This window comes from Pseudomonas sp. v388 (assembly GCF_003935425.1).
In the GTDB taxonomy this organism is placed as follows: Bacteria; Pseudomonadota; Gammaproteobacteria; order Pseudomonadales; family Pseudomonadaceae; genus Aquipseudomonas.
In genome coordinates this window covers 510,727-566,150 of sequence record NZ_RHQN01000003.1, presented here as the reverse complement: position 1 = coordinate 566,150, position 55,424 = coordinate 510,727, and the positions used below count along the sequence as shown (strand labels likewise).

General features: G+C 61.1%; 54 protein-coding genes (1 of these 54 running past the window's edge). 19 read left to right on the top strand and 35 right to left on the bottom strand.

All coding sequences use genetic code 11. The features are described from left to right. Nucleotides 1-291: 291 nt before the first annotated feature. Nucleotides 292-876 (top strand): hypothetical protein, encoded by a 585-nt coding sequence (locus tag EGJ27_RS10265; protein WP_125830612.1) that lies wholly within the window; start codon nt 292-294, stop codon nt 874-876. Between the two features lie 71 nt (nt 877-947). Here EGJ27_RS10265 and cysZ read toward each other — a convergent pair whose 3' ends face one another. After that, the gene (cysZ, locus tag EGJ27_RS10260) at nt 948-1,802 is read right to left on the bottom strand and encodes a sulfate transporter CysZ (protein ID WP_371920844.1); all 855 of its coding nucleotides are present in this window, start codon (nt 1,800-1,802) and stop codon (nt 948-950) included. Nucleotides 1,803-2,119: 317 nt separating this feature from the next. On the opposite strand from cysZ, the gene trxB reads away from it, so the two are divergent. Further along, the gene (gene trxB, locus EGJ27_RS10255) at nt 2,120-3,082 is read left to right on the top strand and encodes a thioredoxin-disulfide reductase (protein WP_125830610.1); all 963 of its coding nucleotides are present in this window, start codon (nt 2,120-2,122) and stop codon (nt 3,080-3,082) included. A 213-nt stretch (nt 3,083-3,295) separates the two neighbouring features. Here trxB and EGJ27_RS10250 read toward each other — a convergent pair whose 3' ends face one another. The 6 genes from EGJ27_RS10250 to EGJ27_RS10225 all read right to left on the bottom strand — a co-directional run bounded on the left by EGJ27_RS10250 (nt 3,296) and on the right by EGJ27_RS10225 (nt 6,434). Beyond that, nucleotides 3,296-3,637: a HopJ type III effector protein gene (locus EGJ27_RS10250; protein ID WP_125830609.1), complete on the bottom strand. Its 342-nt coding sequence runs from the start codon at nt 3,635-3,637 to the stop codon at nt 3,296-3,298. Further along, the gene (locus EGJ27_RS10245) at nt 3,630-3,926 is read right to left on the bottom strand and encodes a DUF1244 domain-containing protein (RefSeq protein WP_125830608.1); all 297 of its coding nucleotides are present in this window, start codon (nt 3,924-3,926) and stop codon (nt 3,630-3,632) included. Before EGJ27_RS10245 ends, EGJ27_RS10250 begins: the two co-directional genes overlap by 8 nt. 42 nt (nt 3,927-3,968) lie before the next feature. Next, nucleotides 3,969-4,340, bottom strand: coding sequence for a dihydroneopterin triphosphate 2'-epimerase (gene folX, locus EGJ27_RS10240; protein WP_125830607.1), 372 nt, complete (start codon nt 4,338-4,340; stop codon nt 3,969-3,971). Then, nucleotides 4,327-4,902 (bottom strand): GTP cyclohydrolase I FolE, encoded by a 576-nt coding sequence (gene folE, locus EGJ27_RS10235; RefSeq protein WP_125830606.1) that lies wholly within the window; start codon nt 4,900-4,902, stop codon nt 4,327-4,329. Before folE ends, folX begins: the two co-directional genes overlap by 14 nt. A 20-nt stretch (nt 4,903-4,922) precedes the next feature. After that, complete coding sequence (gene folM / locus EGJ27_RS10230) at nt 4,923-5,633, bottom strand: dihydromonapterin reductase (RefSeq protein WP_125830605.1); 711 nt, start codon at nt 5,631-5,633, stop codon at nt 4,923-4,925. Between the two features lie 216 nt (nt 5,634-5,849). Beyond that, a complete protein-coding gene (locus EGJ27_RS10225; protein ID WP_125830604.1) occupies nt 5,850-6,434 on the bottom strand; it encodes an antibiotic biosynthesis monooxygenase in 585 nt (194 codons plus the stop codon). A gap of 222 nt (nt 6,435-6,656) precedes the next feature. On the opposite strand from EGJ27_RS10225, the gene EGJ27_RS10220 reads away from it, so the two are divergent. Further along, complete coding sequence (locus EGJ27_RS10220) at nt 6,657-7,619, top strand: MerR family transcriptional regulator (RefSeq protein ID WP_125830603.1); 963 nt, start codon at nt 6,657-6,659, stop codon at nt 7,617-7,619. A gap of 1 nt (nt 7,620) precedes the next feature. Here EGJ27_RS10220 and EGJ27_RS10215 read toward each other — a convergent pair whose 3' ends face one another. After that, entirely contained in the window at nt 7,621-8,226 is a 606-nt protein-coding gene (locus EGJ27_RS10215; protein ID WP_125830602.1) for a hypothetical protein, read from the bottom strand. 66 nt (nt 8,227-8,292) lie between these two features. Next, entirely contained in the window at nt 8,293-8,739 is a 447-nt protein-coding gene (locus EGJ27_RS10210) for a PAS domain S-box protein (RefSeq protein ID WP_125830601.1), read from the bottom strand. Nucleotides 8,740-8,828: 89 nt separating this feature from the next. Between EGJ27_RS10210 and EGJ27_RS10205 the strand changes: the two genes are divergently transcribed. Both EGJ27_RS10205 and EGJ27_RS10200 read left to right on the top strand, forming a co-directional pair. Continuing rightward, nucleotides 8,829-9,281 (top strand): flavodoxin, encoded by a 453-nt coding sequence (locus EGJ27_RS10205; protein WP_125830600.1) that lies wholly within the window; start codon nt 8,829-8,831, stop codon nt 9,279-9,281. A gap of 235 nt (nt 9,282-9,516) precedes the next feature. Next, complete coding sequence (locus EGJ27_RS10200) at nt 9,517-10,074, top strand: hypothetical protein (RefSeq protein WP_125830599.1); 558 nt, start codon at nt 9,517-9,519, stop codon at nt 10,072-10,074. 332 nt (nt 10,075-10,406) lie between these two features. Here EGJ27_RS10200 and EGJ27_RS10195 read toward each other — a convergent pair whose 3' ends face one another. After that, on the bottom strand, nt 10,407-11,210 hold the full coding sequence (locus EGJ27_RS10195) for a SirB1 family protein (RefSeq protein ID WP_125830598.1): 804 nt from the start codon (nt 11,208-11,210) through the stop codon (nt 10,407-10,409). Between the two features lie 159 nt (nt 11,211-11,369). Between EGJ27_RS10195 and EGJ27_RS10190 the strand changes: the two genes are divergently transcribed. The 4 genes from EGJ27_RS10190 to EGJ27_RS10175 all read left to right on the top strand — a co-directional run bounded on the left by EGJ27_RS10190 (nt 11,370) and on the right by EGJ27_RS10175 (nt 15,689). Then, on the top strand, nt 11,370-12,392 hold the full coding sequence (locus EGJ27_RS10190) for a Glu/Leu/Phe/Val dehydrogenase dimerization domain-containing protein (protein WP_125830597.1): 1,023 nt from the start codon (nt 11,370-11,372) through the stop codon (nt 12,390-12,392). 92 nt (nt 12,393-12,484) lie between these two features. Then, nucleotides 12,485-13,582, top strand: a complete 1,098-nt coding sequence (gene pdhA / locus EGJ27_RS10185; protein ID WP_125830596.1) for a pyruvate dehydrogenase (acetyl-transferring) E1 component subunit alpha — start codon at nt 12,485-12,487, stop codon at nt 13,580-13,582. Continuing rightward, a complete protein-coding gene (locus EGJ27_RS10180; RefSeq protein WP_125830595.1) occupies nt 13,572-14,558 on the top strand; it encodes an alpha-ketoacid dehydrogenase subunit beta in 987 nt (328 codons plus the stop codon). The genes pdhA and EGJ27_RS10180 overlap by 11 nt, the downstream gene beginning before the upstream one ends. Nucleotides 14,559-14,576: 18 nt before the next feature. Continuing rightward, on the top strand, nt 14,577-15,689 hold the full coding sequence (locus tag EGJ27_RS10175; protein WP_125830594.1) for a dihydrolipoamide acetyltransferase family protein: 1,113 nt from the start codon (nt 14,577-14,579) through the stop codon (nt 15,687-15,689). 38 nt (nt 15,690-15,727) lie between these two features. On the opposite strand, the gene EGJ27_RS10170 is transcribed toward EGJ27_RS10175, so the two are convergent. Then, the gene (locus tag EGJ27_RS10170; RefSeq protein WP_125830593.1) at nt 15,728-15,988 is read right to left on the bottom strand and encodes a YebG family protein; all 261 of its coding nucleotides are present in this window, start codon (nt 15,986-15,988) and stop codon (nt 15,728-15,730) included. Between the two features lie 258 nt (nt 15,989-16,246). On the opposite strand from EGJ27_RS10170, the gene EGJ27_RS10165 reads away from it, so the two are divergent. Next, the gene (locus EGJ27_RS10165) at nt 16,247-16,735 is read left to right on the top strand and encodes a phosphate-starvation-inducible protein PsiE (RefSeq protein ID WP_125830592.1); all 489 of its coding nucleotides are present in this window, start codon (nt 16,247-16,249) and stop codon (nt 16,733-16,735) included. A gap of 35 nt (nt 16,736-16,770) precedes the next feature. On the opposite strand, the gene EGJ27_RS10160 is transcribed toward EGJ27_RS10165, so the two are convergent. The 5 genes from EGJ27_RS10160 to EGJ27_RS10140 form a co-directional block, all read right to left on the bottom strand. Further along, nucleotides 16,771-17,100 (bottom strand): DUF3509 domain-containing protein, encoded by a 330-nt coding sequence (locus tag EGJ27_RS10160; protein ID WP_125830591.1) that lies wholly within the window; start codon nt 17,098-17,100, stop codon nt 16,771-16,773. 366 nt (nt 17,101-17,466) lie between these two features. After that, nucleotides 17,467-17,892, bottom strand: a complete 426-nt coding sequence (locus tag EGJ27_RS10155) for an HPF/RaiA family ribosome-associated protein (protein ID WP_125830590.1) — start codon at nt 17,890-17,892, stop codon at nt 17,467-17,469. A gap of 251 nt (nt 17,893-18,143) precedes the next feature. Continuing rightward, a complete protein-coding gene (gene fecA, locus EGJ27_RS10150; protein ID WP_125830589.1) occupies nt 18,144-20,495 on the bottom strand; it encodes a TonB-dependent Fe(3+) dicitrate receptor FecA in 2,352 nt (783 codons plus the stop codon). A 243-nt stretch (nt 20,496-20,738) separates the two neighbouring features. Continuing rightward, nucleotides 20,739-21,716, bottom strand: coding sequence for a FecR domain-containing protein (locus EGJ27_RS10145; RefSeq protein ID WP_125830588.1), 978 nt, complete (start codon nt 21,714-21,716; stop codon nt 20,739-20,741). Beyond that, the gene (locus EGJ27_RS10140) at nt 21,713-22,216 is read right to left on the bottom strand and encodes a sigma-70 family RNA polymerase sigma factor (RefSeq protein WP_125830587.1); all 504 of its coding nucleotides are present in this window, start codon (nt 22,214-22,216) and stop codon (nt 21,713-21,715) included. The genes EGJ27_RS10145 and EGJ27_RS10140 overlap by 4 nt, the downstream gene beginning before the upstream one ends. A 174-nt stretch (nt 22,217-22,390) precedes the next feature. Here EGJ27_RS10140 and EGJ27_RS10135 point away from each other — a divergent pair, with 174 nt between their 5' ends. From EGJ27_RS10135 to EGJ27_RS10125, 3 genes are read left to right on the top strand one after another with little or no spacing between them, the layout of a single operon-like run. Beyond that, nucleotides 22,391-22,714: a DUF3649 domain-containing protein gene (locus EGJ27_RS10135; RefSeq protein ID WP_256672756.1), complete on the top strand. Its 324-nt coding sequence runs from the start codon at nt 22,391-22,393 to the stop codon at nt 22,712-22,714. Between the two features lie 20 nt (nt 22,715-22,734). Next, nucleotides 22,735-24,279, top strand: a complete 1,545-nt coding sequence (locus EGJ27_RS10130; protein ID WP_177522999.1) for a PepSY domain-containing protein — start codon at nt 22,735-22,737, stop codon at nt 24,277-24,279. Next, complete coding sequence (locus EGJ27_RS10125; protein WP_125830584.1) at nt 24,279-24,614, top strand: DUF3325 domain-containing protein; 336 nt, start codon at nt 24,279-24,281, stop codon at nt 24,612-24,614. Before EGJ27_RS10130 ends, EGJ27_RS10125 begins: the two co-directional genes overlap by 1 nt. Nucleotides 24,615-24,626: 12 nt before the next feature. Here the strand turns inward: EGJ27_RS10125 and EGJ27_RS10120 are convergent, their stop codons facing one another. Then, nucleotides 24,627-25,529: an AraC family transcriptional regulator gene (locus EGJ27_RS10120; RefSeq protein WP_125830583.1), complete on the bottom strand. Its 903-nt coding sequence runs from the start codon at nt 25,527-25,529 to the stop codon at nt 24,627-24,629. Nucleotides 25,530-25,664: 135 nt separating this feature from the next. Between EGJ27_RS10120 and EGJ27_RS10115 the strand changes: the two genes are divergently transcribed. After that, nucleotides 25,665-26,564 carry a DMT family transporter gene (locus EGJ27_RS10115; protein WP_125830582.1) on the top strand — a complete coding sequence of 300 codons (900 nt, stop codon included), beginning with the start codon at nt 25,665-25,667 and terminating at the stop codon, nt 26,562-26,564. Between the two features lie 115 nt (nt 26,565-26,679). On the opposite strand, the gene EGJ27_RS10110 is transcribed toward EGJ27_RS10115, so the two are convergent. Next, nucleotides 26,680-27,654 carry a D-glycerate dehydrogenase gene (locus EGJ27_RS10110; protein WP_125830581.1) on the bottom strand — a complete coding sequence of 325 codons (975 nt, stop codon included), beginning with the start codon at nt 27,652-27,654 and terminating at the stop codon, nt 26,680-26,682. Nucleotides 27,655-27,741: 87 nt separating this feature from the next. Beyond that, the gene (locus EGJ27_RS10105) at nt 27,742-28,689 is read right to left on the bottom strand and encodes a LysR family transcriptional regulator (RefSeq protein WP_125830580.1); all 948 of its coding nucleotides are present in this window, start codon (nt 28,687-28,689) and stop codon (nt 27,742-27,744) included. A 184-nt stretch (nt 28,690-28,873) separates the two neighbouring features. Here EGJ27_RS10105 and EGJ27_RS10100 point away from each other — a divergent pair, with 184 nt between their 5' ends. The 4 genes from EGJ27_RS10100 (at nt 28,874) to EGJ27_RS10085 (ending at nt 33,818) form a co-directional block, all read left to right on the top strand. After that, nucleotides 28,874-30,376: an efflux transporter outer membrane subunit gene (locus EGJ27_RS10100; RefSeq protein ID WP_125830579.1), complete on the top strand. Its 1,503-nt coding sequence runs from the start codon at nt 28,874-28,876 to the stop codon at nt 30,374-30,376. A 183-nt stretch (nt 30,377-30,559) separates the two neighbouring features. Beyond that, on the top strand, nt 30,560-32,746 hold the full coding sequence (locus EGJ27_RS10095; RefSeq protein WP_125830578.1) for an FUSC family protein: 2,187 nt from the start codon (nt 30,560-30,562) through the stop codon (nt 32,744-32,746). Beyond that, the gene (locus EGJ27_RS10090) at nt 32,736-32,936 is read left to right on the top strand and encodes a DUF1656 domain-containing protein (RefSeq protein ID WP_125830577.1); all 201 of its coding nucleotides are present in this window, start codon (nt 32,736-32,738) and stop codon (nt 32,934-32,936) included. The genes EGJ27_RS10095 and EGJ27_RS10090 overlap by 11 nt, the downstream gene beginning before the upstream one ends. An 18-nt stretch (nt 32,937-32,954) precedes the next feature. Further along, the gene (locus EGJ27_RS10085; protein ID WP_125830576.1) at nt 32,955-33,818 is read left to right on the top strand and encodes an HlyD family secretion protein; all 864 of its coding nucleotides are present in this window, start codon (nt 32,955-32,957) and stop codon (nt 33,816-33,818) included. A gap of 120 nt (nt 33,819-33,938) precedes the next feature. Here the strand turns inward: EGJ27_RS10085 and EGJ27_RS10080 are convergent, their stop codons facing one another. The 4 genes from EGJ27_RS10080 to EGJ27_RS10065 all read right to left on the bottom strand — a co-directional run bounded on the left by EGJ27_RS10080 (nt 33,939) and on the right by EGJ27_RS10065 (nt 36,446). Continuing rightward, nucleotides 33,939-34,757 (bottom strand): SDR family oxidoreductase, encoded by an 819-nt coding sequence (locus EGJ27_RS10080; protein ID WP_125830575.1) that lies wholly within the window; start codon nt 34,755-34,757, stop codon nt 33,939-33,941. Between the two features lie 30 nt (nt 34,758-34,787). After that, the gene (locus EGJ27_RS10075) at nt 34,788-35,252 is read right to left on the bottom strand and encodes a multidrug transporter (RefSeq protein WP_125830574.1); all 465 of its coding nucleotides are present in this window, start codon (nt 35,250-35,252) and stop codon (nt 34,788-34,790) included. Between the two features lie 148 nt (nt 35,253-35,400). Continuing rightward, on the bottom strand, nt 35,401-35,772 hold the full coding sequence (locus EGJ27_RS10070) for a hypothetical protein (RefSeq protein ID WP_125830573.1): 372 nt from the start codon (nt 35,770-35,772) through the stop codon (nt 35,401-35,403). Between the two features lie 296 nt (nt 35,773-36,068). Beyond that, complete coding sequence (locus EGJ27_RS10065) at nt 36,069-36,446, bottom strand: hypothetical protein (RefSeq protein ID WP_125830572.1); 378 nt, start codon at nt 36,444-36,446, stop codon at nt 36,069-36,071. Between the two features lie 245 nt (nt 36,447-36,691). Between EGJ27_RS10065 and EGJ27_RS10060 the strand changes: the two genes are divergently transcribed. Beyond that, complete coding sequence (locus EGJ27_RS10060; RefSeq protein ID WP_125830571.1) at nt 36,692-39,484, top strand: RHS repeat domain-containing protein; 2,793 nt, start codon at nt 36,692-36,694, stop codon at nt 39,482-39,484. Nucleotides 39,485-39,838: 354 nt separating this feature from the next. On the opposite strand, the gene EGJ27_RS10055 is transcribed toward EGJ27_RS10060, so the two are convergent. The 12 genes from EGJ27_RS10055 to EGJ27_RS10000 all read right to left on the bottom strand — a co-directional run. Further along, nucleotides 39,839-41,290 (bottom strand): mannose-1-phosphate guanylyltransferase/mannose-6-phosphate isomerase, encoded by a 1,452-nt coding sequence (locus EGJ27_RS10055; RefSeq protein ID WP_125830570.1) that lies wholly within the window; start codon nt 41,288-41,290, stop codon nt 39,839-39,841. A 117-nt stretch (nt 41,291-41,407) separates the two neighbouring features. After that, nucleotides 41,408-42,076, bottom strand: coding sequence for an alginate O-acetyltransferase AlgF (locus EGJ27_RS10050; RefSeq protein ID WP_125830569.1), 669 nt, complete (start codon nt 42,074-42,076; stop codon nt 41,408-41,410). Between the two features lie 13 nt (nt 42,077-42,089). Then, nucleotides 42,090-43,265 (bottom strand): alginate O-acetyltransferase, encoded by a 1,176-nt coding sequence (locus EGJ27_RS10045; protein WP_125830568.1) that lies wholly within the window; start codon nt 43,263-43,265, stop codon nt 42,090-42,092. 10 nt (nt 43,266-43,275) lie between these two features. After that, a complete protein-coding gene (locus EGJ27_RS10040; RefSeq protein WP_125830567.1) occupies nt 43,276-44,832 on the bottom strand; it encodes an MBOAT family protein in 1,557 nt (518 codons plus the stop codon). Between the two features lie 201 nt (nt 44,833-45,033). Further along, on the bottom strand, nt 45,034-46,167 hold the full coding sequence (locus tag EGJ27_RS10035) for a mannuronate-specific alginate lyase (RefSeq protein ID WP_125830566.1): 1,134 nt from the start codon (nt 46,165-46,167) through the stop codon (nt 45,034-45,036). Nucleotides 46,168-46,175: 8 nt separating this feature from the next. Continuing rightward, nucleotides 46,176-47,618, bottom strand: a complete 1,443-nt coding sequence (locus tag EGJ27_RS10030; protein ID WP_125830565.1) for an alginate biosynthesis protein AlgX — start codon at nt 47,616-47,618, stop codon at nt 46,176-46,178. A 14-nt stretch (nt 47,619-47,632) separates the two neighbouring features. Then, nucleotides 47,633-49,243 (bottom strand): mannuronan 5-epimerase AlgG, encoded by a 1,611-nt coding sequence (gene algG, locus EGJ27_RS10025; protein WP_125830564.1) that lies wholly within the window; start codon nt 49,241-49,243, stop codon nt 47,633-47,635. A 26-nt stretch (nt 49,244-49,269) separates the two neighbouring features. Further along, on the bottom strand, nt 49,270-50,778 hold the full coding sequence (locus EGJ27_RS10020) for an alginate export family protein (protein WP_125830563.1): 1,509 nt from the start codon (nt 50,776-50,778) through the stop codon (nt 49,270-49,272). Continuing rightward, on the bottom strand, nt 50,775-52,187 hold the full coding sequence (gene algK / locus EGJ27_RS10015; protein ID WP_125830562.1) for an alginate biosynthesis TPR repeat lipoprotein AlgK: 1,413 nt from the start codon (nt 52,185-52,187) through the stop codon (nt 50,775-50,777). Before algK ends, EGJ27_RS10020 begins: the two co-directional genes overlap by 4 nt. A 2-nt stretch (nt 52,188-52,189) precedes the next feature. Next, the gene (locus EGJ27_RS10010; RefSeq protein WP_125830561.1) at nt 52,190-53,359 is read right to left on the bottom strand and encodes an alginate biosynthesis protein Alg44; all 1,170 of its coding nucleotides are present in this window, start codon (nt 53,357-53,359) and stop codon (nt 52,190-52,192) included. Between the two features lie 41 nt (nt 53,360-53,400). After that, entirely contained in the window at nt 53,401-54,882 is a 1,482-nt protein-coding gene (gene alg8, locus EGJ27_RS10005) for a mannuronan synthase (protein ID WP_125830560.1), read from the bottom strand. A 95-nt stretch (nt 54,883-54,977) separates the two neighbouring features. Further along, a protein-coding gene (locus tag EGJ27_RS10000; protein ID WP_125830559.1) for a nucleotide sugar dehydrogenase crosses the window boundary here: on the bottom strand, nt 54,978-55,424 show its end. Its footprint extends 870 nt past the window's final position; the window shows 447 of its 1,317 coding nt (coding positions 871-1,317); its start codon lies beyond the right edge, outside the window; the stop codon is at nt 54,978-54,980.

The following is a 55,424-nucleotide window of genomic DNA, read 5'->3' as shown; positions in this document are numbered from 1 at the left end:
GGAAAGCAAATACGGTGCCGACTTTCTCGATGGTCGGGCGGTCCTACGCAGTAATTGCGGTAAATTCAGTGGGAGATATTTTTGTCCTACAGTAAAGTCCTACATGATAGAGGTTTGGTGTGCTGGCAAGTTTTAGCCGATGGCGGCGAGGGTTTGCCATTTGCCGTTTTTTGGCCTGAAACTGCTAGGTAAGAATGTTCAATAGTTAGCGTAGGAATCTTCTGGTTTTTTGAGCGCGTATTTAACACTATGTTGATCTGCGTATGATCGCGGGTTTCAAGGAGATCCGTGATGACCGAATCGTTCTATACACCACCTCAATCCAACCTGAAACCCAGCCTTGCCGTTGATCGCAAGGAGTTTTATGTCGTTTCACTGCGCAAGTTTGTCATTCTTTATCTGGCTACATTGGGCTGGTATGGCTTGTACTGGTTTTATCGCCAATGGACAGAGAACAGGCGGTTTTCAGGCAGCTCGGTGTTGCCGGTCCTTCGCGCAATGTTTGCATTCATTTTCGTATTCCCCCTGTTCCGCAAGGTTGATCAAAGTCTGAGACGGCAGGAACTGGGCAGTATGGCGCTGTGGTGGGTCAGTGCCGGGATACTGTTCGTACTGAGCGTTGTGGGCGTTGTGCTTTCCATGGCCGGTGAGCACGCGCGGGTCGAAGACAGCCCGGTGTGGTTCGGACTGCTCTTGCCGTTGATAACTGCACAAATCATCAATGTGCTGATTGTTCAGCGCAAAATGAATGTAGCGGCACAGGACCCCAGCGGCCAAAGCAACTCCTCGCTCAGTGGTGCAAATTGGGCCTGGGTTGCGTTCGGGAGCCTGTTCTGGCTGAGCAATCTGGCAACGTTCCTATTATTCGGAATTTGACGGTCGACAATGAATAAACGCTGAATATGCCGGGGCCGCGATCAGGTTGCGCCCCGGCTTTTCTGGTTACGTCAAACCGCAGCCCTCTGTGCCAGCAGCGCCTCTTCCCCGCGCTCCCGCACCCAGAACAGCGTCGCTCCCGCCACCGCCGCCGGCATCATCAGCAGGTTGACGCCCGGAACCAGCAGCGCCGCGTAGACAATCCCGCCGAAGCTCAGGCTCTGCCAGCGTTTGCTCTTGAGCCAGGCAAGCATTTCGTTCCAGCCCAGCTTGTGGTTGTCGGCGGGGTAGTCGATGTATTGGATAGCCATCATCCAGATACCGAACAGCAGCCATAACGGCGCGGCGATCAGGTTGACCACCGGAATGAAAGACAGGATGAACAGCCCCAGCATTCTGGGCAGCATGTAGCCGAGCTTGCGTGCTTCGCGAGCCAGGGTGCGGGGCACCATCGCCGCCAGTTCGCCCCAGCTGAAGTCGGGCGACTCGTCCACGCCGCGAATCACCGCTTCGACTTTTTCCGATAGGAATCCGTTGAACGGCGCGGCGATGATATTGGCGATCATGGTGAAGCTGAAGAACACCATCAGCAGCACCAGGGCGACGAACAATGGCCACAGGATGTAGCTCAGAAAGCTCAACCAGTCGGGCAGCGCGGGCATGAAGGTGTCGACCCACATGCCGAACTGGTGGATCGCCAGATAGATCAGGCCGCAGAACAGCACCAGGTTGATGCTCAATGGCAGCAGGACAAATAGCCGCAGGCCGGGACTCAGGACCAGTTTCAGGCCCTGGCTGAGGTATTGCGGGCCGGACAGTGCGGGTGCGGGCATGGCAGCCTCCAGTGTGGGGAAACGCCCGACCTTACCGGCTTTGAGGTGCCCGCGATAGAGCCGTCGAGAACCGCCGTTCGCCAGGTGTGCCATGCTGCTTCAGGTGCCGGCGCTGAAACGGGTGTCGATCATTTATGAATAGAGACGGCCTATAAGCTGGATTGTGAAACGATATTTCCTTAACCTTTCCCTGCTCGATAGGCTTGGCAACAATTTCCAGCCCGTCTTATTAACTTTCGCGATGGCAGATGCCCAGAGGCGTCGCCTGATCCGGCTTGCGCGCCCCGTGCGGCGCCCGGCCGATGCGTCAGAACTTTCAGGATTGTCGAGCTGCATCGCGCTTCCCCAAGCGTATCGGCAATCCCTTTTTATTCAGCCCGGCGCAAATGCCCGGTCGACAGGAGTGTGTCATGTCCGACGTACGTCATTCCCGAGTGATCATTCTCGGCTCCGGCCCTGCCGGTTACAGCGCAGCGGTCTATGCCGCCCGCGCCAATCTCAAGCCTTTGCTGATCACCGGCATGCAGGCTGGCGGTCAACTGACCACCACCACCGAAGTCGACAACTGGCCGGGCGATCCACACGGTCTGACCGGTCCGGCGCTGATGGAACGTATGCGTGAGCACGCCGAGCGTTTCGAGACCGAAATCGTGTTCGACCACATCAGCTCCGTGGACCTGGCCGGCAAGCCGTTCAGCCTGACCGGCGACAGCGGCGTGTACACCTGCGACGCCTTGATCATCGCCACCGGCGCCAGCGCTCGCTATCTGGGCCTGCCATCCGAAGAAGCGTTCATGGGCAAGGGCGTGTCCGCCTGTGCTACATGCGACGGCTTCTTCTATCGCAACCGCGAAGTGGCGGTGGTCGGTGGCGGCAATACCGCTGTGGAAGAAGCGCTGTACCTGGCCAACATCGCCAGCAAGGTGACTCTGGTTCATCGTCGCGAAACGTTCCGCGCCGAGAAGATCCTGATCGACAAGCTGCACGCCCGCGTCGCCGAAGGCAAGATCGAACTCAAGCTCAACGCCACGCTGGACGAAGTGCTGGGCGACAACATGGGCGTGACCGGTGCGCGCCTGAAGAACAACGACGGCAGCAGCGACGAGTTGAAGGTCGACGGTGTGTTCATCGCCATCGGCCACACTCCGAACACCTCGCTGTTCGAAGGCCAGCTGGCGTTGAAGGACGGCTACATGGTTGTGCAGGGTGGCCGTGAAGGCAATGCGACCGCCACCAGCGTCGAAGGTGTTTTCGCCGCCGGTGACGTGGCTGACCACGTATATCGTCAGGCCATCACCTCGGCGGGCGCCGGCTGCATGGCCGCGCTGGACGTGGAACGTTATCTGGACGGCCTGGCAGAAGTTTCCTTCTGATAGCTGATCCTGGATACAAAAAACCGGCCCATGTGGCCGGTTTTTTATGGCGCGATGAATGGTGTGATGTGCATGGACCCGGTGAGAGGGAGCTTGCTCGTGACCACCGGGTGTCAGCGCTGAACAGCGGACTGACACGATAAGGTCGCGAGCAAGCTCCCTCCCACATAACAGCACCGCAGTTACCCATGCGGCGTTTTCAGTAAAGTCAGATCAGCCTTTGCGCTTCAGCGCTTCACCTTCAAACTTCACACCTGCCAGACCGTTGGCAATCAACGCGCGGATGTTGCCGTGGTCGCTGCCGTCCGGCGTGGCCTGCACGGAGCGGTAGTGCTCACCGAAGGCCAGCAGCGTTTCTTCATCGCTCAGCCCTTCCAGCAAGGCCAGGCTCAGGGTCTTGCACGAGCCCTCGTTCTGGCCCGCAGCATTTGCCACGCCGCCATTGCTGAATGCTTGAGGCTGGTAGTCGTAACCTTCCTCGATGAAAGCCAGGGTGTCGGCGAACGCGTGCTCGCCGCTGTGCAGGCCGGCGCGCAGGGTGTCGATATCAGTCATGCTTGGGTTCCTTGGCGAACGCCGCTTGCTGCTCGGCGCTGGCTTCTTGCTGGTAAAGGGCTTTCCACTCGCCGTAAGGCATGCCGTAGACGACTTCCCGGGCATCATCGAGGCTGATATCGATGTGCTTTTCGTCCGCCGCAGCCTTGTACCATTTGGACAGGCAGTTGCGGCAGAAGCCGGAGAGGTTCATCAGGTCGATGTTCTGGACATCCTTGCGGCTGTCCAGATGAGCGACCAGTCGGCGGAAGGCGGCGGCTTCGAGTTCGAGGCGTTCTTGCTCGGTCATGACAGGCTCTGTTCAGGCGAATGATCGGCCATGATAAGAGGTTCAGCGTTGCCCAGCGAGCGTGATCGACACCGATTCGGCAAAACGCAGCGCATGCGGTTTGTCCACTTCCACTTCGGCATAGGTCACGGCCTGATGGTTCATGACCAGATCCAGCACTTCCTGGGTCAGGCGTTCGAGCAGGGCGAAACGGTTGCCCTCCACATGCTGAATGATGGCCTTGGTGATGGTGCGGTAGTTCAAGGCGTGCTCGATGTCGTTATCGCGTACGGCGTCATGGGCCGCGTACTGGATGGTGAGGTTGATCAGCACATCCTGCTTGTTGAGAATCTCGTCCTCGTTGATGCCGATGAAGGTACGCAGGCGCAGATCCTTGACCCGTATGCGCGCGGTGCCTGGTTCAAGCCTTGCCATTGGATTTGCTCCGTCCGATCAGTTGCAGAAATTCCATGCGTGTCGTGGCCGACTCACGGAACGCGCCCAGCATAACGGAGGTGTTCATGGACGAGTTCTGTTTCTCGACCCCGCGCATCATCATGCACATGTGCTGCGCCTCGATGACCACGGCGACGCCGGCGGCATCGGTGACGCCCTGGATCGCATCGGCGATCTGACGGGTGAGGTTTTCCTGGATCTGCAGACGGCGGGCGTACATGTCCACCAGCCGGGCGATCTTCGACAGACCCAGTACCTTGCCGGTCGGGATGTAGGCCACATGCGCCTTGCCGATGAAGGGCAACAGGTGATGTTCACACAGCGAATACAGTTCGATGTCCTGGACGATGACCATTTCGTCGTTGTCGGAGGCGAACAGCGCGCCGTTGACGATCTCCTCGACGCTCTGGGTGTAGCCATGACACAGGTACTGCATCGCCTTGGCGGCGCGTTTGGGGGTGTCCAGCAGACCTTCGCGATCCGGGTTTTCGCCCAGGCCTTCGAGGATCTCTCTGTAATGCTGCGGCAGAGATAAGCTCATCAGTGGTTCCTCGGGGCGGCTTATTTGAGGTGCCGTCCGCCGTTGATGGTCAAAGTGGTGCCGGTGACATAGGGGTTGTCCAGCAGATAACGCAGGCCCTGGTAGAACACCTCTGCACCGGGTTCGATGCCCATGGCCGATTTGGCCAGTGCGCCGGCGCGGTAGGCGGCATCGTCGTGGGGTTGGAACATCAACAGCGCTGGTGCGATTGCGTTGACCTTGATACGTGGAGCGAAACGCGCGGCAAACGACAGCGTGAGGCTGTCCAGGCCGGCTTTGCTGGCGCAATACCCGATGTGCTTGCGACTGCCCTTGCGCGTGACGTCGTCGCTGACGTGCACGATGTCCGCCATGTCGCCGGCCTGCAGCAGCGCTTCACAGTGCAGATTGATCAAGTAGGGCGCCAGCATGTGAACGCTGAACATGCGAGTGAAACTGTCAGCCTCGTCTCCGGGTGTTTCCGCGAGCCATTCCGAGGCGTTATGCACGATGGCGCGCAGGGCGTTGGTGTGGGTCTTGAGTTCGTCGATGAAGGCCAGAATGCCTTGCTCGGACGAAAAGTCGGCCTGGATCGCCAGCGCGCCCGCCTGACGCAGGGCGGCAACGCCGGCACGTTCGCGTCGATAGCTGATGATCACCGGTTGCCCTTCGGCCAGCAGACGCTGGGCGCAATGCAGACCGACGCGCTGACTGGCGCCGGTGATCAGGATCGGTGCAGAAGAAAAGGCCATCGGCGGCTCACGCATCGGGTCGGGGGCGCAGGGAAGGGCTGCCGGTGGCGCGGCAGGCCGGATTCAAGGGATTGCGATGATTGTTCGCGACGTTAAACCAATGGGTTTGTTTGTACAACCATCAGTGCCCGATGCACAGCGGCCAGGATCGTGCAGAGCTGGGATGACAGCAGGACCTGTACGTAGCCGCCGGCGTTGTACAGGTCCTGTGCAGCCTCAGCGCGACGAAGCCGATTCGGCCCGGCGAGCAGGCGCAGCGGGTGAGGCGTGCAGCCACGAGGCCAGCAGGCGCGTGGATAACGGGATGAACAGATAAACCATCAGCGGCGTGAGCACCAGTGTGCTGATCATGACGCGCGGGATCAGCTCCAGGTGGTTGAGCAACGGCCCGAGCCCGAAGTTGAAAATCAGCGACACGGGAAAAAACGCCAGCCAGATGGCGACGGCCTGCTTCCAGCGTGGCGGCCGCTTCACACCTTCAGCGCTTTCGGCTGCGCCAAACCAGCCATCGATGCCACTGACGCGAAGCTCCGACGGCTGGGCGAACAGGCCGCTGCCACGCACCAGCCAGGAGCGTCGAGAGGCCGAATGCTCCCAGGCGTGCATGGTCTGCTCGTCACTGAAGCGGAAAATGATCTGGAATTCATCGCCGCCGGGCGGCGGTGCCAGCACCCCTGAACCCAGGTAGCCGGGAAAATCGGTAGCCAGCTGTTCGCCTTCGTGCAGCCAGGTCAGCATTTCCTGGTAGCGCCCATGGGCGACACGGCGCGCAACCATCAAGGTGACGGGTGAGGTAGACATTGTGTATCTCCGATAGACGCGTGAACTTCCCGGGTAGGCAAGTCACATGGCACGGCGCCGGGGTGGTGGGCCGCGTCAGCTTCGTATGAAAGCAAGCAAGGATTATTCCTGATTTCAGACCACGCACCTAGGATTTTGTCATGGCCGGTTGCTGGCGTTATTTTTGTGACGGCCGGGCGCTGGGCAGTACAATGCATCCACCACCCCGAATGATGACCGGTCATGACTGAATCCGCCGAAGGACCGATCCTCAACGTCGCTCCCCGCCCAGACCTCAAGCAGCAAGAGCTTTTCCCGATCCGGGAAGTCGCGCGGATGACCGGTATCAACCCGGTGACGCTGCGTGCCTGGGAGCGTCGCTATGGCTTGATCCAGCCGACGCGCACCGACAGCGGGCATCGTCTTTATTCCCAGGCCGACATCGACGCGGTACGCAGCATTCTGGGCTGGATCGAGCGGGGTGTGGCGGTAAGCAAGGTCGGGAAGATCCTCGCCCGGACCGATACCGCCCGCAGCCAGCCGGCCGGTGAAGACCGCGTGGCGGCGCAGGACGACTGGACTCAATGGCTGACCCAAGTGCGTCGGGCGGTCCGCGCCTTCGACGAACGCCGGCTTGAGCAGCTCTACGGGCAGATCTTCGCCAGCTACCAGATGGCCGTGGTGTTTGAGGACATCTTCATGCCGCTGTGGCGTGAACTGCTCGTGCATCAGGACGAATTCGGCGGCACCAGCGAGTGGCTGTTCCTGGATACCTTCCTGCGCGCCCGGACCCTGCAGCGTCTGCAATTGGCCAACGATGCGAGCCGGGAACGTGTGCTGCTCGCCGCCTTGCCGGGACAATGCCGCGAGCTGGAGCTGTGGGTCGCGGGCCTGCTGATGGGCAGCAACGAGATCGGTGTGCAGGTTCTGGCGCTGGGGCAGCCACTGGAAGAGTTGAGTCTGGTGTGCGACAAGATCCAGCCGCCCGCTCTGGTGCTGTACTCCAATCATCCGCCGACGCCGGACTTGCCACGTCGTCTCAAACGCCTGGCGCTGACCCTGGAATGTCCGTTATTGCTGGCGGGAGAAGCGTCCCACCTGGCCGAAGAGAGTCTCAACGGCTCGGCCATCGCCTGCCTGGGCAGTGAAGGGCGTTCGATGCAACGGCTGTTGCAGCAATTTCTGGCCGGGCGACTGGATACCTGATCTAGCGGTGCAGCGCCGGGTGTACGCGCTGATGTTGCTGAAGGATGTACTGCCGCAGCCGCTCGGAGTCTTCTTTGTTGTGCTGGCTGAGACGGTAGGCGCCCAGGCCTTTTTCGGTCACCCGCTCCAGGCGACCGCGCATGGAAATCGGTGCGATGCCGGCCGGGTTGAACCACGCGGCGAACTGCTTGGGAAACTTGCCGGACTTGCGCTGTTCGAGCAGCACGCCTTTGAATGAAATCTCATGAGCCCAGAGCGCGGTGAGCGCTCCTTTTTCGGTTTCCAGCGGTGCAGGCTCGGGCAGCGTCAGCCGCCATGGACGAATCCGCGGGCCTTCTTCATAAATGCTCGGAGCACCCAGTTCCAGATGCAGCGCGTGGAATTCATCCTCCACCAGATGCAGCGGGAAGTTCATCTGCTGGTTCTTGAACTGGGCCTGGATCGTCACCTGCTCATGGGCGGCCAGACGTGTCAGCAGGTCCTGAACGTGAATGCCGCCATTGACCAGCAGGCTGCGCGTGCTGTCACGCACGTTCAGTCTGGGGTTGTGCTGCATGCTTTGGATAAAATCCAGTTCAGCCTGGGTGAGCAGGGAATCGGGTTGCATTGAATCACTCATACGAGTCAGCAGGTGAGGAGAATGACCGCGTAATTGCTGCCTGGTTCCATTAAATCATTGGCTCAGTGCGGCGATTTTCGCCTCCGCGGCGACCAGGGCAGCCTCCAGTTCCCGGATTCGCTCCTGATCGCGAACCTGGGCGGTGACGTCCTTTTGAATGCCGATGTAGTACATCATCTGGCTGGCGTCATTGCGTACCGGCGTAATCGACAGCTCATTCCAGAACACGCTGCCGTCCTTGCGGTAGTTGCGCAGAATCTGCCGGCTATGTTCGCCCTTGCTGATCGCCTGCCGGATCGCCGCCAATGCCGCCTGCTGCCGGTCATCGCCCTGCAGGAAGCGACAATCCCGATAGAGAATCTCTTCGTTGGTGTAGCCGGTCAGGTCGGTGAACGCCTGGTTGGCATAGATCAGAATGTTGTCGTCGCCTTCCTGTTCCGCGACCACGATTCCATCGCTCGAAGCGTCTATCACCAGCTGCAGCAGTTTTGCGTTGATCATCCGCGTCCCGGGCCTCGAAAAAATGCGAAGTCTGCATTCTAGCCGATAGGGCATACTGTCGCGCTGTTAAAGCTGCCAAAGAGGTCGTCATGAGAGTCGCCATCATTTCCGGTTCGGTCTATGGCTCTGCCGAAGAGGTCGCCCGTCACGCCGCAACGATCCTGACCCGCGCCGGGCACGAGATCCTGCACAACCCGCGCCTGGTGCTGCCGGACCTGTTGGCGTTCGAGCCGCAAGCCCTGCTGGCTGTGACCTCCACCACCGGCATGGGCGAGCTGCCCGACAACATCCAGCCGCTCTACTCCCAGTTGCGCGACCAGTTGCCGGGTGCGCTGCGTGGGTTGCCGGGCGGCGTGATCGCTTTGGGCGACGCCAGTTACGGCGATACGTTCTGCGGCGCAGGCGAGCAATTGCGCGAACTGTTCGCCGAGCTTGGCGTGAACCCGTTGCAGGACATGTTGCGGCTCGATGGCAGCGAGAGTGTCACCCCCGAAACCGATGCCGAGCCATGGCTCGCGGAGTTCATCAAACGGCTGGGTTGACCAGCCGATCCGTTCAGGCACGGCGGGTTGAGGGAGAACCCGGCACGGGGGCAACTACTGAATGAGCCGTCCTGAAACGGCAAGTTCGCACCCATGTTCTGGCGTTATTTGTAGGAGATAAGTCTGGCGGTTGTAAGACCGTTCTTGATTTATTCGCCCCAGCACTTCGGCTATAAATTCATCCGCCCAGGTTCCGATAGTACCTTTGACACCATCACAAGGTCAGGGACACCACATGCCGAAACCTATCTGGGGCGACTTGCCGCCCGCTCGCATCAAGATGCCTGAAAAAAAAGTCGAAGTGCAGAGTCCGACCGTGCACGCATCACAGGTCCTGCGTGACATCGGCGACAACGACATCGCCCTCAACTCCGTTGAAATGGAGAAGCGGCGCATGAAACCGTTGTTCAAGCATTTCAATCCCGAACAGATCAGCGCCAAGGAGCTTGGCCGGGCAGGCATGCTGCTCTACAAGACCGGCTTCATCGATAACCTGACGGCGGAGTTGATGAACAGCGCCGGAGAGGAATTCGACAAGCAAGGCAACGTGGTGGACGCGGAAAAGCCTTTGAATGCCCTGGAATTTTTCGCCGGGCGCATTGCCCGTATCCAGGAGCAGTCGCTGCAAGGCGACCCTTACGCCAAGGCGCTGCTGCCCGATTACATCCGCACCGTGCACGTGATCAAGAACCTCTACACCTTCGTCAATTCCGGTAACAGCCCGGAGATGGTCAAGATGATAGCCCTGGAAAAACAAGGGAAGATCCCCAAGGGACGCCCGATGCGGCTGTAACAGCAGACCTCTGGATCTAAAGCCCTCGAAGCGGACTTGTCCGCGAACAGACGGCTAAAGCACAGGGACTGTAACGTCCGACACCTAGAGTGGGAGGACAGGCCCGCCGTTGCAAGAGGCGGTGCTGCCATAAAAAAAGCCGCTGCAATAGCAGCGGCTAAATAAAACGCAGATCCAGGAGCTTGAAAATCAACGTTGCCAAATCGAAGAGGTTCAACAGCGATTCAGTGCGCGAATAATAAGTTGTAGAGAAACCCTGAAAAATCCCCGGTCGGGATATTGTTTATTGCCCTTGAGGTAATAATGTTCCGACCTGGATATCGATTGTGCTTTCAATGCAGGCTTCTGCTGGAAGGCAATTGGCCCAGGCGTTCGGCCAGGCGCAATCGCTGGATCGGATCATCGCTGAGCAACAAGGCATGTTCGAGGTCGAAGCGCTCGGCCTGCGGACAGTCGAGGGACTGATAGAGACTGGCCCTGGCAATGTGGTCGGCGCTGGTCGCCTGGCCCAGCTCGACGATCCGGTTGGCGTCCTTGAGTGCCGAAATCAGGTCATCGTTGACCTTGTGCAGGTGACGCAGGTTGCGCGACATGCGTTGCAACATGCCGGTCGGTGTGGCGCTGGACATATGTTCGGCGCGCAACGACATGTTCGGTCCGAACTGGCGGGTCAGCAGCTCGCGACAATCCCTGGGGTACAACCTGCGTCCGCCGCAGGGGTCGAGCAGATGGTCCGCCCCTGGTACGCGGAGCAGGAAATGGCCGGGGAAGTTGACCCCTTCCAGGGCCAGATCCAGCCGCCGCGCCAGTTCGATCGCAATCAGGGCCAGCCCCAGCGGCTGGCCACGGCGGCGCAGCACGATGCGGTGCAGCAATGCGGATTCGGGCTTGGGCGGATTCCAGTCATCCTGGGCAAAGCCCAGCGTGTTGAGATGCCTGAGCATCAGTTGCGCCAACTCATGGGCGGGCGATGCAGGCAACGCCTTTTCCAGCTCCCGATGCAGGCGGTCCATCTCGTCCATGACCGGCGTCAGCGCAAACTGCGAGTCGTGTTCGGCGCAGATCCAGAGTGCGGCCTCGAACACCGAAGGCGGTGTACGTTGCAGGCAGTCCAGGTACTGTCTGTGTGGAGTCATCGACCCCTCCGAATGGCTTGGTCAATAGAACGTACATGACCCGTTTGTTTTAGCCCTGCCCACTGATTTAGTCCAGCGTCGTGCAGATATGCCTGAGTGGTCGGGCAGTTTGCGGGGCAGCTCCTATACTCCGGCTGACAAGAATACGGGAGCCCCCTTATGTTCGCTCTCATGCAAGGTTCGCGGGCCGAGTCACTGCATATGGTCTGCGATCCGCAGGTCGGTCTGAAAGCCGTCGTTGCCATTCACAGCACCCGCATGGGGCCTGCGTTGGGGGGGTGTCGCTTTCTGGCCTATCCGGACGAAGACAGCGCCATCGAAGACGCACTGCAACTGGCCAGGAACATGAGCTACAAGGCCGTGCTGGCCGGTCTGCCGCTGGGCGGCGGCAAGGCGGTCATCATGCGTCCGCCGCAGTTGCACGATCGCAGTGCCTTGTTCGAAGCCTTCGGCCGCTTCATCGAGACGCTGGCCGGGCGGTATATCACAGCGGTAGACAGCGGTACTTCAAGCGCCGACATGGACAGCGTGGCGCGGCACACGCGCAACGTCACCAGCACCAGTGAAGAGGACGATCCTTCGCTGTTCACCGCCATGGGCGTATTTGCCGGTATCCGCACCACGGCCCTGGCGCGATTGGGCAGCGACAACCTTGAAGGGCTGCGGGTCGCCATCCAGGGTCTGGGCCATGTCGGCTTTCCCTTGGCCGAACGTCTTCATGCCGCCGGCGCCGACCTGCTGGTCAGCGATCTGGACAGCAGCAAAGTGCAGCGGGCGATGGAAGCCTTCGGCGCGCACCCCATTGCCTGCGAAGCGTTGCTCAGTACTCCGTGCGACATTCTTGCCCCGTGCGGCCTGGGCCGGGTGCTCAACGGCCAGAGCGTGCCGCAGTTGCGTTGTGCGGCGGTGGCCGGCGCGGCGAACAACCAGCTGAGCAGCCTGCAGGTCGCCGACCAGCTCGAAGGGCGCGGCATTCTCTACGCGCCCGACTACGTCATCAATTCGGGCGGGCTGATCGACGTAGCGCTGCGCCACTCCGGGGAAAGCCTGGCCACCATCACCGCCCACCTTTCCCGAATCGGACTACGATTGACAGAGGTGTATGCCCATTCCCAGGCAGAAAAGCGCTCACCCGCGCGAATAGCCGATGCATTGGCAGAACGCCTGTTGCACGTCGACTAGCGTGTTCTTACCGAACGCCGCTCGACCCGATCACCGCAGCCACAAGCCGCGGGCCATGATCTGCACGCTACCCGGCGTGCGAGGAGTAGGCCATGACGTACAAGATCGATCTCGGGTACACCCGTTACCTGTCACCCGACGGCCGCCTGACCACCGAGCTTCCGGCCTGGGCCGATGATTTCAACCTGTTGACCCGCCTCTATCGACAGATGGTGCTGACCCGGCTGTTCGACCAGAAGGCGGTGGCCTTGCAGCGCACCGGCAGCATCGGCACCTACGCGCCGACCCTGGGCCAGGAAGCCATCGGAGTTGCCATCGGCAGCCTGATGCACGCTGAAGATGTGCTCATTCCCTACTACCGCGACACTGCGGTGCAGTTGATGCGCGGTGTGCGCATGGAAGAAATCCTGCTCTACTGGGGCGGCGACGAGCGCGGCAGCGATTTTGCCGAGCCGGCGGCGGCTCAGGACTTCCCGCTCTGCGTACCGATTGCGACTCAGGCGTTGCATGCCTGCGGCGTCGCGAGCGCGTTCCGCATTCGGGGCGAGCATCGGGTGGCAGTGACCACTTGCGGCGACGGCGCCACCAGCAAGGGCGATTTTCTTGAGGCGATCAACGTCGCCGGCGCCTGGCAGCTGCCGGTGGTGTTCGTGGTCAACAATAATCAGTGGGCGATTTCCGTGCCCCGGCGCATCCAATGCGGCGCGCCCACTTTGGCGCAGAAGGCCATCGGTGCCGGATTCCATGGCGAGCAGGTCGATGGCAACGATATCCTCGCCGTCTACGACCGCATGCAGGTCGCCCTTGAGCGGGTGCGGCAAGGCAAAGGCCCGGTGCTCATCGAATGCCTGAGTTACCGGCTGGGCGACCACACCACGGCGGATGACGCGACCCGCTACCGCTCTGCCGAAGAAGTGCGTCAGGCCTGGCAGGAAGAACCTGTCAAACGCCTGCGAACGTTCATGGTCAGTCAGGGCGTTTGGGATGAAGGCCGTGAACAGGCACTGGTCGGTGAGTGCCAGGCGCTTGTTCAGCAGGCCGTCGAGGCATTCGAACGCGCAGGCATGCAACCCGCCGAATCGATGCTCGATCATGTCTATGCCCGTTGGCCGACGCCCTTGGTCGAGCAGCGCGAGTGGTTCCTGGAACGGGTTGCCCGGCGCGAGGAGGGCGGCTCTCATGAACAGTGAAAAAGTCAGCTTGCTGGAGGCCGTGAACAGGGCGCTGCACCGGGCCATGGCCGAGGACGAGAACGTGGTGGTGCTCGGCGAGGACGTCGGCGTCAATGGCGGGGTGTTTCGCGCTACCCAGGGCCTGCGCGACAGTTTCGGTTTCAAGCGGGTGATCGACTCGCCCCTGGCCGAAACCATGCTCGGCGGCCTGACCATCGGCATGGCGGCCCAAGGCTTGAAACCGGTGGTGGAAATACAGTTCATGGGTTTCATCTACGCCACCATGGAGCATCTGGTTTCCCATGCCAGCCGTTTACGTAACCGCACGCGCGGGCGGCTGACCTGTCCGATGGTGTTGCGCTCGCCCATGGGCGCCGGGATACGTGCGCCGGAACACCACAGCGAAAGCACTGAGGCGTTGTTCGCGCACATTCCAGGGTTGCGGGTGGTGATTCCGTCCTCGCCGGCTCGCGCCTACGGTTTGTTGCTGGCGGCCATCGACGATCCGGACCCGGTGATCTTTCTGGAACCGACCCGGCTCTATCGCATGAACCCGCAACCGCTGGTTGACGATGGCAAACGTCTGCCGCTCGACAGTTGCTTTACCTTGCGCGAAGGCAGCGACCTGACGCTGATCAGTTGGGGCGCGAGCATTCACGAGACCCTGCAAGCGGCAGGCGCCTTGGCGCAACGTGGCGTGTCGGCGGAAGTGATCGATGTGGCCTGCGTCAAACCGTTGGACATGGACACGATGGAAGCCTCAGTGCGCAAGACCGGGCGCTGCGTAATCGTGCATGAAGCGCCGCGGTCCTGCGGCGTGGGTGCGGAAATCGCCGCCAGCCTGTACGAGCGCGTCTTCATGGACCTGCAAACGCCGATCCAGCGGGTAACGGCGCCGGATATTCCGCCACCGCTCTACCGGCTCGAACAGCTCTACATTCCCGGCGTCCAGGACATCGTGCATGCCTGCCATACGGTGCTCGATGACGCCTGACTCCCTAGGAGGTTTGCGATGAAATATTTCAAACTGCCCGATCTGGGTGAAGGATTGCAGGAAGCGGAAATCATCGAATGGCACGTCAAGGCAGGGGACACGGTACGTGCCGACCAACTGATGGTCTCGGTGGAGACCGCCAAGGCCATCGTCGACATTCCTGCGCCTTACGACGGCATCATTGCGCGGGTGTTCGGCGAGGACGGCGACACCCTGCATGTGGGCGAACCGCTGATCGGCTTCGAAGGTGAGGGCGATGCCGGGACGGTGGTCGGTCGCCTTGAAGGCGGCGGCAGCCTCGACGATCAGTTCTTCGTCGGCGCCGCGCCTTCGACCCGCGAGCACATGGTCACTCGGGCTACTCCAGCGGTTCGCCAACTGGCCCGGCAATTGGGCGTCGAACTGAGCGGGCTGGCGGGGTCGGGCAACGACGGCTTGATCACCCGCGCAGATGTCGAGCATGCCGCCCAGGCCGAGCGCGACCGCTTCGGCGGCAAGTGCTTGCGCGGAGTACGCCGCAGCATGGCGTTGAACATGGCCCGCGCCCACGCCGAAGTGGTGCCGGTCACGCTCCATGGCGACGCCGACCTGCACCGCTGGGACGTGGCGCGCGATCCTTTGATACGGCTGGGCAAGGCCATTGCCAAAGCTTGCGCGGTGGAACCGGTGCTCAACAGTTGGTTCGACGGCAAGACGCTGTCGCTGAGAACTCACGAGAAAATCGATCTGGGCATTGCCGTCGATACGCCCGACGGCTTGTTCGTGCCGGTTTTGCGCAACGTCGATGAACGCTCGGCAGAAGAGCTCAAACAGGGCATGAGCCGCCTGCGCGCCGACGTGAAAGCCCGCTCGATCCCGCCCCAGGAAATGATGGGCGCAACCATCACCCTGTCCAATTTCGGCACCCTGTTCGGCCGCTACGCCAGCCCGGTCGTGGTGCCGCCACAGGTAGCGATCATCGGCGCAGGCAGCATCCGTGACGAACCGGTGGCGATGAATGGGCAAGTGGTGATTCACCCGATCCTGCCCTTGTCACTGACGTTCGATCATCGGGTTGTGACAGGCGGCGAAGCGGCGCGGTTTTTCAAGGCGATGGTGGACGAGCTGGAAGGGGATGGCTGCCGAACCTGAAAACGAGGCAAGTTCGGCATCGCGGATTGCCGATCGCGTTATTCGGCAGAATCGGCCAGCAACTCGTTCAATGCGTCCGGCTGGTTCTTGAAAGCCCGGGCGAACACGTCGCGATTCTTCGCCATGTAGATGCCGGCTTCTTCCACCTGGGCTTCCGTCAGCGACGGAACAGCCTTGCCCAACACGGTTGCGAGCAGTTCAGCGAGTTCGAGCATTTTGTCATGACGATCAGCTTCGGCTTTATCCATGAACAAACGCTCCAGATCTCGGCTGCTGCGGTATACCACTTCGACGGCCATTCACCACCTCACATGCCTTTGCGATAAATTTAGCGATTACTGTATCTTTATACAGTGTCCAGCATAAGCCATTCCTGCGGCGATGGATAGTGGCATTGCCGCATCTTTTTTTGCGGGCAGGTGTGCCTTGCGACAACCGGTCGCGCTCTCAACCATAGCCGATGGCCCCGTTTCTGCTTTACAAAGCGTGCGCGCGTATCGGCGTGATCGGCCGCCAGTTTTCTGTCGGCACATATGAAGGTTCAGGGGTAGCGAGTCATGGGAAACAAATGGGCAGAAAAAATGCGCGGCAGAGTGCATTCGCAGGCCGAGTCGCTGGGCAACCTGTGCGTGGAGAGTTTTCATTTCCTGGCACTGTTTGCCATCGGCGCCATCACCGCCTGGGCGTCCATCGTGGCGTTTCTAGGGATGGTGGAGAAGGGCAATGTCACGGTCGATGACATTCTGCTGCTGTTCATCTACCTCGAACTGGGGGCGATGACGGGGATTTATTTCAAGACCAACCACATGCCGGTGCGCTTTCTGATCTACGTGGCGATCACCGCGCTGACCCGACTGCTGATTTCGGATGTCTCGCACCACAACCCGCCCGACATCGGCATCATCTACCTGTGTGGCGGTATTCTGCTGCTGGCGTTTGCCATTCTGGTGGTGCGCTACGCCTCTTACAAATACCCTTCCGCCAAGATTCCCGACCCGTCCAGCGGCGTCAAAGGCGCTGTGACCGAGGAGAAGGGCGAGATCTGATGTTCATCCGGCCGGCATCGTTTGGATGCCGGCTTTCAGATACCCACCGAAAGATTCGAGCGGCCGCGCATCCAGTCGCGGGGCGACGGGGGCAGGGGTTTGGGTGTCAGGCTGTCAGTCATGGCGGCCAGTACCTTGATGGCGCTGTCACCCTGCTCGATGGCGATGCCGAACTGCACACTTTCAATCAGACGCTTGAGCTTGTCCGGGTCATTGAGCTGCGAGGCGCTGATCAAGCGCTTGGCAACCATGCCGTCCTCGTTGGAGAGGGTCAGCATGATGCTGCCGTCCAGTCCCTGAATACTGAGGTTGACCCGATATTCGGGGTGGAAAGTGTCCGTGATCATTTGAAAAGGATTGTCCATTTTCGTTACCTGCTCAATGGTTCTGCATAAGTTGACCGAGTCTCAGTTCCTTTAGTTCTCAACCGCTCATCGGGGTTGGGCTCACTCCTGGAGCCTGGTCAAACAAAAGACGGCCAGTGCCATGATGGGTTGCAAGGTGGTGTTGCATGGTTCGGGCCAGATTGGCAGGTGCCTGTTTTGCGGGAGAGCCGGGCTGTTTCATGCGGAAGCCAAGGGTGAAAATTTGTGCACATCTGGCAGGACGACCTGTTGTGGTGCACGTCGCCTGTGGCGGCTCGCTCCCACAGAACCGGCAGGGCCAAAGAACGTCGCCATATAAAAAGGGCGAGCCCTGTCGGGGTCGCCCTTGGTTGTCACCGGTCCGCATCATGCCAGGCGGGCGGCTTCTTTCTCCTGTTCCTTCTCAAGGAATTCCTCTTCCAGCAACGCATCGGCGCTTTCACCTACCGGCTCCAGGTCCGGGGTGGCGGGTGCGCCACGTTTGTCGCGCAGTTTGCCGATCAGATGCTCAAGCGCGTGATCCAGCTTGACGGCGGCGCCGTCCACGGCCTGATCCACTGTGTCAGCCTTGTGGGAAACGGAAATGGGCTGGTGACCTTTCGGCCGGGCTTCCATCTGGCACTTGATGTCGTGCGGGCCTGGCTTGTCGCCGTTCTCGTCGCGGATGTGCACTTCCACGCGGGTCAGATATTCGTCGTATTTATCGAGCGTGCTTTCAACGGTGGTACGAACCCACTCCTCCAGTCGGATACTGCTTTCGATGTGATTATCGCTGTTGACCTGGATTTGCATAGTTAATCCTTATTTGGGCTTGCTCGTCTGAGGCTGGATGTCCGACTCGTCGAGAGTCGATGTCGTGTGCGCTCATTCACAGTGTTGGCGCCGGCCGCACAACAATTCAACCCCCTATATGTAAGAAATATTTCGCAGCACGCTTGCCGCAACTATCGGTCACTGGCGAGGTCGTAGTCGCCCGCCCCCGCGGCGCCGGGGGTTTGCGGCGAGTTCCGATAGCGCGGGGCGCTGTTCGTAGATTTCTTGAATCAGAATGCGACTGACGTCTGTACATACAGCGTGCGTGGTTCGCCTGCGTATTTGCCCTTGTTGTTGTCGTCGAATGAGCGGGTGAAATATTCGCGGTTGAACAGGTTCTTCACCCCGACCGCCACGTTGAGGTCAGACATGTGCGGCCCGAAGTCGTAGGCAGCGCGGGTGCTGAACAGCATGTAGCCGGGAATCTTGCCGGTACTGCCGTCGGCGCTTTCAGCGGAAGTATTGGCGTTGTCCGCGAACTGATCGCTCTGGAACGCGCTGTCCAGGTTCAGCTTCCACGGCCCTTCGGTGTAAGCCACGCCCAGGGTGCCCTTGTGACGGGAAGAAAACGGCACGCGATTACCCTGGTTGGCGCCGTCTTCACGAATGGTCGCATCCACGAACGCGTAGCTGGCGTACACGTCAAAGCCGGCCAGTGCCGGACTCAAGCCGTCGAGGGCGTAGTTGACGCTGGTCTCGATGCCTTGATGCCGCGTTTCACCCCGTGCAATCACCGAATCGTTGGTCTGGTTGCTCTCGTACTGGTTGTCGAAGTTGATCAGGAACGCGCCGATTTCCGCTTTCAGGTGACCGTTGTCATAGCGCGTTCCCAATTCCCAGGTGCGGGCTTTTTCCGGCTTGACCTGGCCGCCGGTGACACGATTGGGCATCTGGCTGTACTGCACGCTGCCGAACGAACCCTCGGTATTGGCGTACAGGTTCCAGGTGTCGGTCAGGTGGTACAGCACGTTCAGCGCCGGCAGTGCGGTGTGGTAGTCGCCCTGGTATTTGACGTTGGTCAGATTGTTGTTCTGCGCAGTGTCGATCCGCTCGTAGCGAACGCCTGGAGTGATGGTCCACTTGCCGATATCGATGCGGTCGTCGAGGTAGAACGCGTTGGCCTCGGTGGAGCCGCGGGTGTCGCGGTCGTTGCGGCTGGCGGTGGTCGGCAGGTCGCCATTGACCGGCTCGCGATAGCGCATCTCATGCCCGGCTTCGTTGACGTAACGGTAGCCGACGCCGACTTCATGCCAGGTCTCGCCCAGCGCAAAGCCTTGGGAGAAACGGGTTTCCAGGCCGCGCACCCAGTATTCGCGAGGCGACAGCGAAACAAAGCTGGCCTGATCCAGATAACCGCTGCGCAGGGTTTTGGTGAAGAAGGTGTTGGCGGTGAACACCCGGGCGTCCTGCTCGTAGCGATAACCCAGGTTGACCAGCGTGCGGCGCCCCCAGAACTTGTCTTTCAGACGCGTGGATTGGTAGCGGTCGGCGTCGTAGTCCGCGACGCTCAAGCCGCCGGGCATCTGCGCCTCACCTTCGTAATACTGGGCCATGGCATTGAGGCTGTTGGCCTCGTCGATCTGGTATTTGCCCTTGAGGATCAGGTCGTCGATCTGCGTATCGCTGTGCTCACGCCAGTCCCCGCCGCGCACGCCGGAATACAGAAGCGCGCCGCCCAGTCCGTTATCGGCCGTGCCGCCGGCGAGCAGGTTGCCGGTGGTCTTGAAGCCGTCGCGGCTGGACGACGGGCTGGTTTCGGTCTGGATGCCGCCTTTGAGCGTGGGCTCATCGGGAATGGCACGGGTCACGAAGTTGACGATGCCGCCGACATTCTGCGGGCCGTAACGCACCGCGCCGCCGCCGCGCACCACGTCCACGGCGTCCATGTTGCCCATACTGATCGGTGCGAACGAAAGCTGCGGCTGGCCATACGGCGCAAACGGCACTGGAATGCCGTCCATCAATACTGTCGAGCGTGAAGCCAGGCGCGGGTTGAGGCCGCGAATGCCGAAGTTCAGCGCCATGTCGTGGCTGCCGGTGCCGTTGTTGTCCGGCGCGTTGACGCCGGGAATGCGATTCAGCACCTCGCGGGCCGATGTGGCGCCGACGCGCTCGAATTCTTCGCGACGGATCACGTCCCGGGCGCCGGGATGCTCGAACACGTCGGTCTGCTGTGCATCGCCCAGCCAGTCACCCACCACGGTCGAGGCGCCCAGTTCGATAGGCCCGCTGGCCGGTGCGCCGGCCGGTTGCAGAGTAAAGCCATCGGCGCCGTCGGCGCGAGCCTGCAGGCCGGTGCCTTCCAGTAGCGCGTTCAGGGCTTGCTCGGTGGTGTACTGACCCTCCAGACCGCGGCTTTTCAGGCCGCTGGTAACTTGTGAGCCATAGGAAATCAACGCGCCCGATTCCCGGCCGAACTGCGTCAGCGCCGTTTCCAGTTCGCTGGGTGCAATGTGGTAGACCTTGGGCGCGGCGTCAGCGGCATGGGCCATCGACAGGCCGCCGAACGACAGGCTGGCGCCGAACAGCACGTGACGCAAAGCGCGAACCAGCGGGGAAAGTTGGGTAGGGCGGGCTGACATGCGGGAGTCCTTTGACCGGGAGAGTGAGGTGCTTTTCCTGTCTGTCACGCGAGGGTGGGCAAACGGCTCATCCAGATCGGATCTTTTTGCAGAGGTGCAGCCACTGTGATGCGCTTTTCTGTGAAAGGCAGCTTGCTGGCGACAGCCATGTATCAGCCGCTGGAACTGTGGCGGATGTACTGCCCTCGTCGCGAGCAAGCTCACTCCCACAGGCCCACGCAGGGTTTGAAGCCCAGACCTGCTTCAGACCCTGGCCTGCACGTTCACCCAATACCGGGTAAAGCGCTGCACGCGCACCGGCAGGGCCTGTTCGAGCAGGTCGAGGATGCGCTCGCTGTCGGCCAGCGGGTAGCTGCCGGAAATCAGCAGGTCAGCGACTTTGGCGTCGCACTGCAAACGCCCGCGTCGATAGCGGCCCAGCTCGTCGAGGAAATCCGCCAGGCGCATGCGCGAGGCCACCAGCATGCCGTCCGCCCAGGCACCGCTGCCGGCGTCCAGCGGGCGGATGCTGTCCCAACCTTCGCGACTGAACGTGATTTGCTGGCCGGCCTGAAGCGGTAGACCGCCGCCGGTTCTGGCTGCGGGGTTGATCAACAGGCTGCCGCCGAACACCGCCAGTTGCGTGCGGCCTTCACGCTGACGGACGTCGAAGCGGCCGGCGCCGGACGCCGCGTGGATCAAGCCTTCGGCCGTCGCCAAGCGTAGCGGGCGAGGATCGTCGGCGACGGTCATCAGAATCTCGCCCTGCAACAGCTTGATCAACCGTTGCTGTGCGTCGAAATGCACATCCACGGCACTGGCCGTGTTGAGGTGCAACAGACTGCCATCGTCCAGTTCCACTTTGCGTCGCTCACCCACGCCGCTGTCGAGGTCGGCGAACATCGGTTGCAGCGCGATCCGGTCTCGCAGGCTCCAGCCCACTGCCGAACCGGCGCCCAGCAGCAATAACAGTTTCAGCGCCTGACGCCGGCTGTCGCTCTTGGGAGCGTTGAGCGTGGCGTGGGCCAGCGGTGACGACAAGCCACTCAGGCGCTGATTGACTCGCTGAATATGTGCCCAGGCCCGCTGGTGTTCAGCGTTGCCGTTGAGCCATTGCTGCCAGGCCAGCTGGCGTGCGCCCTGCAACGGAGCTTCCTGGATTTCCAGCAGCCAGTCCACCGCTTGCCGGGCAACGGTCGGGGAAATATCGGATTTGTTCAGGGATTCGCCATTCATGGTCATAGTGCGAAGTAGCAGCGCAACGCAGCCTTGTTCAAATGACGTTTGACCGTCGCGATTGAAATACCCAGCTCGGCGGCAATCGCGCCATGACTCAGGCCGTCGACCTGCGACAACAGGAACGCTCGTTTCACGAGAATCGGCAAGCCATCCAGTCGCAGATCCAGTTCGACAAGGGTTTCGAGAATGATTGCCCGCTCTTCTTCCGAAGGCGCCACCGCTTCCGGCAGTTCGGCCAATGCCTGGTAATAGGCGCGCTCAAGGTCCTGGCGTCGGAAATGGTTGCACAGCACGCGCTTGGCGATGGTCGTGAGGAATGCGCGCGGCTCGATGACCTGCGGTGTATCGCGAGCCAGCAGTACCTTGATGAAGGTGTCCTGAGCCAGATCCTTTGCGCTGTGCGGGCAGCCGAGCCTGCGTCGCAGCCAGGTCGTCAGCCAGACGTTATGCGCCCGGTACAGGCTGTCGACAGTGGCATTGAGGGCGGAATGAGTGAAAGGCATCACCAGGAACGATCCACGGGAACTCCAGAGGCTGCGGATTCTGGCAGACTCTTTTGCGTATGAGAATATTTATCATTAATATTGCCGTCTTCGCCCGCTTCCTCATGGCCGGCGACAACGGTTTCATGGATCGGTAAAGGTTCACTGATGGACGCCACCTCTATAAGCAGCCCGATGGTCGACAAACCCCGTGTCAAAGCCAAGGCGCAAACCAAGGGCGTAACGATCGCCTATCGTCTGGCCGTGGCATCACGATCCCTGGCTGCGGTATTTGCCGGCTACCTGCTGGCCTCGGTTTCCAGTGTCTGCCTTGCCCATTGGTTGCCCATGGCGCGGGCCGAAGCAGTGGTTACCTCGATGATGTTGTCGTTTCTGGTCTACCTGGGCGCGGTGTTGTGGTGCTTCGCCTGTCGTTCGGCCTGGCGTGCCTGGATTGGCGTGCTGATCCCCAGCGCTGTGCTTGGCGCGGCCTATTGCTGTGCCCGGTGGTGGTCATGAAGGAGGGCTTTCGCCAGGCCATGGCCTGGCTGCATACCTGGATCGGACTGTTGTTCGGCTGGCTGCTGTTCGCGATTTTCCTGACCGGCACCTTGTCGTATTTCAAGGACGAAATCAGCCAATGGATGCAGCCGGAAATTCCGCTGCGTGCCATTGATGGCGCCGCCAGCATCCAGGTTGCCCAGCATTACCTGCAACAGCATGCCGCCGGTGCGTCGCGCTGGTTCATCTCCATGCCTGACGAGCGCACCCCTGGCTTGTCGGTCGGTTGGCTGCCGGAAGGCAAGGCGGGCCAGCGCAGCAATTTCAAGCGCGCGTTGCTCGACCCGCAGACCGGCACCGAAGTGCAGGCCCGCGCTACCCGAGGCGGCGACTTTTTCTATCGCTTCCACTACCAGTTGCAGATGCCCAACCCTTGGGGCCGCTGGCTGGCGACGGCTGCGGCAATGGTGATGTTCATCACGCTGATCACCGGCATCATCGTCCACAAGAAAGTCTTCAAGGAGTTCTTCACCTTCCGCCCGCGCAAAGGCCAGCGCTCCTGGCTGGATGGGCATAACGCGCTGGGCATTCTGGCCTTGCCGTTTCACCTGATGATCACTTACAGCAGCCTGGTGATCTTCATGTCGATGGTCATGCCGGCGAGCATTCTGTCCAGTTACGGCAATGTCCAGGCTTTCTACAAGGAGGTGTTCCCGTCCGGCCAGATGGTCAAGGCCCAAGGCACGCCCGCGCCGCTGGTGCCGCTCGCGCCGCTGTTCAAGGTCGCCGATGCGCGGTGGGAAGGGGACCGGGTCGGTCGCGTGTTCATCAGTAATCCGGGGGATGTTGCCGCCGCGGTTACCTTGTCCCGGGATGATCGCGGCAGCATCGTGCCGGACCGTGGCGGCGCACTGACTTTCAGTGGCGCCACCGGCGAGTTGCAGGACCAAGTGCCGGGGCGGCCGTTGCCGATGCTCATTTCCAGCGGGATGTATGGCCTGCACACCGGCCATTTTGCCGGACCCTTGATGCGCTGGTTGTACTTCATCTTCGGTATTGCCGGCACCGCGATGATCGGCACCGGTCTGGTGATGTGGCTGGGCAAGCGCCAGCTCAAGCATGCCAGGAGCGGCGTGCTGCCGTTCGAACTGCGGTTGGTGCAGGTGCTCAATATCGCCAGTATGGCGGGACTGATGGTCGCGGTCGCTGCCTTCTTCTGGGCCAACCGACTGTTGCCCGTCGCGATGGCCGGGCGCGCCGACTGGGAGATCAACGTGTTCTTCATGACCTGGGGGCTCGCCGTTCTGCACGCATCGCTGCGTAACGGGCCACAGGGCTGGCGCGAGCAACTGGGGTTGGGCGCGCTGCTGTTCATCAGCCTGCCGCTGCTCGACCTGTTGACCGGTAACGTCGGCTATCTGCTCGATGCCGTGGTTCACGGTCACTGGGCGCTGGCCGGCTTCGATCTGACGGCACTGGCCACCGGCCTGTTCCTCGCCTGGGCGGCGCTGAAGTTCAAAGCCGAGCGTGTCGATAAGCCGCAGCGCGTGCCCTTGCAAGCCAACCCGCAGGAGCCTGTCTGATGCTGTTGGCCGCACTGCTGTGCTATGTCGGTTTCACCGCGTTATGCCTGTCCATGACGCGGCATTACGGCGATTTGCTCAGCGGCCCGCCGCTTGACCGCCGCCGCGCCCGGTTGCTGAAACTGGGCGGCTGGTTGTTGCTGGCGTTTTCATTTTGGGTAGCCGTTGTCGCAGACGGTTGGGAATTCGGGCTGGTGCACTGGTTTGCGGTGCTGATGGCCAGCGTATTGCTGCTGGTATTCCTGATGCCGTTCCGGCCGCGTTGGGTCTTGCAGCTCGCCCTGATCTGCGCACTGTCGAGCCCGGTTGCGTTGTGGAATCAACTGTTGGTGTGAGCTGTCCCGCCCCTACACTTTTGTGTCGCACCGGTTCACGGACCCTGCCAGCGCCAGGCGGTAATCGCCGGGCGTTGCGCCCATCACCTGACGGAAACGGTTGCTGAAATGGCTGGCGCTGGCGAATCCGCAGGCCAGGGCAATTTCGCCCAGCGGCCGATCAGTGGTGCGCAACAGGCATCGAGCGTGTTCCATGCGCCGGGCGAGCAGGTATTGATGAGGCGGCAAGCCCAGGCTTTCCCGAAACATCCGCGCAAAATGGTACTCGGACAACGCGCACATCTGCGCCAATTGGCCAAGCGTCAACGGCTCGGCCAGATGCGTCTCGATGAACTCCACCAACTGCCGCCGCTGATGCGCCGCCAGCCCACCCTTGAGACGTAGCCCTTCTCGTTTGCCCACCTGACTGAGCAACGCATGGCTGAGCATTTCATGGGCCATGCTGCTGGTGAGCAGGCGTTCGCCCGGTTCGGTCCAGTTCATGCGCACCAGTCGCTGGAAGCGCTCGGCCTGGTGCGGATCTTCCAGGAACGTGTTTTCCCGCAATTGCATTTCCCGAGGTTCGCGATCAAGCAGCGTGACGCAGCCCAACGCAAACTGCTGCTCGCTGAAATACAGATGCGCCAGGCGGATTTCGCCATTCACCACCCAGGCCGACTCGTGCCCGGCCGGCAATATGCACAGTTTGCCAGGCGCGCCTTTCTGCGCCGGCTGGTCGCGGCGAAAGGTGCCGGTGCCGTCGGCGATGTAGCACGACAAGGTGTGATGAGTCGGCGCGTGATATTCCTGCGAGTCATGTCGGTTGTTCCACAGCGCAGCCAGCAGCCCGTCGCCCAGCGCCGCGCTCTGTTCGAGGCGGGCATGGGGCGAGCTGTTCAAGGCCTGAAAGACCTGGATGGATTCGATGGACGGCATGGGTTGTTCTCCAGAGTCTGCATCCTACCTGCCGGGCCGCCGCTTGCCAGCAGGCTGACGATCAAATGCGCAAGTTTATGCAAGCGGGGCATGGGAGCCGCGCCGCAGACTGAGGCCTCGCAAAGGAGCCGCATCATGAATCTCTCGCTTTACCTGCTGACCGTGCTGATCTGGGGTACCACCTGGATCGCCTTGAAACTGCAATTGGGCGAAGTCGCCATTGCGGTCTCGATTGTCTATCGCTTCGCCCTGGCGGCACTGATCCTGTTCGCGATTCTGCTGTTCAGCCGACGACTGCAACCGGTCAATCGCCGCGGGCAGTTGATCTGTCTGGCGCAAGGACTGTGCCTGTTCTGCATCAACTTCATGTGTTTCCTCACCGCCAGTCGCTGGATCCCCAGCGGTCTGATCGCCGTGGTGTTCTCTACCGCCACCCTGTGGAATGCCCTGAATGCGCGGATCTTCTTCCGCCAGCGGGTGGCGAGCAATGTCCTGGCCGGCGGTGCCATGGGCCTGCTGGGGCTGGGCTTTCTGTTCTGGCCGGAGCTGTCCGGACACGGTGCCAGTTCCGAAACCCTGCTTGGGCTGGGCCTGGCCCTGTTGGGGACGCTGTGCTTTTCGGCGGGCAACATGCTGTCGAGCATGCAGCAGAAAGCCGGCTTGCGACCGCTGACCACCAACGCCTGGGGCATGTTCTACGGCGCAGCGATTCTGGGCTTGTACTGTGTGGTCAGCGGCACGCCGTTCGACTTCGAATGGAACCCGCGTTACGTCGGCTCGTTGTTGTACCTGGTGGTGCCGGGGTCGGTCATCGGCTTCACCGCCTACCTGACGCTGGTTGGCCGCATGGGGCCGGAACGGGCGGCCTACTGCACGGTGCTGTTCCCGGTGGTGGCGTTGAACATTTCGGCGTGGGTCGAGGGGTATCAGTGGACCATGCCGGCGCTGTTCGGGCTGGTGCTGGTGATGCTGGGCAATGTGCTGGTGTTCAGGAAGACCAAGCCGGCGATGGTGCCTGCGCAGGCGATGCGGTAAATAGGCCTTCGCCAGCAAGCTGGCTACTACAGGGTATGGCGACGTACCTGTAGCCAGCTTGCTGTGGGCGGCAATCCGACGATCTGGCGCGCAGCGGCAGCAAAAAGAGCCTTCCTCAGCCCTTCCACACCTGCGGGTTGACCAGATCCTGCGGCTTGCTGCCCAGCAATGCGCTGCGCAGGTTCTCGGCGGCGCGGTTGGCCATGGCTTCGCGGGTTTCCGTGGTGGCCGAGCCGATGTGGGGCAGGGTGACGGCGTTCTTGAGCTGGAACAGCGGCGATTCGCTCAGCGGCTCCTTCTCGTAGACATCCAGGCCGGCGCCGCGGATGGTGCCTTTTTGCAGGGCTTCGATCAGCGCCGGTTCATCCACGATCGGACCCCGAGCAATGTTCACCAGAATGGCGCTCGGCTTCATCAGCGACAGTTCACGACGGCCGATCAGGTGCCTGGTCTTTTCGCTGAGCGGAACCACCAGGCAGACGAAATCCGATTCCGCCAGCAGTTGCTCAAGGCTGCGGAACTGCGCGCCCAGCTCCTTTTCCAGCTCCGGCTTGTGGCTGTTGCCGCTGTACAGGATCGGCATGTTGAAACCCAGGCGACCGCGCCGGGCGATGGCCGCGCCGATGTTGCCCATGCCCACGATACCCAGCGTCTTGCCGTGCACATCGGTGCCGAAATGCGGCGCTTCGACGCTGCGCTTCCACTCGCCGGCCTTGGTCCAGGCGTCCAGTTCCGCCACGCGACGGGCGCTGCTCATGATCAGCGAGAAGCCCAGGTCAGCGGTGCTTTCGGTCAGCACGTCCGGGGTATTGGTGAGCAGGATGCCGCGCTCGCTCAGATAGCCGACGTCGTAGTTGTCGTAGCCCACGGAAATGCTCGACACCACTTCCAGCTTCTTCGCGCCTTCCAGTTGTTCGCGGCCCAGCTTGCGGCCGGAACCGATCAGGCCGTGGGACTCGGGCAGTGCTTCGTTGAACTGCGCGTTGATGTCACCGAGCTTGGGATCGGGTACTACGACGTTGAAATCCTGAGACAGACGTTCGGCCATCTCAGGGGAAACACGGCTAAAGGCGAGTACGGTTTTTTTCATTGGAGGTTCACTCTCGAGCGGTTGATGTGTAGCACGCTAACATTCCTGCCCGCTCTTTGGCAGCCGATTTTTGTCAGTTGTACGACGTCATGTCAGCCCCTTGAGCACCTGTACGTGCAGATCGGCTTCGTCCGCCGCGAGGATCTCGGGCAGCGAGCCGCGCAAGTATTCCACCCAGGTCTTGATCTTGGCATCCAGGTATTGGCGTGACGGGTAGATGGCGTACAGGTTCAGTTCCTGGGAGCGGTAGTCAGGCATGACCCTTACCAGCGTCCCGTTGCGCAGGCCGTCGATGGCCGAATAGATGGGCAGGATACCGACGCCCATGCCGCTGGAGATCGCGGTCTGCATTGCGTCGGCGGAATTGACCAATAACGGCGAGTTGGTGACGGTGACCAGTTCCTGGCCTTCAGGACCGTCGAACAGCCATTTCTCCAGGGGAAAGACCGGGCTTACCAGGCGCAGGCACGCGTGGTTCAGCAATTCGGCAGGTTTGAGCGGCATGCCGAACGTCTTCACGTACTCCGGCGAAGCGCAGACGATGCTGTAGGTGATGCCCAGGCGCTGGGACACGAAGCCGGAGTCCGGCAGTTCGCTGGCCAATACGATCGATACGTCATAGCCCTCTTCGAGCAGGTCCGGCACACGGTTGGTCATGGTCAGGTCGAACGACACATCCGGGTGATTGCGCCGGTAGCGGGCAATGGCATCGATTACGTAATGCTGGGCCACGCCGGGCATCGAATGCACCTTGAGCTGGCCGGCGGGTCTGGCGTGGGCGTCGCTGGCTTCGGCTTCGGCCTCGGCGACCGAAGCCAGGATCTGCTCGCAACGCAGCAGGTAACGCTTGCCGGCTTCGGTCAGGGCGATGCGACGGGTCGTGCGGTTGAGCAGGCGGGTTTGCAGGTGTGCTTCAAGGTTCGAGACGGCGCGCGATACGTTGGCGGTGGTGGTATCCAGTTGTGCGGCAGCTGCGGTGAAGCTGCCCGCTTGCGCCACGCAACTGAAGGCGCGCATGTTTTGCAGGGTGTCCATGGGGATTTCTCTGGAGAGATATCAAATTGTGACATGAAGTTACTGATCCATGTCAGCCTAACGGTCGGATTATCACCGATTCGGTAACAAAGATTCACATTTCTCCCCGCTTATCGCCGTCTCGAGCCGCCCCTAGAATCGCCGCATTCAAAGGTGCTTTATCTCCACTCGGGAACTTGCAGCTGTGCCGCGTCGCATCATCGGAGGGTTCAAGCCCCTCACTGTTCTGGCTGTATCGTTCGTTATCAGCGGCTGTATCGGGACCCACGGAATCAAACCTCTAGGCAGCGCCTTGCCGCCCGATGCGCTGGCGGCCGATCACGCGATCCAGAGCGCTGCCCTCGATGCCCATTGGCCCACCAGCCGGTGGTGGCAAGCCTATGCCGATCCGCAACTGGACCGCTTGATCGAGCTGGCCGTACAGGGCAGCCCGAGCCTGGCCATCGCCGCCGCTCGCGTGCGCAAGGCCAGGGCGCTGGCCGGACTTGCCGAGTCCGCCGAAGCCGTTCAGCTACAAGGCAGCGCCAGCCTCAACCGACATGACTGGCCCACCGATCAGTTCTACGGCCCTGGCGCGCTGGCCGATACTCGCACCTGGGACAACAATGCGGCGCTGGGTTTGAGCTACCCGCTGGATTTCTGGGGTCGCGACCGGAACGCCACCGAGCAGGCGCTTGACACTGCCCACGTGAGCGTCGCCCAGCAGCGTCAGGCGCAGCTTGAGCTGCAGGAAAACATCGTGCGCGCCTACATCCAGCTGTCCCTGAATTACGCGCAGCTCGATATTGCCGAAGCGACCCTTGGCCAGCAGACACAGATGCTGGAACTGGCCGAGCGGCGTCTGCGAGGCGGGCTGGGGACGCATCTGGACGTCAGCCAGGCGCAGAGCACCTTGCCGGAAACCCATCGCCAGATCGACGCCCTCGAAGAAGCCATCGCCCTGGGTCGCAATCAACTGGCGGCATTGGCCGGCAAAGGCCCGGGCGAGGCCGTCGCGCCGCAGCGCCCGGTGTTGTCGCTGGGCACCGCAGTGCGTCTGCCCTCGACCTTGCCCGCGCAGTTGCTCGGCCAGCGTCCGGACGTGGTCGCCAGCCGTTGGGCGGTTGCGGCGCAGGCGCGAGGTATTGACGTGGCCCATGCCGGGTTCTATCCCAATGTCGATCTGGTGGGCAGCCTTGGCTACATGGCAACCGGCGGCGGCATGCTGGAATTTCTGACCGGCAAGAAACTGACCTATAAAGTCGGCCCGGCCATCAGCCTGCCGATTTTCGACGCTGGCCGACTGCGTGCGGAATTGGGCCAGGCCACGGCGGACTATGACATCGCCGTGGCGCAGTACAACCAGACACTGGTGATGGCGCTCAAGAGCATTTCCGATCAGTTGATTCGCCGGGAGTCGATGGACAAGCAGCACAAATTCGCCGCCGAGTCGGTGGCCTCGGCGCAGAAAACCTACGACATTGCGATGGTTGCCTACCGGCGCGGGCTGACCGATTACCTCACCGTGCTCAATGCCCAGACCCTGCTGTTTCGCCAGCAGCAGGTGCAGCAACAGGTCGAGGCTGCGCGTTTGACGGTGTACGCCGGGTTGGTCGTGGCGCTGGGCGGCGGACTGTCGGCGGGGGATGACGTACCCGATGCCGATAAAACCCAGGCGCCGAAGACCCCTGCGGTATTGAACAGATGATGACTGAACGTCTGCCTGTACGGCGCTCCCACAGGCTCGACGCAATTCCCGTGGGAGCGGACCGGGCGGCGTTCCGCTTGTCCGCGAAGACATTTATTCAGGCGATGCAAATCCGGTGGATGTACCGGCCTCTTCGCGAGCAAGCGGAACGCCGCCCGGCTCGCGCCTACAGGGGATGCCGTCTTGAATAGGGCCTTGCACTGGTTCGCTGCCTTGCCCTGGCGCCGGGAATTCAACGGCTGGGCGCGCAGCGATGGCGTCACCTGGATTTACATCTTCAAGGTGCTGCTCGCCGCCTTCGCCACTTACTGGCTGGCACTGCGCCTGGAGTTGCCGCAACCGCGCACGGCGGTGATCACGGTATTCATCGTCATGCAGCCGCAGAGCGGACATGTGTTCGCCAAAAGCTTCTATCGCCTGCTCGGTACGCTGGCCGGCTCGGCGATGATGGTCACGCTCATGGCACTGTTCGCCCAGAACTCGGTGCCGTTTCTCGGCTGCCTGGCGTTATGGGTCGGGCTATGTTCGGCGGGTGCGGCGCGTTATCGCAACTTTCGCGCCTACGGTTTCGTGCTGGCCGGCTACACCGCCGCGATGATTGGCCTGCCCGCGCTGGCGCATCCTGAAGGCTCGTTCATGGCGGCGGTGTGGCGGGTGCTGGAGATTGCCCTGGGTATCATCTGCTCGACCGCAATCACCGCCGCCGTCCTGCCGCAAAGCTCCGCCGCTTCGATGCGCAATGCGCTGTATCAGCGATTCGGCGTGTTTGCGCGCTTTGTGGTGGAAGGCTTGCACGGCCGTCATGAACAGGCGGCGTTCGAGACCGGCAACGTGCGCTTCGTCGCTGAAGCCATCGGCCTGGAAGGCCTGCGCAGCGTCACGGTGTTCGAAGACCCGCACATGCGTCGCCGCAACGGCCGGCTGAACCGACTGAACAGCGAGTTCATGGCGATCACCACGCGCTTCAACGCTCTCCATCAGTTGCTGGAGCGCTTGCGGGCCGAACAGGCCGACACGTTGATCAGGCACATCGAACCCGGCCTGCATGGCCTGACCAATCTGCTCGAAGCCTTCGCCGACCGCGCCCTGACCAATAGCGATGCGCTGACGCTGGTGCACCGTCTGGAAGTGTTCAAGGCCAACTTCCCGAATCAGGTGCGCAGCGCCAGGGCCGAGCTGGAGCAGGGCGAGCCGAGTGAAGCCCGGTTGCTGGATTTCCATACCGCCTATGAGCTGCTCTACCGCTTTGTCGGCGACTTGCTCAGCTACGCTGAAACCCACGCGTCGCTGGCGGACCACAATCACGTTCGCGAACTATGGCAGGAGTCGTTCGTTCCCAGGACTCACTGGATGACCGCTGTCGCCGCCGGGCTTCGCGCTACCTGCGTCGTGGGCCTGATGAGCGCGTACTGGGTGCTGACGGCCTGGCCGAGCGGCGCGACCATGACCCTGGCGTCGGCCGCCACCGTGGCCTTGTCGTCCACCACCAACAACCCGCGGCGCATGTCATTCCAGATGGCGTGCGGCACGTTGCTTGGCGCCATTTTCGGGTTTATCGAAACCTTCTTCCTGTTCCCCCATGTCGACGGCTTTGCATTGCTGTGCGTGTTGCTGGCGCCGGTGTTCGTGCTCGGTGCGTTTCTCGGCTCACGGCCGCAATGGTCCGGCTATGGCTTGGGGCTGCTGATCTTTTTCAGCATCGGTTCGGTGCCGGATAACCTGACGATCTACAACCCGTACACCTTCATCAACGACTACATCGCCATGGTCATCGGCATGCTGCTGTGCGCGGCGGCCGGAGCGATCATCCTGCCGCCCAACAGCCGCTGGATGTGGCAACGCATGGAAGACGAGCTGCGCCGTCAGGTGGTGTTTGCCATCAGCGCGCCGCTCAATCGCCTGGGTTCCAGCTTCGAAAGCCAGACCCGCGACCTGATGCACCAGGCGTATGGCCTGGCCATCGGCAAACCGCAGGTACAGCGCCAGTTGCTGCGCTGGATGTTCGTGGTCCTGGAAATCGGTCATGCGGTGATCGAACTGCGTCGCGAACAGGCGGTGCTGCCGATCCACCCCAGCTACGCCGAATACCGGTCGTGGCGCATTGCGATCCGGGTCATGGGGCGTGCGCTGATCCGCCTGTTCATCCAGCCCGATGCCGGCAATCTGGAACGCTGCCTGAAGGCGGTCGATCGCGCTATCGAGCGCGTCCAGCGTACCGATGAGCCTTTCGCCTCGCACTTCGATACCTCGGTGCTACGGCGGGTCAAGAGCTACCTGCATTTCATCCGCAGCTCGCTGCTGGACCCCCAATCGCCGTTGGCCGCCTATGCGCCTGACCGTTTTCCACAAGGATCTTCCAGTGCCACGTGAAATCGCCTTCCACGGCCTGTACATGCCCAGCATGACGTTGATGTTCCTGATCGCCGGCGTGCTGGCCTGGGCGCTGGACCGGCTGCTGTCCGGGCTGGATCTGTATCGCTTCTTCTGGCACCCGGCATTGTTGCGGGTAAGCCTGTTCGTCTGCCTGTTCGGCGCCCTGGCGCTGCCTCTTTATCGCTGACCCCGTTCGAGAATTTCGATGAAAAAGCTGTTCAGTTTTATCGCCACTTTGCTGGTCCTGGCGCTGGCCATTTTCATTGGCCGGACGCTGTGGGTGCATTACATGGACACGCCGTGGACTCGCGATGGCCGGGTGCGGGCAGACATCATCAATGTAGCGGCGGATGTATCCGGCACCGTGGTGGACGTGCCGGTGCGTGACAATCAGCAGGTGAAGAAGGGCGATGTGCTGATGCAGATCGACCCCGAGCATTATCAGCTGGCGGTCAAGCAGGCCCAGGCGTTGCTGGCGTCGCGCAAGGCCACCTGGGAGATGCGCAAGCTCAATGCCAAGCGCCGCGCCGACATGGACGAGCTGGTGATATCGGCAGAGAACCGCGACGACGCCAGCAATGTCGCGTCTGCGGCCTTGGCCGATTACCAGCTGGCGAAGGCACAGCTCGACGCGGCCGAGTTGAACCTCTCCCGTACCAGAGTCCTGGCCTCGGTCGATGGTTATGTCACCAATCTCAACGTGCACAGGGGTGATTACGCGCGCATCGGCGATGCCAAGATGGCCGTGGTCGATATGCATTCGTTCTGGGTCTACGGGTTTTTCGAAGAAACCAAATTGCCTCACGTGCGGGTGGGTGATCCGGCGCAAATGCAGTTGATGAGCGGCGAAGTGTTGACCGGGCAAGTCGAAAGCATCGCCCGAGGGATTTACGACCGAGACAATCCGGAAAGCCGCGAGCTGATCGCCGACGTCAACCCGACCTTCAACTGGGTACGCCTGGCCCAACGCGTCCCGGTGCGCATCCACCTCGACCCGGTGCCGGACGGCGTGCTGCTGGCGGCGGGGATGACCTGCACGGTGATAGTAAACCCCAACGATTCGCTGTAGGCGCCAGGGTGCTGGCGAACCCGTCTTCGCGAAGGCGTTGTAGCACACGACACACATGCTGCGCGTGTTTAGGCCCTTTTCGCGGACAGGTCCGCTGCCACAGAATCTGCCCGCTGCTGATTACAACGAAGTGTTCAACCCAAACCGCTTGCTCAGCACCTTGTCCAGTAGCCCCTTGGGCAGCCACTGCGCCAGCAGCGGCAGTGCTCGTGAGCCGTTGCCCAGGCGCAGCAGGCGGGGCGGGTTGGCTTGTTGGGCGGCTTTCAATACGTCGGCGGCAAAATCCGTGGCCGGCGTCGGGTTGTCCTGGGACGCCCTGGCCCGCGCACGGATGCCTTCGCGCAAGGGCCACCACGGGCTTTGCTCGTTGATCAACTGCTCGGCCTGATCACTGGCGTTCCTGGCGAAACTCGACGCGATCGCGCCGGGCTGCACTTCCATCACCTGCATCCCGAACGGAGCCAGCTCCAGACGCAAGGCATCGCACAGCGCATGCACGGCGGCTTTCGACGCGCAGTAGGCGCCGGCAAAGGGCGTCACCAGCACGCCCGAAACGCTGCCGATATTGATTACCAGCCCCTTGTTGCGCCGCAGTGCCGGGAATAGCGCGCGGGTGACGCCAACAACCGAAAATACGTTGGTTTCGAATTGGCGCTGCATGGCTTCGACGCCGCCGTCGAGCAATGGCCCCATTGCGCCATAGCCGGCGTTATTGATCAGCACGTCCAGGCCGCCATGTGCCAGGGACGCGGCCAGTTGCTCCAACGCCAGGCTGTCGTTGACGTCCAGCCGCACCGCGATGAAACCTGCAGCGCTCAGGGCCGCGACATCTTCGGGCCGGCGGGCCGTGGCCCACACTTCATAGCCGGTGGCTTTGAATGCGTCGGCCAGTGCGCGGCCGATGCCGCTTGAACAGCCTGTGATGAGAGCGATGGGCATGGAGTGGGCACCTTTGTGGCGGTTTGAGGATCAGTCCGAGAAACTGCCTTGCAGGTGTTCGGCACGAAATTCCAGGGTTTGCGGGCGGTAACCGTTGCGCAGGGCCGGCAGCGGCACGCAGTCCTGCCACTGCGCGCCAGCCTGCAGCGCGCCGGGGCCGCGGTACCGCGCGGAAGTGTAGGTGTTGTCGGCCAGGTTCACCGTGTCACCCGGCGCATAGGCCGCTATTCGCCAGCGCAACTCGCCAAGCGGAACCGGATTGGTGTTGATGATCTGCACCTGCAACGGCCGGTCGGCGGGGCAGGATTGAGGCGCGTAGCCCAGGCGGATATCCAGGCGCTCCAGCTGGTGCGTCTCGCGGCTGTCCTGCCAGATCACCACGGCCGCGACGATACCCAGTCCGACCACCGCAGCCAGCGACACCGGCAACGCCTTGGCTGGATAGCGCAACAGCAGGATCAGCCAGGTCAGGATCAGCAGCACGCCTATGAACATGAGTCGCGTCTCGTTGGAGGAGAAGCGAACATCGTACAGAAAGCGGAGGGTGGGTTGCCAATGGACAGGGGCAAAGACCTCGCCCGGCAGGCTGAGGTACCGAGCCGGGGGCGAGATCTGGTCGTGACATCCGTTGCAGCGGGAAACCTTAAAAGGTGTAGTGAGGGGAATCGGGTGTACGAACCCAGACGTCAGGCTGTCGCATACGCAAAAAACCTCTCAGCACAGCGGTCTGATCTCGGTCGAATGGCGGATCGAGGCTGTCGTTCTCCACCACCCCCTGAACCGGCACGCCATCGATCACCTGACCTTCGACCATGGCGCAAGGATAAGGGCCGCCATCGGCGTTGGCGAAGACCAGCAGGACGCTGCTGTAGGTGGCCGCGCTCACAGCCGGCATTTCCAGGGTGAAGGGGGCGTCCAGGTTGATGACGTCGTCGGTGGCTTCGATAACCCGAGGAGTCGGCAGTCGATTGTCGATCACCATGTCGCCGGTAAGAAACTCGTCGTAAGTTGGCATTGGGCAGATCCTTTTGATGTAGATAACAGTCTCGTCGCGGCTAGCCCGCCCGGTTGTTGCGGCCGCCGCGGCGAGTCTCAACGTGTCGAGATGCAATCGATCATGTCTGGCAGGCGTCCAGTGCAGCCTAAGTGTGGTTGCACTCAGGTGGGAACTGTCATTTCTGACAGGTCCCGACCAGCGGCACTGTTGTAGAAGCGAACTGGTTCACGAAGAGACAGGTGCATCCCATGCGCGGTCTGTATGTCGTCCGCCACAAAGCTCTTGCGGGAAAGTTCGTTCCTGCGAATTCAGAGTCATGTGCGCAGGGTGTACGTTACGGAATCTGGCGTGCGCAGCCAGATATCGGTCTGCCGTACCCGAATGAAACATTGAATGAGGGCGGTATGGTGGTTGTTGAATGGCGGGGAGAGCTGGCGGTTATCGACCGTGCCTTGGGTCGGAACATTAGAGACCGCCTGGCCATGCACCACGGCCTGCGGGCTGTAACTGCCATCGGCGTTCAGAAACACCAGCAAAACGTCCGTGTAAGAGTCGGAGATGATGGCGGGAAGTTCCAGAGAGAAGGGCTTGTTCAGGTCGATTACCTGGCCGGCTGCTTCAACCACTCGCGGAACGGGAAGTTGATGATGGATTGCAGGATGGGAGGCAAGCGCTTCGATAAGCATGTTCATTTATAAATCCTTTTGAACGAAGTTGTCCGTTTGATAGTTTTAAGTTGCAAGTACCGTGTAATCAGGGCTGCCCGAGAGTTGTCAATAAACATGAAGTTTTTTATGCCGGGCTGGATGGCTGATGGGGAAACCGCTAGTCATTCTCCAGGCTGCGGGCCATCCATCGGCTGTCGCTCGCCCGGTCTGGCGCAGCCGCAGTGCACAACTAACCTTGAAAAAAGGACGAATCAGGGACGACGGTAACCATGGATGGTCGATCCGCTGCTTTGCATTGGCATACCCCGCACTTGCACCTGCTGGACCCTCGCAGTCTTGCATGCGCTACGGTCGCCTTTTGCCGTCGAGATGTCGCCGAAGAGGCGCAGGCCCGGACTCATCGCACGGCTTTCGATGCCGCAGGCCGAGCGGTCAGCCAGTGGGATTCCAGGTTGTGGGCCGATCACGCAGCGCCCAACCTGAGCGTGATGTATTCCCTCAGCGGCCGGGTTCTGCTCAGCGACAGCGTGGACGCCGGTTGGCGTCTGGAGTTGCCGGGCGAGGGCGGGCAGGCGGCTGAGGGTTGGGACGGCCGCGGTACGCTATGGCGCACGTATTACGACGCATGGCTGCGCCCGACGGCCGTATTCGAGAACCGGCGCTGCGTGGCACGCCTGAGCTATGGCGGTCCGGACTCAGCCGAGCATAACCAGTGCGGTCAGTTGATCCGTCATGATGACCCGGCGGGTACCGGCCTGAATGCCGAGTTCAGCCTGACCGGTAACGTTACCCGACAGATCAGGCACTTCTTGCGCGACCTCGATGTACCCGACTGGCCCGAGCCTGTGGCTGATCGGGATGCCTTGCTGGAACCCGGCGAGGGCGCGACCACGCACTGGACGCTTGACCCGTTTGGCGAAGTCGTCGACCAGACCGATGCCCAAGGTCACCTCCAGACATCGGTCTATACCGTTGCCGGTCTGTTGAAAGAACAGCGGTTGCAACTTGCCGGCCGGGCACCGCAAATCCTGGTCGGTGATATTCGCTACGACGCGCACAACCGGGTCGAGGCGCAATCGGCGGGCAACGGCGTTGTCACCACAGCCCGGTATGACGCCAGAGATGGTCGCCTGCTTGAGTTGAAAGCGGTACGCAGCAGCGGCGAGTTATTGCAGGACTTTAGTTACGACTACGACCCGGTCGGCAATGTGACGCGCATCGAAGACCGCGCCCAGCCCATTCGATACTTCGCCAATCAACGCATCGAGCCGGTCTCGACTTACCGTTACGACACGCTCTACCAATTGATCGAGGCGACCGGCCGGGAACTGGCAACGGTCAATCACGGGCCGGTGTTTGCGGATTTCCAAAGCCCGCCCGACCCTGCGCAACTGGCGAACTATACACAGACCTATCAATACGACGCTGGCGGCAACCTGCAGCAGCTGACCCATGTCGGCTCGCAAAACCACACCCGGACTTTCGTCACCGCCAGGTCCAGCAATCGCAGCCTGCCGGTGATCAACAACCAACCGCCCGATGAAGACGCCATCGCTGCAGCGTTCGACGCCAACGGCAACCTGCTGCAATTGCAACCCGGCCAAGTGCTGAGCTGGAACCTGCGCAATCAGTTGCAGGACGTGCGGCCGGTGGTGCGCGAATCCGGCGCCGACGACAGCGAGCGTTATCTCTATGACGGCAGGGGCCAGCGCCTGCGCAAAGTGCGCACGACCCAGGCCAAGGCGGTCACTCATGTGGCAGAAGTGCGTTACCTGCCGGGCCTGGAGATCCGTACCGATACTGCCAGCGGTGAAACCTTGCAGGTCATCACCACGCAGGCCGGACGCAATGGCGTGCGGGTGCTGCACTGGCAAGCCGCAAAGCCCCCTGACGTAAGCAACGACCAGGTCCGCTATAGCCTGAACGACCACTTGGGTTCCAGCACCCTGGAACTGGATGCTCAGGCGCAGATCATCAGCCAGGAAAGTTACTACCCGTACGGCGGGACTTCATGGTGGGCCGGGCGCAATGCCGTTGAGGCAAGCTATAAAACCGTGCGCTATTCCGGCAAGGAGCGGGATGGAACCGGGTTGTATTACTACGGTTTCAGGTACTACGCGCCGTGGCTGCAGAGGTGGATCAACCCGGACCCGGCGGGAGCGGTGGATGGGTTGAATCTGTACCGCTTTGTTCGCAATTCACCCCTACGGTATTTCGACAGCGAAGGGGCACACCCCCAGGATGTGGTGGTTGCAACGGGCTTTTCTAATTTTACTCAGCCGCAGCAAGCCAAGATGAGGGAGGCTCTTGATATGTCGGTCCTTCTGTTGAAAATTACTGCCGCAGAGCTAGGACGCGAGCGCCCCGGTTACGCTGTTTCAGAAGCTTTTTCCGCAACGTTTGGTGAGGACCTGTCGCTGGAATTGAAGAAGTTTACCGTCGCGGGCGTACGAGCAGAGTTGATTGATCAAGCAAATTTCTTATCATCCCTTCTTGAGCCCGAAATGGCAGAAACTCTCCATCTTTACGATTTTGCAGACGCGCGTCAGGCCGAGACAGGCGTAACAACTGACTACGATAGAACGTATGTAGGGATGCGAATATCCAGAGATTTCCTGGAAAAATCAAACGTACTCCTGACCGCTTTTACGTTTATTCATGAAGCGTCCCATGCCGCTAGTGGAACGGTTGATGTTTACTATCATGATCCTCTTCCACTGGAAACCATAGTCACCCCGGAACAGGTAAAGGTGTGGTCAAAGGAGATTAGAAAGTCTTTACAAGATCTGTCGGCTAGTGCACCGGATGAGGCAAGCTTTGACGCTGCCGGCTATAAACATGCCATGCAGTCTCTGCGTGCTGGCCTTGACACGGCAGAAAGTCGGACTGAAGCATTTCTTGATCCAAATGTTCGTACTTCGTTAATGCGACTAAACGCGGATACCTATGCTGCATTTGTCATGTCTTCGGAGGTTCCGGCCGCACTGGTGGCCTTAAAAGCGCAAAGAACAAAGCAGCTGAATCGGGGAGGGCCAGAACCCAAGCGCCGGAAAATAGCATGATTATCGTCAGTAAAAACCAGATAGGCCGCAGTGTGTAAGCAGCTTGAGGCGCAAGAGACTTCGACTTCCCGCCTTCCAAGGTATTCGGGCTTTTAGCCGCATAGGTGCGCTGAACGAAGCCTCGGATTGGGGCAGACGCTTGACCAATAGCTTTGATCCAGGGCTTGGGACGGAGATGCCAGCCGGGTGACTAATAGTTTACGGCGCTGCGATAAGGTGTTCTCGAATGCCGGCGTCTTCCGCTGGAGAGGGTGAAGATGCAGGGAATAAAAAACCCTCAACACCCTTCTGCGGATGGGGATACGCAGAAGGGTGTTGAGGGTCAGGGCTTGCCGCTTGCCGCTTGCAGCGCTATCAGCGCGCGATAGTCTGCGTCTTCACGCCCGCTTCCAGCGCGCCGGAACGACCGTAGATATCTTCAAAACGCTCGATATCGTCTTCGCCCAGGTAGCTGCCCGATTGCACTTCGATGATTTCCAACGGGATCTTGCCCGGATTTTTCAGGCGGTGAACCGAGGCGATCGGGATGTAGGTGGACTGGTTTTCAGTCAGCAGGAACACGTTCTCGTCGCAGGTGACCTGAGCGGTACCCGATACCACGATCCAGTGTTCGGCGCGGTGGTGGTGCATCTGCAGCGACAGGCACGCACCCGGTTTGACCGAAATGCGCTTGACCTGGAAGCGACCGCCCATGTCGACCGAATCGTAGGAACCCCACGGACGATAGACTTCGAGGTGGTTCTGGGTCTCGGTACGGCCTTGCTCGTTGAGCGTGTTGACCATCTGCTTGACGCCCTGGACCTTGTCCTTGTGGGCGATCATCATGGCGTCCTTGGTTTCGACGACCACGATGTTGTCCAGGCCGATCACGGAAACCAGTTTGCCGTTGCCGTGAATCATGCAATTGCGGCTGTCCTGAATGACCACGTCGCCTTTGGTGACGTTGCCGTTGCTGTCTTTCTCGTTGACTTCCCACAGCGACGACCAGCAGCCCACATCGCTCCAGCCTGCCGAAAGCGGCACGACGCAGGCGCGCTGGGTTTTTTCCATGACGGCGTAGTCGATGGAGTTATCCGGGCAGCAGGCGAAGGTGGCAGCGTCGATTTCGATGGCGTCGCCGTCGTGGACGCTGCGCTCCAGCGTCAGCATGCAGGTGTCGTAGATGTCCGGATCGTGCTTTTTCAGCTCTTCCAGGAAGCGGCTGGCACGGAACAGGAACATGCCGCTGTTCCAGTAGTAACCACCGGCGTCGACGAATTCGGCCGCACGAACTTCGTCCGGCTTCTCGACGAACTGCGATACGCGGCTCACACCTTCCGGCAGCAGGGCGTCGGCAGTGGACTTGATGTAGCCATAACCGGTTTCCGGCTTGTTGGCCGGCACACCGAACAGCACCATCTCGCCACGCTCGGCAGCCACGGTGGCCAGGGCCAGTGCGCGTTGCAGGGCTTTCTGATCTTCGATCACGTGGTCAGCCGGCAGGACCAGCATCAGGCCGTCGTTGCCATCGTTGACCAGCTTCATCGCGGTCAGGGCAACCGCCGGGGCGGTGTTACGGCCGAAGGGCTCCATCAGGATGGCCTGGGTTTCCAGGTTCAGGGCCGCCAGTTGCTCGGTGACGATGAAACGGTGTTCCTTGTTGCAGACCACGATCGGCTTCTGCATGCCGTCGAACACCAGACGCTCGAGGGTCTGCTGGAAGAGGGTATGGTCGCCGGTCAGTGCCAGGAACTGTTTCGGGAATTGCTTGCGTGAAAGCGGCCAGAGTCGTGAACCGCTACCGCCTGACAAGATCACTGGAATCATTTTGTTTCTCCAATAGCATTCAATAAGGGCTGTACGTCGTTTCTAGCGTTTCTTTGTCGTTCTTGTTCCGCGTCGGCCAGGCCCGCGCAGGTGCGCGGGCCGGCCGATCCAATCCGTTTAGCGGGTAGCGACCGGTGGCTTGACCCACACTGGCGAGAGGCTGTTGCCACTGCCGGTGATGTAGAGCACAGCGGCTTCGCCACGCTCCAGTGCCACGGGTTTCACATCGGTGACTTTCTTGTCACCGTCGTACAGCGCCAGACTGACTTTGACCGGGTTGATTTCACGCTCGCCGGTGCCTTTGGCTGCCACGGCCTTGACCACATCGGTCTTGCCGTCGGCGGTTTTGAGAGTCAGTGACTTGTCGCTGAGGTTCTGAACACGAACCAGGGACTTCTGCTTGTTGCGGAAGGGCGGCTCTTCCACCAGCTGCGGCTTGCCGCTGGCGTGATTGACCAGGGTGTAATAGTGATCGCCTGCCAGTTTTACCGGCACGGTCTGGCTACCCAGCTTGGCGCTGTAGTCGCCCTGCGGCATGAAGCTGAACGCGGTGCTGCCCAGAGGCGCGACTTCGTTCAGGTTGGTGTTGCCGACACTGGCGCTGATCTCTGCGCTGCTGGCGTTGTAGACACGCACGAAGGTCGAGCCTTTCGGTGCGGTCGGGCCGTACAGGGCCGAGTCGCCTGCAAAAGCTTGCAGGGACATCAGGCTCAGGCCGGCAGCCATAGCGCAGGTTTTGAACAGACGGTTTTTAGCCAGACGATTTGGAGTTTTCTGTAAGGTCATAAGGGCAGTCCTCTCAGTTTTGCGCCCGTTGGGGCGACTCGGATTGTTTGGCGTTTAGAGCCAGGTTTTCTTGGGTGTCACGCGATTTCTTCAGCTCGGCGATCCACTGCGGATCGAATTCGCCAAGGTCGTTGTGAGCGGGCAGATAACGTTCAGGGAATTCCCAGATCACCACTTGGGGAGCCGAGTTCTTGAACGCATCGGTCTGCAGGTACTTGAGCATCGGCAGGATCGGGCCTTTGCCGTCTTCGGCGTAATTGACCACGTCGCTGCGTAATGCCTGCTTCAGCGCCCCCACGAAATTCCAGTTCGGGTTGGCGCTGTAGCTGGTACCTACCAGACCGACCGGCACGTCGCTGTCGGCAAAAAGAGCGTCGTCTCCGGCTGGTGCAGATTGGACAAGATCGGTGCTCATTTGTTGCAAAGTATCGGGTTTTGGCAGCAAATTACTGAACAATGGGTCCAGGGGCAGGAAATTGGTCAGGTCGCCCTTATAAGGAGCGCTTTCCTTGGCCTGGGTCACGAATTGCTCAGGCTCGCCTTGCAGCGGCGTTTTCTCGGCGATGGTCAGCCCCAGTTGCTGCGCGGCCACTTCGGCACCCATCGGGGTCCAGTGCGTGTCGGTGCGCAGGAACACCTGGCCTTTCTGCTTGGCCGCTTGCAGCGGAGCGAGCAGGTCAGGAGCAACGATCCCGGCCTTGGCCACCTCGGCGTGGAACTGCTGGTACAGGTCCACGTGCAGGCTGGCCGGCTTGTTGTCGCCAATGTGCTCGGGGTACATGCGGGTCTTGGCCGGAACGATGGCCAGTACCAGCTTGCTGCCCTTGGCCTCCAGCGCGTCGCGTACACCCTGGATCAGCGCCAGGTTGTCCGCTTCGTTCTGTTCGGCGTTGACGACGGCATCGAACTCTTCATCGGTGTACAACCACTGGTCCTTGCCGAGCACGACGCCCGGACGACCTTCGTTGAACAGCTTGTAGTCCAGCGCCGCCCAGAGATTGGTACCCAACCGTTTGATCGGGAACTCATCGTCGTAGTGCGTTTCCGCAGCCTTGGTCCACTTGCCGTCGAGCACCGTGGTTTCGGCCGAAGTCGAGAAGCTGCCGAAGCTGCGCAGCGACCAGATCCCCAGGACCAGAAGCAGGCCCAGGAAGATGGCGATGTAGAGGATTCGTAATGAACGGGTCATGTCAGTTTCCTCAGAACTGGAAGTAAAGGAACGGCGAGAAGCTTTGCGCCGACAGTTTGAGAATCGAAGCGATGAACAGCAGCAGGATCAGTGCGCGCATGGCGTAGCGAGGCCAGTCGGCTACCCAGTAAGCCGGTTGCACCTGGGCTTCGGCACCGACGGTGTAGCCGGGCAGGTGCAGGCTGCCGGGATTGTCGCCGGGCACTGCCTTGATGGTGCCGGGCTGCTCGGTGGCCGGACCGTCGGCCTTGGCAGCCTTGCGGTTTTCGGCATCGCGGCCCTGGTAGAAGTCACGCAGACCGAAGTACGCCAGGGTTACGTAGGCCACCACCAGAGTTGCCACTTGCAGGCCGGTGAGGCTGGCACGGTTGAGTTCCGACAGCTCCCACTCGCCGAAGCTGAACATCGCGCCGTACATGCGACCGGCTACGTGCAGGTTTTCGGCGCGGAAGATCACCCAGCCGATTACCACCAGCAGGAAGGTGAACGCCCAGCGGATCGGATTGAAGCTGTAAGGCTTGGTGTTGATGCCGACCGCCTTCTCGATCGCCAGCCAGATACCGTGCCACGCACCCCAGATCACGTAGGTGATATTGGCGCCGTGCCACAGACCACCGAGCAGCATGGTCAGGAACAGGTTGCGGTAGGTGGCGAACTTGCCACCGCGGTTGCCGCCCAGGGTGATGTACAGGTAGTCACGCAGCCAGGTGGAGAGGCTGATGTGCCAGCGGCGCCAGAATTCGGTGATCGACTGGCTGATGTAAGGCTGTTTGAAGTTTTCCATGAAGCGGAAACCCATCATCAGGCCCAGGCCGATGGCCATGTCGCTGTAACCGGAGAAATCGAAGTACAGCTGCGCGGTGTAGGCCAGTGCGCCCAGCCAGGCGTCGCCCGTGGTCGGGTTTTCCAGAGCGAAGCAATGGTCGGCCACGATCGCCAGGGTGTCGGCGATGAACACTTTCTTGATGAAGCCCTGCATGAATCGCGTGGCGCCTTCGGAGAACTTGTCCAGCGTGTGCGTGCGGTTGTTGAACTGGTCGGCCAGGTCACGAAAACGCAGCACGGGGCCGGCGATCAGGTGCGGGAAGATTGCGACGAACGCAGCAAAGTCGATCAGGTTGCGAGTCGCCGGCGTATCACCGCGATACACGTCGATGATGTAGCTGATGGACTCGAACACGTAGAACGAGATGCCGATCGGCAACAGCACGTGCGTCAGGATGAACGGCTCCAGACCCATGGAGGTCATGGCGGCGTTGATGCTGTCGACACCGAAGTTGGCGTACTTGAAGTAGCCCAGAATGCCCAGGTCGACGACCACGCCCAGCAGCAGCCAGCGCTGTGCGGGTTTGGTCCTGACTCCGGCGGCACCCACTTGCAGGCCGATCCAGTAGTTCCAGACAGTGACGCCAATGAACAGCGCCAGGAAGTCCACGCGCCACCAGGCATAGAAGATGTAACTGGCGAGCAGCAGCAGCAGGTTGCGATAGCGTTGTCCGCTCAAGTAGTACAAGCCGAGGAAGATCGGCAGGAACAAGAACAGGAACACGTTGGATGAGAAAACCATCCTTATCTCTCCGTAGGTCCAACAGTCAAGGGCTCAAGGCCCCCCCAAACCCCCCGTGAAAATCATGGGGGGTGAATCAATCACAGCACTGTCTTGCAGGAGCGAGCTTGCTCGCGAAAAGGCCGGTACGTTCGCAACAGATGTGTTGGTCGACCAATCGCCATCGCGAGCAAGCTCGCTCCTACAAAAGTTCCTGACTCATCAGGAACCGTTTTTGTCGCCCTTTTCATGCGACGGATCGAAGACCTTGGTCAGGTCGCCGCCCAGTCGGAACGTCTTGAACGGTTGTTTCTCATGCTTCTGTTCCAGCACATCGGCGCTGCAGCTGTAGAGCGAGCAGTACGGTTCGAGCCAGGCGTATTTCGGATCTTTCTTCAGATCTTCCATGTCCTGTTTCTCGCCACCGCGCGATGCGAATTCGTCCGGATCCTTCACACCGGCCAGGACCCGATCCGCCAGACGCTTGAGCGCGGCGTTGTTTTCCTGGCGCAGGTCCACGCCATTGGCCTGGGCAAAACTGGCGATCATCGCCAACGGCGGCAGTGCGTAGTTGTGGTAAGCCAGGGCGCGCTGACGACGCTTCATTTCGTTGGGCAGGAAACCGTCCTTGTCCACCTGATTGGCGGCGACCTTGAATTCCTTCACGGCCCAGTCGAACAAGTCGCGGCGATCAGTGGCGACGGCGGTTGCCATCACCGACCACGCTGACCAGTACGAATGGTTGTTGACCTTTTCCAACGGCAGGTTGCTCCAGTCGCTGACCACCTGTTCGCCCAGCTTGGCGAACCAGGCCTCGATGACCTGTGCCTCTTGCTGACGATTGGCCAGTGGCCTGGACTCGGAGAACTTCAGGCGCAGGTAGGACGACGACATGCTGCCCAGCGCCCATTTGCGCATGGACTTGCCGGTGTGGTTGAAGTCCTTGGACTCCAGCGCATCGGCCTTGGCCCAGGTGGTCAGCATGTTCAGCGCGCAGTCGAGCTGTTCAGGGCGGCCGTCGCGCATGTACTGCATGACGACTTTGCTGATGCCGCGCTCAAGGCTGGTGATGTCCTTGGTCGCGTCGCGAAAGGCCTTTTCCGACTCTTCATTGAGCGTGGCGCGTGCCTTGTCCGAGCCTTCGTACTTGCTGCGAAACACCAGCTTGTCGGTGTACGGCGCAGGCACGGCGTCGCACTTGAAGTCGCTGTCACCGGTCTTCACTTTTTCGATCGGCGCGTCGTAACCCTTGGGCGGGACCAGCGGCGCGGCGGCGGATGCGCCGGCTGCCCAGGCCATCGACGACAGGATTGCCATCGACAGCAGGGTAGGGCGAATCAGTTTCGGAGTCTGCATGGGTCACCTCATAGTCCGGCTTGAGCGGTCTGTTGCGCAGCGCGAGGAAGCACGTTGCGCTTGCATACTTTGGCTTCGACTTTCTGTGGTGCGGTGCCGGCCTCCGGTCCCTGGATTTCGAGCGCCAGCAACTGCTGGTTGGCCCAGTCTTCGTCTTCGCGCAACTGGAAGGCGAAACGTCCGTCGGTATCGGCGGTGTTGGGTTTTTCGATCTTCACGTCTTCATGGCGACCGTTCATGTACCAGAGACGGGCCTGAAGGGTTTTCACCGAGGTATCGGCGAAGCGGATATCGATCTGGTTGCTGCCGTTGCGAATGTCCTTGATGCCGTTCTTGCCGTTGACCAGCACTTCGTTGTTGCCCGGCTTGAGCGTGGTGCTGGCGCTCATGACCGCCGGCTTGCCTTCGCAACCGTTGTTGTCCAGCAATGCCATCATCTGGCGGTAGATGGTTTCCTGGTCCAGGCGATACAGCGGCGAGAATTCCCAGATCAGAATCTTCGGCGGACGCTGCTGGAAGTCTTCGCTGCCCAGGTACTGGATCATCGCGCCTTCCAGACCGCCGCCGGGGAAGGCTACGTTGAGCACGTCGGCGCTCATGTATTCCTGGAGAAAGCCGCCGAAGTTGTAGTTCTTGCCGCTGTGGCTGGTGCCGACCAGGGTGATTTCCGGGTTGCCGGAATCGCCGAACAGATCGCCATCCGCCGCTTCGCCTTTAGGCTCGGTGCTGAACTGGTCCATGTACTGGACGGCGTAACTGGTGCCGCACAACTGGCCGGCCATGTTGTGCAGGGTGCCGGTCTTGCCCATGCGGCCGGTGATCTTGCTTTCGAATTCACGCTTGGGAATGTCGTTGTAGCCGGGAATCTTCTTCACGGTTTCAGCCACGATCTTGGCCGTGCGCTGGGCGCCGTACGGCGTCCAGTGCTGGTCGCCACGGAAGTAGAAATCGTGGGCATTTTGCTCGTTGGTCAACGGCGACAGATCCGGCACCCAGTAGCCCATCTTGCTGAAGCGACCGAGCATGGCCTGATAGTTTTTCAGGGCCTTGTCGTAGTCGTATTTGTTGCGCTCGGCCGGCAGCAGCTTGTTGCGATCAACCATGCCGCGGGTCGGCTGATACACCACCACCAGTTCCACACCCTTGCGCTTGAACGCATCGTGCAGTTCTTTCATGCGGCGATAGCCGGCAGGCGTGGTGTCGAATTCGGTGCGCAAGTCTTCCTGCGTACGGAACAGCCAGTCGCCTTCGGCCTGCACCAGCGTGGTGAAGTTCTGCTGGTAGCGGCTGACGTAGTTCTTCGCATCATGAGCCGCCGGGCACAGCTGGCAGCAAGGCTCGGCGGTGAAGCTCGGCGCCTGCGAATCGTCGGCACGCGCCGCACCGGCCGCCGCCATGAGCGCTGCGGTCAGGCTGGAAAGGCTCAGTAATTTGATAAGTTGTGCGTGCATAGCAATACCCTTCCTCATTCCCGAAGCTCGCTCTGACGTTCTACGGGATCGATCAATACGGCTTTCTTCTGACGAACCAGCAAGTCGAGGATTTCATCCTGACGATCACCCAGCACACCGTTGAAAGTGATGCCGGCGGCCTTGGTCGGGGCCAGCATCGCCACCCGATACAGCTCGACACTCAACGGCGAGTCGATGGACAGCGGGCCGGAGCCGTTGCTGGTCAATTCGCCGCCGACCACGATCAGCGACACCTGAGCGTCGAACGGGTCGAGTTCGATGTCGCGGTCGGTATCGGTCAGGTCCTTGATGTGCCCGTAGACGCCCATCAGGCCGTTGGCCATGGACACGTTCTCGTACAGCTTGATGTTCACGCTGTTACGCACGCGGATACCGTGGCGACGGTTGGCGATCACGCGGTTGCCCCAGAGCAGGTTGTTGCCGCTCTCGTACAAGGTGATGCCATCGGTGTGGTTCTGATAAATCTCGTTGTAGGCGACGATGTTGTTGACGCTGTTACGGTCCAGAACCACGCCGGACAACTTGTTGTTGTGGCTCTTGTTACGAAAGATGAAGCTGTTGTCGACTTCGCGGGAAATGATGATCCCGTGCTTCTTCTTGGTCCCGTAGACGTCGTTCTCGGCAATGATCAGACCGTGGGAACGGTCGTGGGGGTCGATGCCGTAAACGATGTTGTCGCGGTAGACGTTGCCCTTGACCACGAAGTCGCGGGTTTCGTAGCAGTAGAAGCCGTACCAGAAATCGGAGAACTCTGAATCGATGATCCAGCCGGTCGGTTCCGGACGCTTGAGCACCTTGGCGGTGTTGGGCGTGTACTGCGAAATACTGATGCCGTACGACTTGCTCTGGTCATAGCCCATGCTCGCCATCTTGCTGTTGGCGATCCAGGTTTCGGAGCCACCCCAGGTCAGCAGGAACGGGCGGAACTCGTCGGGCTTGCGGTAAGTGGCCGGGCTGTTGCGCGACTCGCTCCAGGCGTTGACCTGGGTGTGAGTGATCAGCAGCTTGCCTTCGCTGACCAGGAACGAACCCTTTTCCTGGGACAGACGCAGCTCTTTGGTCTGCTTGTCGATCTCGAAGATGCCGGTTTCCTTGACCAGGATCGGCAGGCGCGCGATGTAGACACCCGGCGAGACTTCGCTCAGGTACTGCTTGGGCACTTTTTTCGCCAGATCCTGCAGGCTCACGTAGCCGTCGGAAATCATGATGGCCTGCGGGATGCCGCGCTGGCGCGCCACCCATTCGGCCATCTTGTTATCGCCGCCGACGAATTCCTTCATCCCGGTCTCTTCCATCATCCGGGAAACGGTGACCTTGCCCGGCCTGGTGCGCACGATCTTCTTCAGCGCCGCTTCCGCGGTGTAGCCGCTCAAGTCCGGCAGAGTGGGCTTTTCCATCGCCAGCGGTTCGGCCGACGGACTGCTGATGGAGTAGGTCTTGGCCTGCTGCAATTCCTTGACCACGCCGGGTTGCGGCACCGCCACTACCGGGCTGTTGGCGAGCGCCGCAGTGCTGGCCATCAACAGCGCGCTGCTCAGCACTGCGCTTTCCAGCAGTGCCAGCGGGCGGGCGCGGTTACGCACATTGCTTGATTGACTGTTCATCTATCGCACTCCTTGGGCGGTTCGCATCAGAAGCGCCAGATGACGTCGACAATGGCGCGGTGCATGTATTCGTCCACGCCGTTGTGATACGCGTCGCCGGGCTTGAACACGCCTGCACGCAGACGCACCAGGGCCGAGGGTTCATCCATCGACTGGCTCAAGGCCGCCGGCAGCAGGCCGCCCTTGAAATACTTGGTGACCACCAGGTCCATCTCCTGACCCAGATCCTTGCGGCCGTCTTCCAGAGGCAGCGAGCTGAAGGTATTGGTGGAGATGCCGTTGCCGTCGTAGATCTCGCGGTTCGGGTTGACGCCTGCGCCACCGATGCCGGAATTGCCGTCCACGCGACGGAACTTGTGGTAGATCAGCGAGGCGTCGTATTCCTCGTTCATCTGCCAGGAGGCGAACAGCGAGCCGGTTTCCACGTTGGCCATTTCGCCCTGGAACGCTTCGCCGAAGCGATGGATGCGCGAGCGGGTGCCGGTCCAGTTCGAGCGGTTGCTCTCCAGGCCGTTCTGCACGTAGTCCTTGCTGGCGCGGGAGTAAGCGGCACCGACCTGCCATTGCGGGTCGAGACGCAAACGCAGGCCCAGATCGGTGGCCCAGCCATTCATGTCGCGGCTGTTCTTCTCGCCGGCCAGGTACTGCTGGGTCGCCGGATCGTAGTTGACACCCAGCTCATCGCGGTCGCCGGTCAGCCAGGTCAGGCTGCCCCAGTAATTGATGGCGTTGGTGTTGCGACGGTTGTAGGCGTCGCTGTCCACTTGCAGGCCGAGCCAGGTCAGGTCGCCGTTGGCAGTCTTGTCCAGATCGTCCAGCACTTCGCCGGTACGCTTGAGTTTGCCGTCGTCCTGGCTGTGATGCGCGCGGATACCGGCCCAGTGGCCCGGAGTCCACTGGTAGCTGAGGGCGCCGAACAGGTGCAGGCGGTCTTCATCGTCCGGAGCCAGTTCGGTCAGGTCGGTGCGGTATTCGCTGAAGCGCTCGGCGGCGCCCAGTTCGGCACGCAGCAAGGTGGTGTCGAAGGTCCAGTTGATGGCTTCGATATTGGCGTCGTGCCATTGGCCGTCGTCGTTGCGCAGGCGCTGACGACCGACTTTCAGCAGCTCGCCGGGGTAGGGCGTGAAGCCGCTGTAGCCAACCCAGAATTCCCGCAGTGCCGCGTAGGATTTGTCGACCTGGCGTTCGCTGGCGTTACCGCGCGAAACCTGGGTGCCGCTTTCGCCGTTGGCGTCGGTGGTGGTCTGCTCCAGTGGGTCGGTCTGAATGGTGTCAGTGGCGGTGACCACCTGGCCCATGGCATAGGCGCTCCAGTTACCGCGTTCGCCGTACACCCAAGGGCGCAGGTCGAGACCCAGACCGTTGACGTCGCCACTCGAACGGGTGCCCAGGTCGCGGTCATCTTCAGCCTGGGCGGTGATTTTCACTTCCAGGCCGAAGTTCTGCTGTTCCGTCAGTGCCGCCAGCGTCGGGCAAGCCCAAAGCAGCGTGAAGCCAAGGCCCATGCCGGCGGCCATCAAGGGTTTCAACTTCATAGTGCTTCCTCACCGTCTTTTTCTTCTTGCAGGGACTGCATCACCAGCGCGTTCTGGCTGGCGGTAGCTCCCCGGACTTTTTGCTCGCGGGCCAGCAGATCCTTGGCGACGGCGAGTTTTTCAGGCGGCAGTTGTGTATTGAGCGTCTGCGCAAGCTCAGTGGCCTGCGGCGTTTCGTTGGCGAGCGCCAGCTGACTGAAGACCCAGGCGTTGACTGGGTCAGGCTTGGTGCCCTTGCCCTGGGAGAACAGCTGCGCCATGGCGAAGTCGGCGCTGTTCTGGCCGCCGCGAGCGGCGATCAGCAGTTCATCCACGGCTTTCTGCGGATAGACCTGGCCCAGATAACCGCGACGGTAGATCTGCCCCAGGTAGTAATGAGCGGAAATTTCGCTCGCGGCGGCGCGCTTGAGATGTTCCTCGGCCTTCACGGCGTCGGGCGTGACCCACTTGCCTTCGTAATAGAGCTTGCCCAGCAGCAGTTCGGCGCGCGGTTGGTCCGCGGCACGACCGTTGTCCAGGTACTCCATCATCTTGTCGACGTCGCCCAGCTCCGGGAAGTCGTACAGCAGTTTGGCCAGGGTGACCCAGGAAATCGGGTAACCCGGTGCGATGCCTTCGAGCAACTGCTGTGCAGCTTTTGGGTCCGGCGTGCCGATCTGCGAATCGCCCAGCACACGGGCCACGCTGTCGACCCGTTGAGCGCCGACGCGGCCTGCCGCGTGAGCGCTCTTGAGTTGTTCGATCAAGGCGGTCTGCTGTTCGGTCTGGCCACGCTTCTGATAAACCGTGGCCAGTTCGACGTAGCAGATATCGGTGGTCGCCAGCGCCTGCTTGCAGATGCTTTCGACCTGGTCCAGATGCTGGTCGTAGGTGCCTTGGGTGCGGAACAGCAGCACCTGGGCCAGACCTGCTTCCGGATACCCTTCGGCGCGCCATTGATCGATCTTCTGCTGCGCGTTCACGTTTGGAAAGCTGTGCGGGTATTGCAGGTAAAGCATGGCCAGCGAGAGCAGGGTGCCGGACTCGCCATTGGCGAAAGCCTGCTTGAGCAGTGTTTCGGCTTCCTGGCGTTCGGCGTCGGTGGCGTCGGGCTTGGCGGCCAGCAAGCGCCCCAGGCGCGATTGCGCCCGTGGCGAAGTGGCTGCGGCCGCGCGGTAAGTCGCCTCGGCTTCCTTGAGCTGCGCCGGGTCACGGGTCGAGACCTGAATATCGGCCAGACCGACCTGTGCATCGCTGTAGCCCAGGTCCGCCAGCTGCCGATAGTTTTGCTCGGCCAATGCGGTGTCGCCGTTTTTCAGCGCTTCATTGGCAAGGCGTTGATCGGGCAGGCCGGCACAGCCGCTCAGGCCGATCGCAACGGCGAGGCTCAATAGCGTAGGGGTCGACAGGCGTCGTAGTGGGCTGGTCATGGTTACATTCCTGCAGCCATGGCTTTGTCGAGCAGCCAGTTGATCGAAGGACCACGGTCGCTGACCACCTCGACAGGACGGCCGGCCAGCGAGCTGCTCAGGCTTTCGTCAGGCTTGATCTGTACACGGATGTCGGTTGCCAGATCGGCGTCGTTGAGGTTGGCGCTGCTGACGATTTCACCGGTACGGGTGCGGTCTTCACCGGCCACCTGGAAGCTGACGCGGGTGCCTGGCTTGACGTCGTTGAACTGGCGATAAGTGAAGCGCGCTTCAACGGTGGCCGGGGCATTGCGTGGAACCAGTTGGAAGACAACCTGGCCCTTGGAAGCGAACTGGCCGTCCGGCACCAGCTGACGGGATACGACGCAATCACATGGGCTGGTCATGGTGCCGTTCATCTGCTTGCCGTACAGCTCTTCGATCTTGGCCGGTTGCAGGTCTTCGCCGGTCAGGCTGCCCTTGAGCATTTCCAGCATGCTGGTGTTGAAGGTGGCCAGCGGAGCGCCCTTGACGGCGTCGCTGTTGACCGCGACCAGGCTCTGCACGGTGCCTTCACGCGGCATGGTCACGTCCATGCTCGGCACCGACACCAGGCCGGCCGAGGCGTGGCTGACGAAATACAGGCCGTAAACGGTCTTGAAGATGAAGCCGAAGGCCGCCAGGCCCACGATGAAGATCCCCAGGCTGAACACCACGGCGCGGATGCGACCGGCCATGCTCATGCCGCCGTCGTTGCCCTTGACCTTGCGCGCCTTGGTGAAGTTGTCGCGCTGCAGGGTGGCGAGTACTTCACCAAGGCTGACGATATCGCCGGACAGGTGCGAGGTGATCAGGTGGCGCAGGGTCGCGATGTCCTGGGCTTCGAGATTCTGGAACTGGCAACCGGCGCGGCCGGTGGAAGTGTCGATGGAGCGCACTTGCAGCTCGACGTCCATGGCCAGGCCCAGGTTGTCGATCAGGAACTGCAGGCGGCCCTTGATCACTTCACCGACGGTCAGGCGGCGCTGGCCCGGAGCGATGAAGCTCAGGCCACCGGCGGACAGATCTTCGATGCGCACCAGCGGCGCATTCGGCTCGTCGAGCAGGCGCAGCTTGGCTGGGATCTTGACCCGGGCGTGTTGGCGCTGGGCTTCGGATTCATGTACGACGTTCACATTCACGGCTGTATTCATGGCTATTTTTCCTACTTAATCGATTTAATCCATTGGCCCGGTCAAACCATCGTCAACAGCACTGCGACGAAGATGGTGCCAGCCGAGAAAGTCATGGTCCGAGACGACCAGGTGTTGAACCAGCCCTGGAAACTGGCCAGGTCGCGACCCAGCTTGGTGTCCTGACGTGTCCAGGACTGACGGTCCAGACGGAAGAACACGTAGATCTTCATCAGGGCGCCGACGATCTGGTTGTAATAGAGAATCACCGGGTAGGCAGGCCCGATCCTGTGTCCCGAACAGGACAGCAACAGCGTCAGGATCAGGCGGGTCATGCCGATCCACAGCAGGTACATCAGGATGAATGCGCCGCCGTACTTGTAGCTGGCGATGATGGCGACGGTCAGGCCCAGGATCGATGTCCACATCGACACGCGCTGGTCGAACAGCACCACGCTGGTGAACAGACCCAGGCGGCGGACGCCCAGACCCAGTGCGCGGGAGTTCTGACGCAGGTTGTTGCCGTACCAGCGGTACATCAGCTTGCGACTGGCCTTGAAGAAGCTCTTCTCGGGCGGGTGCTCGACGGTGTTGATCGCAGCGTCAGGCACGTAGAACGTGTCGTAGCCCAGGCGCATCAGGCTGAACCAGCTGGACTTGTCGTCGCCGGTCAGGAAGCGAAAGGTACCCAGGCGCCAGTGCTTGAGGGAGTCGCTTTCGACGTCGGCGATGAATTCCGGGTCGGTAACCACACTGGCACGGAACACCGACATCCGACCGGTCATGGTCAGGACGCGCTTGGACAGGGCCATCGAGCACATGTTGATGTGGCGCTGGGCGAAACGCAGCTTGTGCCATTCGCTCATGATGTAGCCGCCACGGACTTCGCAGAACTCGTTGGTGGTCAGGCCGCCGACGTTGTCGAACATGTGGAACCACGGCACGGTCTTGAGCACCACGCCTTCACCGAGCACGGTGTCGCCGTCGATCACTGCGACGACCGCGCGATCATCCGGCAGGTGGCGGGAGATGGCGCGGAAGCCGTAGGCCAGGCCATCGCGCTTGCCGGTGCCGGGAATGCGCACGAAGTCGAGGGTGACCCGTGACGGCGGGTTCATCCGTTCCCACAGGCTCTTGACCAGCAGCTCATCGGACAACTCGACCAGCGAGCAGACCACGGTGGTCGGCAGGCCGCAGTCGATCGCTTCACGAATCACCGAGCTGTACACCTGAGCGGTGGTCAGGGCGTCGATCCGGAAACTGGTGACCATCAGGAACACATGAGAGGGGTCCGCTGCCTTGCCCAGCTTGCGAACCTTGCGGCGCAGGCGAGGGTAGACCAGGTACAGGAAAATCATTCCCCGCACGAAGTGCGTGATGCCCATCGAATAGCGCCAGATGCCCACGGCGCCAATCAGGAAAATAAAGTTCTTCGACTGTGAGTCGAAGATACTGGTAGGCAACAGCGCAGCGATGCCCATTAACAAACTTAGATAAAACAGCCAACCGGCGGCCTCTAGTAGACCGTGCTTGAGCCTGTGCATAGATCTGTATCCCAAGGTCAGTTGCAAGCCTCAGGCCCCAGGCTGCAAGCGAAACGCTTGAGCCTGCGGCCTGGAGCCTGGCGCTTGCGGCTGATTTACCAGCAGATCCCTTCGGCTCCGCCGGTTTCGCTGGTCGACTTGCTCATGAAGCCCACCAGGTCGACAACGCGCTTGCCTGCCGGAGCCTGGTCGGCCAGGGCGCGGAAGCGCTCGTCGCGGTTACCCAGGATGATGACGTCGGAGTTGTTGATGACGGCGTCGAAATCGGAGTTCAACAGCGAAGAAACGTGAGGAATCTTCGACTCGATGTAGTCCTTGTTGGCACCGTGGACACGGGCGTATTCGACGTTGCTGTCGAAGATGCTCAGGTCGAAACCCTTGCCGATCAGCATTTCAGCCAGTTCGACCAGCGGGCTTTCGCGCAGGTCGTCGGTACCGGCCTTGAAGCTCAGACCCAGCAGGGCCACTTTGCGAGTGTCGTGGGCGGCCACGATGTCGAAAGCGTTCTGAACCTGAGAAACGTTGCTGCGCATCAGGGAGTT

Bases quoted from the DNA above. Each gene is read 5' to 3' on its own strand.
- cysZ (WP_371920844.1), bottom strand. From the start codon at position 1,802: ATGGCACACCTGGCGAACGGCGGTTCTCGACGGCTCTATCGCGGGCAC.
- EGJ27_RS10170 (WP_125830593.1), bottom strand. From the start codon at position 15,988: ATGGCCGTCGAAGTGGTATACCGCAGCAGCCGAGATCTGGAGCGTTTG.
- EGJ27_RS10225 (WP_125830604.1), bottom strand. From the start codon at position 6,434: ATGTCTACCTCACCCGTCACCTTGATGGTTGCGCGCCGTGTCGCCCAT.
- EGJ27_RS10035 (WP_125830566.1), bottom strand. From the start codon at position 46,167: ATGCAGACTCCGAAACTGATTCGCCCTACCCTGCTGTCGATGGCAATC.
- folX (WP_125830607.1), bottom strand. From the start codon at position 4,340: ATGGCAAGGCTTGAACCAGGCACCGCGCGCATACGGGTCAAGGATCTG.
- EGJ27_RS10080 (WP_125830575.1), bottom strand. From the start codon at position 34,757: ATGCCCATCGCTCTCATCACAGGCTGTTCAAGCGGCATCGGCCGCGCA.
- EGJ27_RS10030 (WP_125830565.1), bottom strand. From the start codon at position 47,618: ATGCACGCACAACTTATCAAATTACTGAGCCTTTCCAGCCTGACCGCA.
- EGJ27_RS10200 (WP_125830599.1), top strand. From the start codon at position 9,517: ATGCCGAAACCTATCTGGGGCGACTTGCCGCCCGCTCGCATCAAGATG.
- EGJ27_RS10120 (WP_125830583.1), bottom strand. From the start codon at position 25,529: ATGCCGTCCATCGAATCCATCCAGGTCTTTCAGGCCTTGAACAGCTCG.
- EGJ27_RS10050 (WP_125830569.1), bottom strand. From the start codon at position 42,076: ATGACCTTACAGAAAACTCCAAATCGTCTGGCTAAAAACCGTCTGTTC.
- EGJ27_RS10135 (WP_256672756.1), top strand. From the start codon at position 22,391: ATGGTCGACAAACCCCGTGTCAAAGCCAAGGCGCAAACCAAGGGCGTA.
- EGJ27_RS10245 (WP_125830608.1), bottom strand. From the start codon at position 3,926: ATGACCGAGCAAGAACGCCTCGAACTCGAAGCCGCCGCCTTCCGCCGA.
- fecA (WP_125830589.1), bottom strand. From the start codon at position 20,495: ATGTCAGCCCGCCCTACCCAACTTTCCCCGCTGGTTCGCGCTTTGCGT.
- EGJ27_RS10165 (WP_125830592.1), top strand. From the start codon at position 16,247: ATGGGAAACAAATGGGCAGAAAAAATGCGCGGCAGAGTGCATTCGCAG.
- EGJ27_RS10060 (WP_125830571.1), top strand. From the start codon at position 36,692: ATGGATGGTCGATCCGCTGCTTTGCATTGGCATACCCCGCACTTGCAC.
- EGJ27_RS10115 (WP_125830582.1), top strand. From the start codon at position 25,665: ATGAATCTCTCGCTTTACCTGCTGACCGTGCTGATCTGGGGTACCACC.
- EGJ27_RS10075 (WP_125830574.1), bottom strand. From the start codon at position 35,252: ATGTTCATAGGCGTGCTGCTGATCCTGACCTGGCTGATCCTGCTGTTG.
- EGJ27_RS10105 (WP_125830580.1), bottom strand. From the start codon at position 28,689: ATGGACACCCTGCAAAACATGCGCGCCTTCAGTTGCGTGGCGCAAGCG.
- EGJ27_RS10055 (WP_125830570.1), bottom strand. From the start codon at position 41,290: ATGATTCCAGTGATCTTGTCAGGCGGTAGCGGTTCACGACTCTGGCCG.
- EGJ27_RS10140 (WP_125830587.1), bottom strand. From the start codon at position 22,216: ATGCCTTTCACTCATTCCGCCCTCAATGCCACTGTCGACAGCCTGTAC.
- alg8 (WP_125830560.1), bottom strand. From the start codon at position 54,882: ATGCACAGGCTCAAGCACGGTCTACTAGAGGCCGCCGGTTGGCTGTTT.
- EGJ27_RS10020 (WP_125830563.1), bottom strand. From the start codon at position 50,778: ATGAAGTTGAAACCCTTGATGGCCGCCGGCATGGGCCTTGGCTTCACG.
- EGJ27_RS10070 (WP_125830573.1), bottom strand. From the start codon at position 35,772: ATGCCAACTTACGACGAGTTTCTTACCGGCGACATGGTGATCGACAAT.
- EGJ27_RS10125 (WP_125830584.1), top strand. From the start codon at position 24,279: ATGCTGTTGGCCGCACTGCTGTGCTATGTCGGTTTCACCGCGTTATGC.
- trxB (WP_125830610.1), top strand. From the start codon at position 2,120: ATGTCCGACGTACGTCATTCCCGAGTGATCATTCTCGGCTCCGGCCCT.
- pdhA (WP_125830596.1), top strand. From the start codon at position 12,485: ATGACGTACAAGATCGATCTCGGGTACACCCGTTACCTGTCACCCGAC.
- EGJ27_RS10130 (WP_177522999.1), top strand. From the start codon at position 22,735: ATGGCCTGGCTGCATACCTGGATCGGACTGTTGTTCGGCTGGCTGCTG.
- EGJ27_RS10265 (WP_125830612.1), top strand. From the start codon at position 292: ATGACCGAATCGTTCTATACACCACCTCAATCCAACCTGAAACCCAGC.
- EGJ27_RS10180 (WP_125830595.1), top strand. From the start codon at position 13,572: ATGAACAGTGAAAAAGTCAGCTTGCTGGAGGCCGTGAACAGGGCGCTG.
- EGJ27_RS10145 (WP_125830588.1), bottom strand. From the start codon at position 21,716: ATGACCATGAATGGCGAATCCCTGAACAAATCCGATATTTCCCCGACC.
- algK (WP_125830562.1), bottom strand. From the start codon at position 52,187: ATGACCAGCCCACTACGACGCCTGTCGACCCCTACGCTATTGAGCCTC.
- EGJ27_RS10085 (WP_125830576.1), top strand. From the start codon at position 32,955: ATGAAAAAGCTGTTCAGTTTTATCGCCACTTTGCTGGTCCTGGCGCTG.
- EGJ27_RS10110 (WP_125830581.1), bottom strand. From the start codon at position 27,654: ATGAAAAAAACCGTACTCGCCTTTAGCCGTGTTTCCCCTGAGATGGCC.
- EGJ27_RS10195 (WP_125830598.1), bottom strand. From the start codon at position 11,210: ATGACTCCACACAGACAGTACCTGGACTGCCTGCAACGTACACCGCCT.
- EGJ27_RS10250 (WP_125830609.1), bottom strand. From the start codon at position 3,637: ATGACTGATATCGACACCCTGCGCGCCGGCCTGCACAGCGGCGAGCAC.
- EGJ27_RS10190 (WP_125830597.1), top strand. From the start codon at position 11,370: ATGTTCGCTCTCATGCAAGGTTCGCGGGCCGAGTCACTGCATATGGTC.
- EGJ27_RS10010 (WP_125830561.1), bottom strand. From the start codon at position 53,359: ATGAATACAGCCGTGAATGTGAACGTCGTACATGAATCCGAAGCCCAG.
- EGJ27_RS10155 (WP_125830590.1), bottom strand. From the start codon at position 17,892: ATGCAAATCCAGGTCAACAGCGATAATCACATCGAAAGCAGTATCCGA.
- EGJ27_RS10065 (WP_125830572.1), bottom strand. From the start codon at position 36,446: ATGAACATGCTTATCGAAGCGCTTGCCTCCCATCCTGCAATCCATCAT.
- EGJ27_RS10040 (WP_125830567.1), bottom strand. From the start codon at position 44,832: ATGGTTTTCTCATCCAACGTGTTCCTGTTCTTGTTCCTGCCGATCTTC.
- EGJ27_RS10220 (WP_125830603.1), top strand. From the start codon at position 6,657: ATGACTGAATCCGCCGAAGGACCGATCCTCAACGTCGCTCCCCGCCCA.
- folE (WP_125830606.1), bottom strand. From the start codon at position 4,902: ATGAGCTTATCTCTGCCGCAGCATTACAGAGAGATCCTCGAAGGCCTG.
- EGJ27_RS10045 (WP_125830568.1), bottom strand. From the start codon at position 43,265: ATGACCCGTTCATTACGAATCCTCTACATCGCCATCTTCCTGGGCCTG.
- EGJ27_RS10175 (WP_125830594.1), top strand. From the start codon at position 14,577: ATGAAATATTTCAAACTGCCCGATCTGGGTGAAGGATTGCAGGAAGCG.
- algG (WP_125830564.1), bottom strand. From the start codon at position 49,243: ATGAACAGTCAATCAAGCAATGTGCGTAACCGCGCCCGCCCGCTGGCA.
- EGJ27_RS10160 (WP_125830591.1), bottom strand. From the start codon at position 17,100: ATGGACAATCCTTTTCAAATGATCACGGACACTTTCCACCCCGAATAT.
- EGJ27_RS10215 (WP_125830602.1), bottom strand. From the start codon at position 8,226: ATGCAACCCGATTCCCTGCTCACCCAGGCTGAACTGGATTTTATCCAA.
- EGJ27_RS10210 (WP_125830601.1), bottom strand. From the start codon at position 8,739: ATGATCAACGCAAAACTGCTGCAGCTGGTGATAGACGCTTCGAGCGAT.
- folM (WP_125830605.1), bottom strand. From the start codon at position 5,633: ATGGCCTTTTCTTCTGCACCGATCCTGATCACCGGCGCCAGTCAGCGC.
- EGJ27_RS10205 (WP_125830600.1), top strand. From the start codon at position 8,829: ATGAGAGTCGCCATCATTTCCGGTTCGGTCTATGGCTCTGCCGAAGAG.